Raw genomic sequence first — 57,671 nt, 5'->3', positions numbered from 1 at the left:
CATGCCAGCTGACAAGTTGGATATACCTTTTGAACAGGACATCTGAAACAATATGGAGCTGGTATAGTCGGATAATCTTCCAAAATAGATACGAAACGTTGTCTACGTAGTGGATGCCCAGACATCGATAAAGCACCCATCGTAATACCATGATAACTCATCCATCTTGATAAAATTTTATGTTTCCCTTGAATACCTCGCTCTTGAAAATGCTGAATTGCAATTTTCATAGCTGTTTCATTCGCTTCCGTACCACTATTTACAAAAAAACTCCAGTTCAAATCTCCTACACTTAAATCACTTAACTTCTTCGCTAATTTTTCAGCTGGTTCACTCGTAAACTGTGATCTATAAACGAAAGCAATCTCCTCAGCTTGCTTTTTAATAACGTCTGCAATCTCCTTTACGCCATGCCCAATACCTGCCGTAATTGCTCCTGACGAACCATCAAAATATTTATTGCCATTTTGATCATACAAATAAACACCTTTTCCATGTGAAATCATTGGATACGGCTGACCAACAAGTGGTTTAATTAAGTAATCGCGCATAGCGCTCCCCCATTTCTCCAATTTGTATATATATATGAAGAAAATTGACGTTTCTTTCATAAAAAAGAATCCTCTGCAAAAGCAGTGAATTTATCAAAAAACTATTATAAAATATACAAATGAGTGCTTAAAAATTTTTATAAAACAGAAAATTCAGAACTAAAAACGAAGACCAACCCTTTTCTATACGCCCAAATAACCCTCCTTTTTATATGAAATGACTACATCACCAAATGTTTTTATAGCATAATGCCAGCTGTCCTTAAATGCCGACATTCTGTACACTTCGACGGAACTCCCGTTAAACTCCTTCCTATTATCCTACTTTAAATTGCATATTTTAAAACAAATTTCGACACCCACCTTACTAATCAATTCAGATTCCTATTCATTATGTAAACTTTTCAGTTTTAAACTATAAAAAAAGAACCGATTAACCACACTAATCAGTTCGTCATGACGCTCTCTTATGGGTTAATACTGTCAATTGCTAAAATAAATAGAAAAATGAAGTTTACAAATTCATCCTACAGCCTATAACACAAAACCTTTTCATAACTTCATTCACAATTACTATCGGGATATCCCTATCCCGAAGTGGCACTCCTTTCCTCAGATTCAAAGTATCTTTCCTTTATAATTTATGTAGGACAATTATCACTTTGTATGTGTATTTGCCTATAATTAAAAAAATCCCTAGTTTTCTAGCGATTTTTGGACATGTATTCAATATGTTAATTGAAATGCACTTTCAATTTGGCATTTATTTTACTTTCGTACAGTCATATGTACTGCTTTACTCTGCGAAATTCTCGTAAGCACCAGCACCTCTTTATGAAAACATATTTGTTGTCAATTTTTAATTTTCCCTTTATAAAATCATTTTTTTTGCATAACCGCTTTCTTGCTTCGCATATAGTTTTAATGATGACAAAGGAGGAATGTTCATGTCTCAATCTGAAATCGAAAAATATGGACAAGAAGTTACGCAATACGAACAGCTCGCACGTTACTATCAGTTTCGTAATCCTAAAAAATATATAGAATTATATATGAAATATTACGATGCACTATCAAAACTTGTACAGGCGTATGAAACAAGAGACTCACAAGAAGCTGCTTTACCGTCACATATAAGAATTTTTCATGCCGATCCAAATATACCAGCAGTTGACATTTTAGTAAACGGACAAAAAGTTATTAAAAATATTTCATTTAAGCAATTCAGCCCTTATTTATCATTAGTGCAAGGTAAATACCGTATAGACATTGTTCCTGTCGGAAATGAAACTCCAATCTTTTCAGCGTTGGTACCAATAATGGGAAATCATACTTATACTCTTGCTGCAATAAATAGTGATAATCACCTACAATTACAGCCTATACTTGATAATACACATTTACCAGCTGGTCAAGCCAAAATACGGTTTGCACATTTCTCTCCAGATACCCCTGTTGTAAACGTAGATTTAAAAGATGGGGATCATTTATTTGAAAATGTACTCTTTAAACAAATAACAGATTTTTTGCAAGTTAGCCCTGGTACAGCAGATATTGAAATTTCACTCGCAGATAATAAAAACGTTTTATTGACTATACCGAAATTCAATGTTGAACCAAATGTTATTTATACAATTTCAATAGTAGGTTATTCAACTAAAGATCCTAAATTAGAAGCCGTTATACTCACAAATTAAAACAGTCTACACCATTCATTTGGTGTAGACTGTTTATTTTTGAAATGCAATTTGAAATTCTGTCCAATCGTTATCTGATCGACACATAATGGATCCATTATGTTTTTCCACAATTTGTTTACATACAAATAATCCAATACCAGTTCCTAACTTTTTAGTAGTTACAAATGGTTCAAAAATCGTTTCTACATTTTCAGCTGGAATCATTGGTCCATTATTTTTTATCACAATTCGAATAGCTTGATCTTCTTCAAATACATCAATGATAATTTTTCGTTCTTCTTTCATTGATTCAAGAGCATCAATTGAATTCATTAATATGTTTAAAAATACTTGTCTCACTTCACTCCGATAACCAACAAGCGGAATTGGATACGGTAAATTCTTTTCAATCAAAACATTCGCATTGACCAAACTCGGATATAAGAATTGTATAATGTCTTGAAACAAGTCATTAAGCCAAAACCGTTCCGATTCATTCCACATTTCTTTTTTTGATACGAGTAAAAATTGCGAAATACGAAAATTTAATTGATCTAATTCATGCGAAATAATATCTAAATACGATAAACTCGGATGATCTGCCTTTAATAATTTGACAAACCCCATAATGGAAGTAAGCGGATTACGAAATTCATGTACAAAACTAGCTGACATTTGTCCTAAAATCGTCAGTCTTTCTTTATGTGTTTCGTTAATATATTGCTGTTTTTCCTCTAAATTCTTCGATATAATTTCCGAGTATTTTAAAACGGTATAATAAATTAATTTGTCAAAACAAGTATGTATTTTTGCCATAATTGGTTTCAATTCACGAGCGCTAACATCTAATTCACACATCGCTTCGAAAAGTTCATTTCTTCCCACGTTTGCGTTATAAACAAAATCTCCAATATTCGCATCTGCTCCAGCACGTTCAATAGCAATTTTCTCACATAACGGTTGAAGATAATTTATATCTTTATCTTCCATAGTAAGTTCGATAATTAACTCTAGTAAATCCTCTCCATTTTGAACTACTTCTAGTTTAAATGGATCTTTTTCGGAAATTATCATTTTGTTTTTCCAGTTCTCTACGAATTGGTGCCTATTGTTTTTCAAGTGTGAACAAAATATTTCTTTAATATCCTTATCGATTGGAAAAACCTCCATTCCCTCCATTTCCATACGACGAATACCCTTTATATTTTGAATATTAACACAAAAAATACGATTCGTTAATAGATTTTTGTCACATTTTGTTAATTTCTGTTGATAAAATTATTTTTTCTTTCTTATTTAACTAATTGTATGCAAATCCCCTTTTTCCTTCACATATTTTCATTATTTCCGTAGTCAAAACGACTTTTTTTGCATCATTTTTAATTCTTGCGTACAATAGAAAATGAAAGGTGTGAAAAATATGGTAAATAAAAATGTGGAAGATTATCTCCAAGAAGGCATTTACGGCCAAAAGCAAAACAAACCAGAAGAACGTAATATGTATTTAACTACATTACGTGAGCGTGTGGAAATCGCTTTAACGATCGGTCAAGTAATGCAAAGTAATGTATACTCTGAAGTGGCGGGTAGCATGCGCCCTTCTCAATCATTACAACTCCTCCTAAATGGTGGCATTGCTTACCCACATTTATCAAAATACATTAAATTAGCAAACGAAAAAAATGTTCCTTTTACAATTGTTCAAAATAAAGATACAAAAACACCAATCGGTTTAGTATTAACTCATGCTACTGCTGTAGATAAAGAACAAATTTATGTAGAAGATACTATTTTCAAACAAGAAATGAAGTAAAAGTTACACTTAATTAAATAGTTACTAGAAGCGTAAAAAACGAGTATGGAATCGTAAACATTTCCTACTCGTTTTTTAGTGCAAGTTTTAAGTTTTTCTACTTTATTTTTTAATACATACTAATTTCATTTCTGTCATTTCTTCTATTGCATATTTAATTCCTTCACGCCCCGTGCCACTTTCTTTCACGCCACCATAAGGCATATGATCTACTCTGAACGTTGGAATATCATTAATCATGACACCACCAACCTCTAGCTCATCAATTGCACGCATTGCTTTAAATAAATTATTTGTAAATACTCCTGCCTGTAAGCCGTAACGCGAATTATTTACTTGCTCAATCGCTTCATCAAATTCTTTAAATGTATTTACTGTCATGAGTGGACCGAATACTTCTTGGCACTGCACAGATACATGATTTGGAACATTTTTTAATACAGTCGGTTCAAAAATTCGTGCATCCCGCTTCTTACCACCGCATAAAACAGTTGCTCCTTCCTTAATTGCTTCTTGAACCCACATATCAATTCGCTCTACATCTCTTTTTGAAATTAAAGCTGATACATCCGTTTCCTCAAGCAGTGGATCACCAACAACAACTGATTCCATCGCTTTCTTTAGCTTCGAAAGAAATTCATGCATTTTCGTTTCATGTACAAAAACACGTTGTACTGAAATACAAACTTGTCCATTATTAACAAATGCTCCCCATTTTACACGTTCAATTATTTCATCTGTTAACTCTACATCTTCATCAATGATAACAGCAGCATTTGAGCCTAGTTCTAACGTAACTCGTTTTAGCCCAGCCTTTTGTTTTATTCCGATTCCAACTTTTGGACTTCCGGTAAAAGTAATAGAAGCAACGTAATCATTTTTGACGATTGCCTCACCAACCGTGGAGCCAGGACCAGAAATGATATTTAAAGCTCCATTTGGCAATCCTGCCTCTTCAAATAACTCAACTAATGCATAAGATGATAATGGCGTTTGATCAGCTGGCTTTAATACAACTGTATTTCCGGCAGCGATTGCTGGTCCAACTTTATGCGCTACTAAATTTAATGGGAAATTAAATGGTGTAATAGCCCCTATAACCCCAATCGGCTTTCGGATTGTATATGCAATACGCCCATCTGCACCAGGTGCGGCGTCTAATGGCAATGTCTCACCATATATACGCTTCGCTTCTTCAGCTGCAAATTTGTATGTTTGAACAGTACGATCTACTTCTCCCCTTGCAGCACGTATTGGTTTTGCAGCTTCTTTTGCAATAATCTCTGCAAATTCTTCTCTTCTTTCATCCATTTTTTGTGCAACTTTCTCTAAAATAGTCGCACGATCATATGCAGATAATGTATTCATTTTTGTCATTGCATTTTTTGCAGCGGTAACAGCCTCTTTTACATCTTCTTCCGTGCCTTGTGCAATTTCCGCTAATGTTTCTTCAGAATATGGTGCATATAATGGTTTATACGTGTTTACAGATTTCCAATCTCCATTTATATATAAATGCTTTTTCATACTTCTTCTCCTTCCAAATATATGTATACAACAATACTTCACCTAGTGAAAGGTTTGACTTATGTCATTGTATCATAGCCCTTATCCCTCAAAAAACATTATGCTCAAAAAAACTCTGCTATATAGCAGAGTTTACGAGCTAATTTGCTCTTGTAACGAAATTTGTTTTTCATCTTCTAAAATAACAATCGATTCTACTATCTTTGTAACTTCTAATCTTTTTATATAATGTCCATCTAATTCTTTCACACAAAACTTATAATTTTCAATTTCAATGGAATCCTCTTCAGCAATCTCTATATTCTTCGTTAAAATCCAACCACCGATTGTATCAACACCATCATCATCAATCCCTAAACCAAATAACATATTCACTTCACTAACAAGTACTTTTCCCTCTAGTATCGTCTTCGTTTCACTAACCTTTTGAATTTCTGGCTGCTCATCCGTATCAAACTCATCCTGAATATCTCCAACAATTTCTTCCAGAATATCTTCAACAGTAACAAGTCCAGATGTTCCACCATATTCATCTATCAATATAGCAATATGCGTTCTTTCTTTTTGCATTTTTAAAAACAAATCATGAATTGGAATAGAATCGATAACTAAAATAATTGGTCTCATATATTGCTCTACTGTCTTCTTATTAACAGCTTTATGTTGTACAAATTCAGTAAAAATATCTTTAAAATTCACAAAACCTATTACGTGGTCTTTGTCGCCATCAACAACTGGATACCTTGTATATTTTTCACGAGACATTTTTTGCAAAGCTTCTTCAGCAGGCATCTCTTTACTTATAATATTCATTTCAGTTCGAGGTACCATTATTTCTTTTGCAATGCGATCATCAAATTCAAAAATTTTATTCACATATTTATATTCAGATTGATTAATCTCACCATTTTTATAACTTTCTGAAACTAACAACCGTAATTCTTCTTCTGAATGAACCTCATCATGTCCCTTCGGCGGTTTCAGCCCTAGCAGCTTCGTAATGATTCGAGCTGAACCATTTAATAGCCAAATGAATGGGAATACAATACGATAAAAGAAAATTAACGGCTTAGAAACAAGTAAACTCACTTGTTCAGATTTTTGAATTGCAAATGTTTTTGGGGCCAATTCACCTATTACAACATGTAAAAAAGTAATTAACAAAAACACTAAAATTACAGCAAAAATGTCTGCTAGTTGAGTAGAGATATTCCAATTTGCAAAAAGCGTATCAAACATTTGCTTTAACGCAGGTTTACCAAACCACCCAATTCCTAAAGCTGTAACAGTAATTCCCAGCTGACAAGCAGATAAATATTCGTCTAAGTTTGTAATGACTGTTTTGACCGATGTTGCACGATTATTTCCTTCTGCAATTAAATAGTCAATTCGTGAACTTCTCACTTTAACAATTGCAAATTCTGCTGCAACGAAAAATGCCGTTAAAGCAATTAAAACAATCACTATACTTATACTATATATGTCCAAATACTTTTCCTTACTTACTTTGTAAGCAAGGAAGCCACCTCCTACTTAATTTTATTCAAGTGAAGTAAGCATTCTAATACTCTAACAAAATTCTACATTAGCAACCACCTTTTTATATATTATATGCATACATAAAAAAGATATTTATCATTATGATAATCTAATTCATTTACACTCGTCAAATTATTCTAAATGTTACGATAAAACATTTTTATTTAAACGAACTATTCTTCTCAACTCAATTTCGTGAAAAAACACTTTCTTTGCCGATTCCACACTTCTTTTGTCGCACTAGAAGGGAACTTACTTCATAGCTCGAAATCATTCAACAGGATATATATAGGAGGGATTATTTTGGAATATAAAACACCATTTATCGCAAAGAAATTAGGTGTTAGCCCAAAGGCTGTTGTCCGGATCGCACAACAATTAAATCTTACGATAGAGAAAAACAAATATGGCCACTTTATTTTCACACAAGAGGATGTCGATCAAATGTTAGAACACCATCGATTTCAAATAGAGCAATCTCAAAATTCTCAATCTACTCAAAAGGCTTCCTCAAATGAAGTTGAGGAATTAAAAACTCAAGTTAATACAATTGTTCAAAACATATTACCCAATGATTTTGAGCAATTAGCTGATCAATTAAACACTATTACGAGAAGACTTGATCGAATGGAAGAACAAATGCAAGATAAGGCAAATGATGTCGTCACGTACCAACTTTTACAACACCGTCGTGAAATGGAGGAAATGTTAGAGCGAATTCAAAAGTTAGAAGCTGCCCTAACGAAAGAAGAACCCATTTATATTACTCCTGATTCAAAACCAACATATGAACGAGAAAAGAAACCGAAGCGCCGCAAAATGATTTTTAGTATATTTGGATTATAATTTTTAGACCCTTATTAAAATAATAAGGGTCTTTTTTAATGAAGAGTTATATCCTATACAAATATTATTCTCTTTATTATACATATTCACTTCGCTTTATTTCGTTAACATAATATTTTTACTGTATTCTGCAATTAATGCCTGTGCATGAGCATTCCCTTGAATCACATCACGAAATTCTTTTAAAGAATACAAATGCGTAACCCCTTTTCGAGCATGAATTCTTACTGGTACACCTTGTAAAGTATCATGAAACTGAAATGGATTATCTATTGGCTCAATTGGAAAACCAAGTGTAAGTAAATACATATACATTCTTTTTGTTACTGCTGCAATGTACCATTCAGCTTTTGTTTCTAACGCATGTATAAATAAAATAGCTGTTAGCCTTTTGAAATGTCCTCTCCCACGAGACGTTTTCGAAATACTTAACTTGCCTATTTCATATACATTCTTCAAATCTTTTACTAAATCATTTTTAGAAAACGGATAGAAAAACTCAGAATTTGATTGTTCAGGTACCGTATACTTAATACATTCCACTGTACCAATAGGATGTTCATCTTCTATTAATAAAAATCGTGATGGATTTAAATTACGTTCTACGAACATTAAGTTTCTTTCTTCACAAAAATCTCCCCATAGTTGCTCGAACCCAAAATGTTCTTCCTTTGTTTGAACACGCTGGAACATATTTAACCGCCTTTCCCATCGTCGCTCTGTTTTTGATAACGCTTTCACTATCTATCATATAAGAACAAATCTTCGTATGCAACTAAAAATATTTATGACTTATTATATTCTGCAAAATGAATTAGATTCCAATTTAATCGACTTTTATCCCGCGCTCACATTCCTTTTAATAACACATTTGTATCACTTTTCAAATCTAAATTACATTATGTTTCTTTCCATACAGCATATAATTCTTCTTAATCTAAAGAAATCCTTTATGAAAAAGGATTTCTTTTACTTCTTAATGCTTTTTAACCATTTTTCAAAAATTTGTACCATCCCATGTTTTCCAGCTAATTTCTCTTCCCCTTGTTTCGTCTTATATGGATATAACTGCAAGAAAACACCGCATCCAGACTCAATTTTTTTACTATGCATATGGCTTCCTGGATATACACAAATGACTTCATAAATTGACCTTCGATAATAGACTCGCTTTCCATCCTGTTCTTCTACATACTTTATAGACCAGTACTTATACATTTGCTCAGTTGCTTTCGTATTTCCGACGTGCTGAAAAATATTGTACATTGGACTATACTTCACTTCAATAATAATAGAAGATTTATATACGTATTTCCCATCTTCTTTTACATAACAGTCTAAGCGAATATCTGGCTTCTTCGTATCCTCACCATTGTAAAAATTACTACCTTTACTTAATGCAATAAGAGGATGTGTTTCAATTAAGTCATTAAATGCAACATGCACCTTTATATCATCTCGTTCTAAAACTACTGTCGTTCCATCTTGTAATCCATCTACATAAAAATGTTCTTGTATTTGTTCACGGATAGAGTTTCTAGCTTCAAAACCAATTTGCTCTAAAATTGAAATAACGATAAAAAAAGCGTAATATTCATACACTAAAAACGTTGGCTTATAAACAAATAATAACGATGGAGATTGATCCGTATATTGCGGGAGTACTTCTAAATGATGTAGTAATTGTTGATGTGGTATCGGTAAATCATGTAAGTTCATGTTACTTGTTTCAGTAACTTCCCTCCAAAACGAAGAATGCATTAACATTTGAAAGTATTGTACATTTTCACGCACAATATGCGCCAATATTTTATATTCTTGTATTTTCATTGAGCTCTTTCGTAAATCGGCTTCTTTTAGTAAATGTATATTTTTATATTTTTGCTTCTCTCTATCAGTTACCGATCCATTACGCTCAATTGTTTGTATAATCGTTTTTACGGCTTGAAACTCTTCTGATTTTTTCTTTTTTTCTCTTTCTAAGATTTCAATTGTTTGACGTAAAAAACTTTTTGCTTCAATTAAATAATGATAGAATTGCATCGCTTTATATTTAAGAAATGCATTTTCCTTACTATTTTTTTGTTCCATAAACTTACGATTATAATGTTTGGCATAAGGTTTTCGTTCTGCCACTATAGTTCCTTTTCTTGTTGGCCTTCGCTCTTTTCCTTCCCATTTATATTCATTTATAAATTTTGAGCTTGATTCTATTTTCTTAAAGATTTGCTTTATCATTTTCATTTTTTGGGGTAACTTTCTAAGTAACACTAAATAAGAAGAATCCTCAATATCGCTAAGTGCAGAGAAGGTCTTTTTATAGTAACCTCTATCCAAAATCAACTCATTTAAAATTGACTTCACATAGTCTTGAATCATTTCAAATTGATCATCAAAAAAGTTTTTCGGTACGATTTGAAATGCGCCATAATACGTTGTATCTTCTATACGCACTTCAAAATGGTATAAACCACAGCGCCATGGATAAAAGAATTCTGTTTTCCCATGTTCATATATTAATACTCTTTGTTTTTTTTCATTTATTTCATATTGAGCCTCTTTTATATTTTTCTGTCCCTCATATACTTTATTCCATATAAAAGTAATATTCATTGGAATTTCATAATTGTACTGCAATCTTATTGGTTTTAATTCTTGTACTTTATAAATACATTGAACTAATGCTGTAGTAGATGTACAAAGACGATTTAATAAAATATAATCTCCTTTCCCCTCATTTCCAATGATTAACTTTAATACAAAAGGGAGCGTTTCATTCGTATCAACGATTTTTGTTTCGTAACGCCCTTCATTTTGCATATCCATACAGCTCCAGTTCTCTACGTTTTTCTCGTATATATGCTAAAGAGTGTTCAAATGTAGATACTCTGTTTGCAAGTGCAGATTGCAAAAGAGGTACTAAGGTCGCTCCCCTTTTTGCTTCTTCAGAAAGTAAAGGCCCAACCATCATTTCGGTCCCTCTGATTTTCGTCAATACACGCTGCTTTATTTGTAAATCAAACCCCTCTTCTCTACTGATCATATAGGTATGATTATTTTGGAACGGTATGTTTTGCAAATAAGTCGCAATGGCATTTGCACATCGGAAAGAAATTCCCTTAGACGCGTCATGTGATGACAATACGACATGCAACTTATCTAATAGCTCTAATTCTTCTTCAGAAAACACTTCAATCATCGCTTTATTTCTCATCCAATTTATCCGAAATTCTCCCGCTGTTACTTTCAAAGGTGGATGTAATACGACTTTCCCCTGTTCCATGTCCATCTCACAAAACGGAATTTTCTGTAACGTTATTAGGTTCGTTCGATCTAATAATCGATCAGAGAGCTCTTTTGTTGTTTCATCAAAATTCACAGTACCTACAAATATAATATTTTCTCCAATTTCAATTGTTGATGGAATTGAATTCTCTATATCCTGTACACCCTCATACAAGTTTAAAATACGATTTTTTGTTTCAAGTTCAAGAACAGATAGAAACGGAGTAAACCAATGCTCAATATGAGACATGTTCATTTCATCAAAAACGATTATATACAGTTGATTTGGATTTTCTTTCGCCTTCATTAACGTCCTAACTAACTTCGTTTCACTTTCAATAAAAGTACCATTTGGATGAAGGTAACCAAGTAAATCATGTGGTTCTTGATACGATGGCGAAATCGGAATCCAAACCAACTCTTCCCCATACTGTAACCCTAATGCTTCTGCATAAGTTTGCACAAACCGTGATTTCCCAACGCCCGGTATACCACCAAGAATCGTTAACATATTTGTTTTTACACTTATATGGAAATTATAAATATCCGTTTCATCCAAATATAACCCTTTATTATGCACCATACTTTGTACATACTGTAAAAAAGACGATTCACGCTCATCCCATTCCCATTCATCTTTTTGTACTTTTATATCCTCTACTTCAACTAGCTTACCTTCTTCATGCATTCGTTTTTTTAATTGCTCATACACATAATCACTTACAAAATATAATTGATCTTCTACCGCTATTTCTACATACTTCGTCCAGTCACTGCAGTTTATATATTTACACTCACGTTTCTGTTCAAAATAGGCGATTGAGCTAATTGATGACTTTAGGGATATGTTTCCGTAAAGTCTTCCATCGTGCCACAATAATTCGGGAGGCTCAAAGTCTTTCGGAAATTTTGGCATAAGAAATGATAAATAACCGTTGCTAAGTTTTCGTTCTAAAGATTCTCTTTTTTTATTATTTGTAACTTTAGGTGCCGGAATCATTTTATAGCTGCTTGCTATTTCTTTCGGTTCTTCTGTACATATTAACTCCACGTATACATTTCCTCTTTCATAATAAAGACGAAACATTACTAGTTGCTTTTCTAATTTCCTCTTCTTTAATTCCGAAAAGATTTTTTCATTCTTTTTATTGCTACATAACCCTTCAAATACATATGGTTCATTTGTAAATTGTTCCTGTAAAGTGAATGGTATTGGCGATAAGCATTGTACAAAGAAATTCTCTCCACTCTTCTCTTTCTCAGCTTTTGTAAATTTCCCTAAAAATCTCATATAGTACATTCGTTTTATAAAACTTGGCTGAAGAGCTTTATGTAATTTCACCTTAGTCACCTTCTTTTTTCATACTATTCTTAGTGTATGAAAGAAACGAAAAACTAGAAATAAAAAACCTGACGTTATCCGCCAGGTTCAAAATAAAAACTTATATTAATGAGAAGGAAATGCTTTTTTCTCCTGTAAAATTGCATTATGAGCAATTTTCATTTTCGCAAGTACGTAACGTAATCGATCTTCAGCGTTTTCATCTTTACTTATTTGTAATTCCGCCAAATTTTCAACAGAACTTGCTAAATTTTCAATGACTCCTCTTAGTTCAGGATGATGATTAAAAAAAGATTCTTGCACTAATACTTTCCTTAACTCACTAGCTAAATCAATTATTCTAGACAACTGTTCTTTTTCTTCCATTCTCATCCCTCCTGAATATCTTATGTAGTAAATATTCTCTAAACAAAGAAAAAAGCCCTTTAAATGAAAAGGACTTTTTACATTTTTATATTTCCAGTTAATAACATATATATGGATGTGATAGCCGCAACAATAATTGCCCACATCACATACTTCTCTGCACCTACAAAGCAACGGTTCCCTTGTTCTTTTCTTGCAAATGTGTAAACAATAATTCCAATTCCATACACAATTGAAACGAGTAGTAAATTCTTTAAACCAGCTGCATAAAGAAGCCATACAGAGTAAATAGAAGCAATTAAAGCTAACGCTCCGTTTTTTAATTTAGCGTCTTTTAGCTCGTTTGTAATGACTAATTTAAATTGGAATAACGCTGATAATAAATATGGTAATAAAATTGATGTTGAGGCAATGAAATACATAATTTGATATGTTGATTCCGAAAACAAAACGATGATAAATATAGTTTGGGCAACACCATTTGAAATCCATAATGCCATGTGCGGTGTTTGCTTTTTATTTGTTTTCGTAAAGACTTTCGGAAATACGCCATCTTTTCCTGCCACATGAGAAATTTCAGAAACAAGTAAAAACCAACCAATTAATGTACCGACAAGTGAAGCAACTAATCCGATGTTAATCGCAACTGCACCCCATGGACCAACAACGTGCTCTAATACATGCCCCATTGAAGGGGTTTCTAACACAGAAAGTTCGCCTCTTGTCATAGCTCCCATTGACAGGACAGAAATTAAAATATAAATGGACATTACTAAAATAAGTCCCAATACTGTTGCCTTTCCAACATCTCGACTATTCTTCGCTCTTCCAGATAATACAACTGCTCCTTCAACTCCAATGAAAACCCAAAGTGTTACAAGCATTGTATTTTTCACTTGACCAAGTATAGCGGAAAGTGAGATCGTTCCTTCTCCCCAAAAATCATGTGTAAATGTGTCCCAGCGAAAGGCTGTTACCATTACAACAATAAATAAAACGATTGGAACTAACTTCCCTATTGTTGCGATCACATTCATAATAGAAGCTTCACGAATTCCAAATAAAATTAAAAAATGAAGTGTCCATAATAAAAGTGATGCCCCAACGATAGACGCAACATTATTTCCTCCTTTGAAAATTGGAAAGAAATAACCTAATGTACTAAACAGTAACATAATTGTTGCGACATTACCTAAGATTCCTGCTAGCCAATATCCCCAAGCACTATTAAATCCAATATATTCACCGAAACCAGCACGTGCATAACTATAAATTCCACCTTCAAGTTCCGGTTTTTGTCTTGCTAACGTTTGATATACGAGCGCAAGTGGAATCATTCCCATCGCTGTAATACACCAGCCAATTATTATTGCACCACTGTTTGCTCCTACTGCTAAATCATGCGGTAAACTAAAAACACCGCCACCAACCATTGTTCCAACTACTAATGCGATTAATGGAAAAAATCCTAACTTCTTTTCTATTTGTACCACCCCATCTGTCATTCTAGGTGTTATGTTCGTTCAACTATTAAAGTCACCTTTTTCTCTAATAGACGTTTCTCTTATATTTTTTCAGGAAAACATTACTTATTCTAAAAGAAAATGAGCAAAAATGGAATACTTTTTTGAAAAAATGTATAAGTATGCACAAAAAAACCGCTCATTTTGTAATGAACGGCCATTTCAAACATATAAATTTGTATATTTCTTGTAAATTTAACGAAGTAACTTCTCTTTTTGTAAAAATTGTTTTGCGACTTCTTCACTACTTTTACCATTTACGTTAACTTCATAATTCATTTTTCGCATTTCTTCATCTGTAATCTTTCCAGATAATTTATTTAATACCTTTTCAAGTTCAGGATATTTCTGTAACGTTTCTTTTCTTAATAATGGTGCTCCTTGATAAGGTGGGAATAACCCTTTATCATCTTTTAGCACTTTCAGTCCGTATTGCTCCAATTCACTATCTGTTGAATATGCATCAATTACGTTAACATCTCCAGATTCAATTGCGCTATAACGCAGCTTCGGCTCCATCGTTTTAACATTCGAGAACTTATAGTTATATAATTTTTGCATTCCTTTATAACCATCTTCACGATCAGCAAATTCCAATGTAAATCCTACTTTGGCTTCCTGCGCAACATTCCCTAAATCAGAAATTGTATTTATATTCTTTTGATCTGCTATTTTTTTCGGCATAGCTAGTGCATATGTATTGTTATACTCCATTGGCTTCAACATAATCATATTATATTTCTTTTCCATTCCAATGCGAGCCTGCTCATATACTTCATCACGATTTGTACTCTTTGGTTCTTCTTTCACGAAAGTAGATAAAGCTGTTCCTGAAAATTCTGGGTATATATCTACTTCTCCTGATTTCAACGCTTCAAATACAAATGCTGTTTTCCCAAGACCTGGTTTTAATTGTACGTGTAAATCTGTATCTTGTTCAATAAGCTGCTTATACATTTGAATTAAAATTTCAGGTTCTGATCCAAGTTTGCCCGCAATAACAATATCTTTCTTTTCTGTACTCCAAAGAAATGGAGAAGCAATCATTATACAAACAATACATATCGTCAATATAACACGCTTAGAAGAGCGTTTCGGTCGTTCAAGTATGCGAAGTACTATATCAAAGAATAAAGCGAGTAACGCGGCTGGTACGGCCCCTAAAATGATAAGCGCATGATCATTTCGATCTATACCTAATAGTATAAGCTTACCGAGCCCACCTGCACCAATGAGAGCTGCTAATGTAGCCGTTCCAACAATTAATACCATCGCTGTACGAATACCAGCCATAATGATAGGCAATGCAAGAGGAAGTTCTACCTTCCACAATCTTCTCCAACTATTCATCCCCATAGCTTTCGCGGCTTCTATTAAAGATTCATCTAATTCCCTTATTCCTGTATATGTATTTCGTAAAATAGGTAATAGTGCATACACAACTAATGCGATAATCGCTGGAAGTTTTCCGATTCCTACTAATGGAATTAATAGTCCGAGTAATGCAAGTGATGGCACTGTCTGCATTACTGCAGAAGTTCCTATTATAAATTCAGCCATTCGTTCTTTTCTTGTTAATAAGATGCCAAGTGGCACCGCTATAATTACTGCAAAAAATAATGAAATAAGCGATATTTGTAAATGCTCACTTAATGCAGTTAGTAATTCTATTTTTCGTTCTTGGAACGTTTGTATAAAATTAGTCACTGTTTAGCCTCTTTCCTTCATTTGTTCAACAATGTAATTGACAATGTGACGACTTGTTAACGCTCCAATATATTGACCGTTTTTTTCAACTGGAACGACCTCCTCATCACGCACACGAACTAACGCTTCTTGTAAAGAAGAATGTAATGATAGCGCCTGCCCTTCTAATTGCACACTTTGATCAAGTGGCAATACATCTGCTATACTTTTCCCCTGATACCAAGTTCGCCCACGATTTCCAATGAATTCCTCTACAAATTCATTTTTCGGATTATGTATAATTCCTTCTGGTGTATCTAGTTGAACAACTTTTCCTTCTTTCATAATACAAATGCGATCTCCAAGTGATAATGCTTCTTGCATATCATGTGTTACGAATACGATTGTTTTTTGAATCTTTTTTTGCAACTGTACAATATCCTTCTGAAGCTGTTCCCTACTTAATGGATCTAACGCACTAAATGGTTCATCCATAAGAATGATTTTCGGGTTTGCAGCTAATGCTCGCACGACACCGACACGTTGTTTTTGTCCTCCTGACAATTCATCAGGCATACGATTTCGATAAATACCCGGATCTAATCCAACCATATGTAACAAGTCATCGACGCGTGCTTTAATTTCTTTTTTGCTCCATTGCCTCATTTCAGGAACAACTGCAATATTTTCAGCAATTGTCATATGAGGAAACAAAGCAATCTGTTGCAACACGTATCCTATATCCCAACGTAATTCGTTTATATTATATTGTTGAATATCTTTTCCATCGATTAAAATCGATCCTTCAGTCGTTTCGATTAAACGATTAATCATCTTCATTGTCGTTGTTTTCCCGCAACCACTCGGACCGATGAGAACAAAAAATTCTCCCTTTTTAATTTCTAAATGCAATGAATCCACTGCTTTCGTGCCATCTTCATACGATTTTGACACATGATTAAATTGAATCACAAATACAACTCCTTTACTGTTGTTTCCTTTATTTTGATGGAATATGGCATTCATTTCAAATGATACGCTTTTAAATTAAAAAAGAGCTCACATTTGAGCTCTAACGGTCGAACAATATTGTTTTCATAATAGCAGCATATTCGCGAACATACATTTTTCTCTTAGAACGAATTGGTGTTTCAGCAGCTAGTGCCTCCATCTTCATGCCTAAACGCTTTGCAATTATTTTCGTTCGATATAAATGATACGTATTACTTACAACTACCGCATGTTTCACATTATATAAATCCATACTAAACTTTAAGTTTTCATACGTATTTGTAGATTGATCTTCTATTAAAATACGACTCTCATCTATACCGTGTACCATTAAATAGTTTCTCATGCTGTGAGCTTCCGGTATATCTTCATCTTCTCCTTGACCACCTGAAACAATTACTTTCGCTTCAGGATGGGAAAATAAATACTCCAACGCTACATCCAAACGATTTTGAAGAGATAAAGACGGTCTATCTCCAAATAACTTTGCACCCAGTATAAGAACGTACGGAGAGTGATAGCTCAACTTTTCACGAGCAACTTTGTTCATTCTAAACGTCAGATAAATGATATATAGTGGCGGTAATAATAAAATGATAAGAAAGATCCATTTGTTCATAAATAAGTTTGCACTCCCTTTCTTTTTATTATACAGAAAAAGAAAGGGCGGCAGAAGTGTTTTTTAAACGATTGATTTATTAGAAACATTCGCCGCTACTTTACGTTGTGATAGTACATAATAAATAGCGATTCCTAATGAGAAGATCAATATGCAGCTTAATACGTAAAATGGAAGCATTACTCCGGCTTTAGATACACCCGCTGTAAACAGCATTAATAATACAATTCGTATTCCAGTACCAATTAAGCGAAATAAGCTGTCTACACGTCCCATTACTTCGTTTGGAATTTCCTCCATCATCAATACATTTCTCGCCACTCTTGTACCCGCATTTCCAACTGCTTGAAAAATTGCAAGTCCATATAAGAAAATTACGGAAGGTTCAATAATCATTGCGGTAATTGAAATTACATAAATGAACATCGTCATAACGATTGAAACTTCTGTTTTTACATATTTCATTATGAGTGGAATACAGATTCCTGCAACAACCGCTCCGACACCGTACATCATCCCCTCTATTGCGTATACAGAGGCATTGGCTTTAAGTATATCCGAAATATAAACTGGTATTAAATAATTTGCCATCATAACACCTATAAACGGCATATAAGTGGCCAGTAAGAACCAAAAGAGCTTAGGACGTTTTTTCATAAAGTGAATTCCTTCAAACAATTGCTTCTTAAATGTTATTTTTCTTTTCACTTCTTTTTTCTTTACGTACGGTATACATAAGAAAAGAAAAAATGCTCCAGCAAAAGTTAACATGTCTACTAACAAAATCCACTTCAAAGATACAATTTCAATTAAGAAGCTCGCGGCCGCTCCAGAAATAACTTGTGTTAACTGTCCTTGTATTTCCATCGTTCCACTTAAACTTTTATAATGTTCTGCTTGAAATATCTCTTGGTTGAACGCAAATATTGTAGGATAAAATAATAAATAGTAGAATGATCCGGCTATATAAATAAGAATATAGTGAATAGAATGATAAGATTGCCCAGCAAATCCCCATATAACCATTATTCCGATTACCGCTATTCCGATTCCTTCGTTACATAGCAATAAAGATTTTCTTGAAAAACGATCAATACTTTGCCCAATGAATGGTGTTAATAAAAACATAATGAGGGTTGCAATGATAGAAACATAACCAAATGTTGTCTCTCCTCCACTCTCTTTAATTAACAGCCAAGGAATCGTTATCATAACAATTCCGGAACCAATAGCAGATAGACTATTGGCTCCTAGAATGTAATACAAGCGCGAATCATGATAAAGTGAGGACATATCACTCCACTCCTAGTTGTTTTTTCACCTCTTTATATACGCTCATATATGCTTTCAATTCTTTAACTACATCATGAATTAATGGTTTTACATCTTCCCCAAGTTCACCATCTTGCACATGTAATCCATCAAGCACAACTTGTTTTGGAATTGCATTTGCATAAACACCTCTAGCGACCGTTCGCATGCTGTTTAATGCATTTATTCCACCTTTACCGCCACCAGCAACCGCTAACAACGCAACTGGTTTATGAATAAATTCACTACTACTTAAGTAATCTAAAGAGTTTTTCAGCGCACCACTCATCGCATTATGATATTCTGGTGTACATAATACAACCCCATCCGCAGCTTTCACTAACGTTTTTAATTTTTTCACTGCCTCTAAATCACGTTGTGACTCTTCTCCATTGTATAAAGGTAACTCCTCAATTGCTAAATCATATAATTCCCCTTCAAATTGATCCGCAATATATTTTGCCACCACGCGAGTTCTACCAAATTTTCTTGGTGTACCGTTAATAACGACTAGTTTCATGATTATTTCTCCCCTTTGTTTTCAAGTTCTACTTATATATTATCAGAAATTTCTATACAAAATACAATATAAAGAGTTAACTTGTTTCATAAAATAGTATGATAAACAAAAAAGAACTCATACTTTCGTATGAGTTTCGTACAATTACTTTGTTTCATCTCTCATGCTCAATGTACCTAAACTTTCATTTGCTTCAAAATGATTATATGCCTTTTCCGCTAATCTTTTCCGTTCTTCTGGTAATTCTATATATTTCATTACGTTTTCAATTATTTTTTCGTACGGAGTAAATACAATTCCTGGCCACTCTACCTCATCTTCTGGATTACTATTTTCGGAAATAATAAATTTCTTATTCGCAACTGCATAAGACACGCGAGGTGTTTCAAGAATTCCTGATAAGTAAAAATGAATATTTAATATAATTTTAGCTCTAGCAATCAATTCATTTCTAACAATTCCCCACGCATTATTTTTAAAAACTATATTTAAATTCGGGGCAATCGCTTTTAGATGATCAAAAATAGCTTGTCGCCTCGGATTAAGAGCACCTATAAACAGAATATCAATATCTTCAATAATCTCATTTTCAAACGCATCTTTTTTTATTTCCAAAGTTGGAGCATAGTTCATTTCTACATGTTTTATTTCTTTTCCTACCCCTTTTTGTTGAAGCCATTCTATATTTTGTTTACTATAATCCCAAATCACTCTATCTTTTAATAATATTAAATAAAGGGGATGCGCATATGGACTTCCTTCGTATAGCTGTTCTAAATTATAAATAATTGCATCTTTCGGAAGAAGATTCGGGTTATATGCGTATGTATGTGCTCCAAAAACAACTGTATTCTTTGCATTTTCCAGTATTGTTTCTGATATAATTACTGTATTTCCCTCCTGCTCCAACCGCCACTTTAAAGCTCGCGCAACATCTATGAAACTACCGTATGTCTTTGGGCATATAAAAAGACAATAATCATATTCTTTATTCAAATAAACTTCCATTAATCTTAAATTATTTTTATATAAATCTACATCTGGATGTTTAAGTACCAACTCATTTGCATGTTTTCTTGCTACTTTATATAATCCAGCATAATAAGCAGCGATGCATCTTCTTAATTCGATTCTTTCCCGGTCCTCATCTAATACATCCATATTTAAAAGAAGATTTGCGATACAATACGCTTTTAAATGATCACGATCATAATAATAGTCTAGTAGTGGCATCAATTCTTCATACGTATTTCCATGCACCGATTCTCCTAGTTCAATCGCCCATCGCATTAATTCCATGATTACTCCACTACTCCTTTAATCGAAAATGTATTTAATAAAATTTCGCATTATTCTCTACTATATTTGCTATATGAAATGGAATCTTTTCTTTTATCAATTCCAAATACTTTTGCGACACCGCCCCTAAATGTTTTTTATGAGGTATATAGAAAGCACTAATAGAAATTTCATAGTCAAATAAGTAATCATACACATGATAATCTACAAATAGTAGATCATCCTTTGGAAAAGGAATTTCCTTCCCTTGCAGAGCATACATCAAAGCAATATTGTTTTGAGATCGTAATCGATACAACCTTGCAAGTTGGTATAATGGTTCAGCCCGGGTTGGTCTATATTCCCAAGCTTTTTGAAAATAAAAAACAGCTAATGCTAAATATTGCTCTTCTTGCCCTTTAACAGTTTCTTTTTCATCAGCATCTGTCACTTCATTTTGTTTATTTGCTGAACGATTTGCTAACTGCTCATAACAAAATCCTATTCGCAATAACGAATAGAATACCTCTTCAACCCATCCTCCTGCTTCCACTCGTTTTTTATACCATTTAATTGAATTCTCAAATTGACTTAAATGAAAATAAGTCTGAGCTAAATAAAATAAATATCTTATATGCAAATCTGGCGTTGTTTCTGGGTCGTTTATTCCTTGTAACAACAACCTCTCATCTCTTTCAAATTTATCAGCTTTGCTCCCGCCATCTCCGGGATCATTCACGACAAGAGTCTCTAACCGAGCTACCCTCGTATTGTAATTCGCTCCAACTTTTGAACGATCTATATCCCAATACTCATGAGTAACACCGACAGATTTCCATGGTAAAGAAGCTTTCAAAAGACGTGTAAGCCAATATTTAATATGAACATCATATTGTAATGTAAGATAATGATCTTCCGTTAAGCTCGTTTTATCGAAATTCGGATCAACCTCTAAAATCATATCCGCATCTAATATTAATAAATAATCTGCTTCTGGGTATGTTTTTTGCGCTAACGAAACAGCTAAGCTTCTGTTATAACCAAAGTTTTTAAACGGCTCATGATGAACCGTCCCAGGTATCTCATTTTCCTTACACCAATTTTCAATAATTTCAGGCGTATTATCCGTCGATCCAGTATCACAAATAGAAACAAAGTCTACAATTGATTTTGTTGCATTTAAACATCTTTCCATAATTCTAGACTCATTTTTGACGATCATACAAAGACATAACTTTTTTTCTTTCTTTACAGACTTCACTTGCTCATTTCCCATTTAACCACCTCATATTTTATTAACACGCTCTTCTCATATGTAACAACATTTCTTAGCTATACTGATGACATAAGCACCCTTTTACTATTTATGAAAACTTCATTTTATTTATTCTTACTTTTATGTTGAGATATATTTCATGCAGCGCTTTATATTTGATACAATCAATACAAAAAAACATAATGCGGGAATCCGTACATTTCAAAGTCTAAGAGGAGGTTATATTTTGTTGGATTACATTTGGCTAGATGACAAATCACCAATTTTAGAACAACTACCAAGCACCTTTAAATCTGCAGCTATATTGCTACACCCTTTTGTCCAAATGCCTTTAGGATGGGAAAAGTCTGTGAGAAAAAGACCATATGAGCACATCTATCCTAGCGCTGAAGAAATCATTCATAATGGGAAATCCGTTTCTTGGAAGGAAATGATGTCTTATAGTGGATTACATTCATACGCAGAATTAGCAATGGCCATGTTGACTTCCATTGGTGCTTATACAGAAGAATATAAAAGAGAGGATTTAGCCGAAAAGCTATATTCAAACTTAAAAAAAGATCTTTATTATCCAACAGAAGATTATACGTCTATATTTTTATTACATAAATTACTTAAACTCCTCGGTTCTAAAGGTGCAAAAAATTTATATTTCTCTGAACCAATTCTTGATACAAACGGATTATTAGAGGTAAATAATACTACTCCATTAGATATTTGGGACATTAGCAATAATGAGTTAATTATTACTGGCGAAGATAATGAGTATGCGTTTATGAGTATATTCGATTCCTTTACAACCTTATTATTAGCTAAAGAAGAAAATATAGAATATATTGTTCATTCAATGAACGTTGAAGCTGTCATTTGTGACAAAAAAACAATGATTGATTGGTATTTTTAAATTAGTAGTTTCTTAAACTATAAAAAAGAAACTTGCGCTTATACACAAGTTTCTTTTTTATAACATCCTTATTTTTTCACAACTTCATGTCCACCGAACTGATTACGTAGTGCTGAAACTACTTTTCCATGGAATGTATCATCTTCCTGAGAACGATAGCGCATAAATAATGACATAGCGATTACTGGTGCTGCAGCTTGAAGTTCAAGTGCAGTTTCAACAGTCCATTTTCCTTCTCCTGAAGAGTTCATTACACCTTTAATGCCATCTAGTTTCGGATCTTCTGCAAATGCTTTTTCAGTTAAGTCCATTAACCAACCACGGATAACTGATCCGTTCGCCCATACTTTTGCAACATCTTCATAATTGAAATCAAAGTCACTCTTATCTAGTACTTCAAATCCTTCAGCGATTGCTTGCATCATGCCGTACTCAATACCGTTATGAACCATTTTTAAGAAATGACCACTACCAACACGGCCAGCATAAGAATAGCCATTTTCTACTGCTAAATCTTTAAATAAAGGTTCTAATTGGTCGTAAATTTCTTTTTCTCCACCAACCATTAAGCAAGCACCGTATCTAGCTCCTTCTACACCGCCTGATGTACCGATATCTACATAATGTAATCCGAAGCTTTTTGCTTCTTCAGCACGGCGTAACGTATCTTTATAGAATGAATTTCCGCCTTCAATAACGATATCACCTTCATCTAATAACGGATAAACATCTTTTAGTACTGACTCTACAACTTCTCCTGCAGGCACCATTACCCAAATTGTACGAGGAGCTTCTAGTTCAGCGATCATTTCTTTTAATGTATGACGTGCAGTAATTCCTAGTTTTCCTGCCTTTTCAACAAGCTCTTTATTTACATCGTATACAACTACTTCATGCTTGTCTTCATATAAGTGTTCAGCTAATGGGAATCCCATTTTTCCTAATCCAATTAAACCTAGTTTCATATTAATTAATCTCCTATTCTATACAAATATATTTAATATCGAAATTAGCCCAAGTGCTACTACAGATAATATAGTCTCCATTGCAGTCCATGTTAATAATGTTTCTTTCACAGTCATTCCGAAATACTCTTTAATCATCCAAAATCCTGAATCATTCACGTGTGATAAAATTAATGACCCTGCACCAGTTGCAAGTGCTAATAATTCAACATTTACACCTGGTGTGCTTGCTGCAATCGGCGCAACAATACCAGCTGCTGTCATCATAGAAACAGTTGCCGATCCAGTTGCAATTCGAATAAGTGCCGCAATTCCCCACCCTAATAATATCGGTGAAATATGTGATTCTTTCGCCATATCTGCAATTGTCGTTCCAATTCCAGAATCTAATAATACTTTATTAAATGCACCGCCTGCACCAATCACTAACAATATGTTTGCAATAGGTCCAAGGCAATCATTTGTAAATTGTAACACTTTATCTTTTGAGAAACCTTTTGCATATCCAAGACTAAAGAAAGAGTAAATGGTTGCAATTAATAAAGCCACAATCGGATCTCCAATAAAGTGTAATACTTGTGCTAGTTGACTCGTTTTATTTAATGCAACTTCTGCTATTGATGCACCAAGCATAAGAAATACTGGAAGTAAAATTGTAAACAATGTATTCCCAAAGCTTGGAAGCTCTTTTTTATTATCTTTTTCAATAAATTGCTCCGCTATATCTAATGGTACTTCCTTATGTATACGAGCACCAATCCATTTCCCGTAAAGTGGACCTGAAATAATTGCAGTTGGAAGTCCGACAATTAATGCATATAAAATTGTCTTCCCTACATCTGCTTTAAAAATACCAACTGCCGCCATTGCCGCTGGATGCGGCGGCACTAGTCCGTGCACAACGGATAGTCCTGCTACTAGCGGGATACCGATTGTAATAAGTGATACCCCTGTTTCTAATGCAATTGTAAATACTAACGGAATTAATAGTACAAATCCAACTTGGAAAAATACCGGAATCCCTACTAAAAATGCAACGAACATCATCGCCCAGTGAACTCGTTTCTTCCCAAAACGATTAATTAATGTGTTAGCGATACGTTCAGCACCACCAGATTCGGCCATCATTTTTCCAAGCATCGTTCCTAGTGCTAAAACTATTGCTAAAAATCCTAACGTATTACCAAGTCCTAGTTTAATAGAATCAATAATTCCTGGATCTTTTGGTGAAGTTCCAATTAAAGGCATTCCCATTGCTAATCCTACACCAATTGCTGTTAAAATTAATGCGACAAATGGATGCCATTTTACTACCGTAATAAGTAAAAGTAGTATGACAACTGCCGCTAGTACGATCCCAACTACCATTTCTCCCAATCCCCCTATTTTTTACGTTGGAAAGCAGCTATACAATCAAATTCTTCCTTCAAGCGATTGTAAAGTCGTTCATACATATAAAACATTTCTAAATATATAGCCGTATTTTCTTTATTCGGTACATGATGATGGACAATATCAATCCAATCCTTTACCTCTTCAAGAGAATCAATTTTTCCTACAGCATACAAAGCAACTGCCGCTGCCCCAAGCGCAGATGCTTCATGACTTTCAGGTACAAGCAATTCTTTTCCCATCATATCGGACAACATTTGTCTCCAAAATGCAGATTTTGCAAACCCTCCTGAAACTCGTATTTCAGTAAGTGGCCCTGTACAATCCCTGATTGCGAGTGCTACTGAATATACACTCATACAAACACCTTCCATCACTGCACGTATAAAATGTTCTCGCTTATGTTGAAGATTGATTCCAAAGAATGTACCACGAGCATTTGCATTCCAGTAAGGTGCGCGTTCTCCAGATAAGAAAGGTAAGAACAATAGCCCATCCGCTCCAGCTGGTACGCTTTCTGCATATTTAATTAATAAATCATAAGGATCAATGCCGAGCTTTCTTGCTACTTCTTGCTCTTGACTACCAAATTCATCACGTAACCATCTCAGTAATATTCCGCCGTTATTCGTTGGACCACCGATTACCCAGTGCTCATCTGTTAATGCGTAACAAAACGTTCTCCCTTTCTCATCTGTATTTATATTTGATGAGATTGTTCGAACCGCACCACTCGTTCCAATCGTAATTGCAGCCGCACCCGGTGATATCGCACCAACTCCTACATTTGCAAGAACCCCATCACTTGCTCCGATGACAATTGGTGTTTCTGCACTTATCCCCATCTTCTGTGCTAATTCTGGCTTCATACCTGATAAAATATATGTAGTTGGTACAGGGGTTGATAATTTTTCTGGTGACATATGTAACATAGTTAAAACATCTTTATCCCAGTTTAATGTTTCTAAATTAAATAACCCCGTAGCAGAAGCAATCGAATAATCAACTACGTAGCGTGAAAATAATTGGTAAATCACATACTCTTTAATGGAAATGAATTTATAGGCACTTGTATATAACTCTGGTTCCTCTTCTTTCATCCATAACAATTTAGAAAGTGGTGACATCGGATGAATCGGTGTACCTGTACGTCTATAAATTTCATGCCCATTCATTTGTTGTAATAATTTTTCTGATTGCTTCGTACTTCGATTATCTGCCCAAATGATAGAACGCGTTAATGGCGCACCATTTTCATCTACTGCAATTAATGCGTGCATAGCTGTACTAATACCGATTGAAGAAATATCTTCTGGTAATACATTACCTTTTTCAATGGCAACGCTTACACTTTTGTATACAGCGGCACATATTACATCAGGATCTTGCTCAGCCCATCCTACATTCGGTTGAATAATTGGGTAATCGATTGCATGTAATGCAATGACTTTTCCTTTTTCTGTGAACACAACCGTTTTTGTACTTGTGGTACCGATATCAATCCCGATTACTCTCCCCCTTGTTTCCATGCGAATCTTCCCTTCATTTCTAGCAAAATACGATTTAGTAAACCGTTTACATGAATTAGTATATAAAATATTTTTTTCATTTATCAAGTTATAAAAAGAAATTTTTTTCATATCAAAAAATAAATCCCCTCATTCCATTTCACTTATATACTACATTTAGCTTTTCCATGGGGTAAAATTACGTTATATTCGTTACGCAATACACTCTTTCCTCTCATTAACAACACATACATAGTCCTCCATACGTTCTACTTATTTGCTTGAAGAAAGAGTTGAAAAGCAATATTCATTTTTAGCGGTCACGTAACATCACCATCAAGCCAAGAAAAGTAACTAACCGCAGAATGAGAATTCTGTGCATTTTGCTCTTATTTATTGTTTTAGGTTCACTAGTCTTTTATCTTGATAAACATAGAGCGTGGCCCCCCTACTATCACTTTTTTACCTTGTAAATATATCTTGCATACTATAAAACCGAAAAGTATTTTTATTTTTCAGAAAAATAAAAACAATAACACGAAATTTATTGTATAATGTTGTAAAAAGATGTCGGAGGGATTTAATGTTAAATAAAATATCTCAATTCACAATTAAGCTTTCATCAATTCTTTTATCACTCTTACTATTATTAAATTTACCTTATTTATTTATCACTCAACAAGGATTTACCTTTCAACCAATTTATTTTTTTAATCAGACCGTTACTATGTTAAAACAGGTTTTTTCCCCTGAATCATTAGTGATTATAGGATCAGACCCGAAGTTTGGCCATTTCAAAAAAACACCATTATTTCCAACTGTTTTAGAACCTTACCTATATTCATTTACTATATTATTTTTAGCCTTTTTTCTTGCTCTCTTTTTATCATCTAGCATGGCATTTTTTTATTTTTTAGCAAAAGATTATATAAAAAAATGGATAAACCGAATTGTGTTCATATTAGAAGCTGTCCCTGATATGATGATGATGATTTGTTTGCAAATATTTTTCATATGGGTACTTCAGAAATTTGGGGAATCTCCTGTCACTATTATTTCTTTTAATGAAAATCGAGCTTATTTACTCCCTATTTTATCATTAGCTGTCTTACCTACATTACAAATGTTTCGGATGATGGTGTTATACATAAAAGAAGAGCAAGGAAAACATTACGTAGAGGTTGCATATGGAAAAGGCCTTTCATCAAGTTATATACTATGCATTCATTTATTCAAAAATATATCTATCCACTTCTTCCACCATTTAAAAACGATTTTTGTTTTCTTACTTTCTAATTTATTCATTTTAGAATTTGTTTTTAATATGGAAGGCATTATTCAATTTTTATTTAATAAGGCGTTTGTTTCACCTCCAGCTGCATTTATCATACTTGTTATGATTGTTTTACCATTTTACGCCATTTTCCAAATAGTCTCATTCATGATGAATAGATGGAAAAAGCAATTGAAAGGAGTATCATTATGAAATCTATTTGGAAATCAAAACGCTTTTTAATCGGCTTTACTTATCTATTCATACTTATTTCAGCTAGTTTTATTTATAGTTGGTTCTTTAAAGATAACATCCCAAAACCTCCTCAGTTACTTTACAATGACAATAACGAATTACTTGGAAAGGCCCCCTTTCCGCCATCGTTAATTCCACCTTTTGGATCTGATCGTTTTGGAGAGTCTGTTTTCTTACAAATTGTAGAAGGAGCAAAATTCACTATTTTATTGGCCATGGCAATTAGCTTCTTTCGAATTTTATGCGGAACATGTATAGGAATCCTCTTAAGTTTATTTGCTCCAAAACTCAAGAGATTTTTCCAGTCATGCTCAGAAGTTTTTTATTATATTCCAACTCTATTTATCGCATTCATACTCATCACGCCCGTTAATATTATAATCACATCAAATGCTGATGGGGTAGATCCAAATATTTCATTTACGTTTTATCAAGTACTCGTACTTATTTTCGTCGCTCTGCCTACACTTTCTTTATACATATCCTCAGAAGTTGATGAATTTATGAAACAAGATTACATCTTAAGTTCACAATTACTGGGGGCTAGTCGTTTTCATATTATAAAAAAACACTTACGAGTCTTATTACTTGACCGCTTATTTGTATTATTTATGGAACATATCGTCCAAACACTCATACTCGTTATCCATTTAGCGTTGCTTAACATTGTAATTGGCGGCATACAAATGCGTGAACTCTATGACGGAGTGCTCAAACCTGTTTCTCTATCTAATGATTGGGCAGGTCTTATTGGATTAAATCGTAATGAAATGAATCTTTCATGGTGGATTATTTTTTATACTCTCGCTTCATTCTTTATTACGATTCTATTTATTAAGCTTATGACCATCGGGATTCAAGATGCACTGAAAGCAAGAGATTCGCAAATTGTAGCAATTCAAAACGTTCCAGATCATAAAAAATTCGTTAAACATAAAGATTCCTTTTCGTTTGCAAATAAAGTAAACCTTTAATCATTTCTCATTAATCAAGTATTAATTGGCATTGATATTATAGAAAATAAAGAAGATGATTCCTATTAAATACAGGGATCATCTTCTTATGCTGTCTAACTTTTTTACATGTATTTGCTAGACTCATGCTTTTTATATTTAAAGTGAATTATTTGCAATCACAATTATGTTTTTTAAAATCAATTACCATACGCCCTTGAATTCTACCTTGTTCCATTTCTTCGAATACATTTTGTACTTTATCTAGAGAACAAGTTTGAACAACTGGCACTACTTTTCCTTCTGCCCCGAACATAAACGCCTCTTCCAAATCTTTACGAGTACCAACTAGAGAACCAACTACTTCAATTCCATCCAGTACAAGTCGTGGGATGTTTAAGTCCATTGTTTCTACTGGTAGCCCTACTGCAACTACTTTACCGCAAGCACGTACTGCATCAACTGCTGAGTTAAAGGCTACTTTAGAGACTGCTGTTACTACCGCAGCATAAGCGCCACCAAACTCCTCTTGCACAATTTTATCAGCAGGACCTTGAGAAATTGGATTGATAGTCATATCAGCACCAACTTCTTTCGCTAAGGCTAATTTGTCGTCATTAATATCTACTGCGATTACCTTTGCACCAAATACATTTTTAGCATATTGGATAGCTAAGTTACCTAATCCACCGCAGCCATAGATTACAATAGGTTGACTAGGTTTAATATCTGATACTTTAATAGCTTTATATGTAGTTACACCAGCACAAGTAATTGATGATGCTTGAGCAGGATCTAATCCTTCTGGTACTTTTACCGCATAATCAGCTGTAACGATACATTGTTCAGCCATACCACCATCCACTGAATAACCAGCGTTTTTAACTTCACGGCAAAATGTTTCTCTACCAGTTACGCAATATTCACAACGTCCACAAGATTGGAACATCCATGCAATACTTACACGGTCACCTATCTTTAGTGAAGTAACATCATCAGCTATTTTCGTAACAATACCTACACCCTCATGACCAAGAATACGGCCATCAGTGTTACCAAAATCATGATTCGCAACGTGTAAATCAGTGTGGCAAACTCCACAATACTCTACATCTACTAACGCTTCACCTGAGTGTAACGGACGTAATTCTTTGTCAATCACTTCGATGTTTGCTTTGCTGTTTTTATTAACCACTACTGCTTTCATATGTGATCTCCCCTTTAGTGTTTTAGCATTTTAATGAGTTTATCTCACAACTACTTTCTTCACTACTTTGGCTAGTTATTCTACCAAATTTAAGTGTTCAATCATCATTACATCTTCATCATAACATGATACTTCATAAACAACTTGTGAAATTATGAACAATATTTGAATTATTACACAAATCGGTCTTTATTTTAAATTTTTAAAAATGAGAGTTTATCATTGACTATAAGTAAGTCACATATTTCTAAAACAAAATAAATTAACAAACTTCTCACCGATAAAAAAGCTCTTCACTCAATATTTTCTACATGTAAACACTTAGTTTCACAGTAATATCCTTTGCCACCAACATAAACTTTTTCTATTTTATTTTTGCTATTGGTTGCTAATTTAACTAATATTTCAGAAGGCGAGTGTAAAGAATAACCTTGTTCAAATACATAGACTTCTTTTTTCAAGTAGTCCTGTTCATAAAGGTAGCAAGCTAATGCACCGTTCGAAGTTCCAGTCGCTGCTTCTTCATTGATGTCGTATAGCGGAGCAAAATTTCTGCATATAATTCGATTGTCATTAAAAGTATATAGATGCATCCCGACAACATTATAATACTTGCTGATTTCTTTAATTTTTTCAAAATTAGGTTGCAGTGCATGTAATTGTGTTTCGCTTTTTATAGGAATTAAAATATCTTTTAAGCCCGTGGAGACAATTTGAATTGGGTATTTATTTTCTATATCTTTACTATCAAAACAGTCGATGAACTCGTTTGGAGATACAACATCATAGAATATCGGTTTATTTTGTTCCATGAATATGATGTCATCTTTTATAGTAATAGTAAGAACACCGCTGTTCGTTTCAATCGTATAGCGATTCCTGAAAAGTTTATTTAAATGCATCAGTATCGCGAAAGAGCCAATTGTGGCATGACCACATAAATCAACTTCTTCTTTTGGTGTAAAATACTCAAATTTATAATCAGCAATTTCAGATTCTGATATAAATGCGGTTTCCGCATAGCCCAGTTGTTTGGCTATTTCCATTTTTTGAGTAGTGGTCAATGTATTCTCAATAAATACCACTCCTGCTTTATTTCCGCCTTTATGATCCTTGCTAAATGCACTTGCAACATAAACAGATATTTTCATAAGACACCTTCCTCACTTATAGTAAATTATAGTATAGAAAGCACTACATATAAATTCCATTGGATAAATTATCCCTAAAATAAGAAACAAACTATTTTTAGCATTTGAACTCTCCAAAAATAGTTTGTCTACAGTCTGAAAGCTCTTCATTTGAAGAGCTTTTTTTATATTCGCTTCATCGAAATCGTTTCACGTATACTTTGTAAATTTTTTAGAGTTTCCTCTTGTCGCTGCAACGACAACCCTACATACAAAGTATCTAATAAGCTTAACTGTGCTAATCGTGATGAACTTGCTTCTGTGCGGAATTCAGTCTCACGTGTTGATGTATATAACGTTATATCAGCAAGTTGACTTAATACTGATTTCTTATAGCTCGTAATCGCAATAATTTTGGCTCCTCTTGCTTTCGCTACTTCTAACGCTTCAAGTAATCCTTTATTGCTACCAGAATGAGAAATACCAATAACAACTGAATTTTCCGAGAGTAAACCTGCCCCCATAATTTGAAAATGCGAATCAGTATGAGCGATACAAGAAATACCCGTTCTCATAAACTTATGATACGCATCCATTGCAATAATACCAGAGCCACCATTTCCATAAAACTCAATTCGACTTGCTTCTTGTAAGGCTCGTACAGCCTGCTCAAGTGCCGTTTCATTAAGCAAATGTAAAGTATCTTGCAGTCCTGTAATATGCGAATGAAAAACTTTTTTAGCAACAGTTACCATACTATCTTCTGCTGATACCTCTTCATGGATATTTTGCATCGGTGTATGTACAATTTCACGAGCTAATGTAATCTTTAAATCTTGAAAACCTTGCAAACCAAGGTTTTTACATAAGCGGAATATCGTAGCTTCGGAACTATTCGTAACTTCAGCTAATTCTGTAATAGATTTATGTACAACATCTTGTGGATGTTTCAAAATATGTTCGGCAATACTTCGCAATTTCGGTGATAAACCATTTAACGAAGCCTGAATCTTTCCAATCCCACTTCTTGTACCAGGCATAACATATCCTCCCCTTCCATCGTAGCTTTATCCTGTAAAAACCGATTAGTTAAACTAATCATCAGTGGGGATGGTCCTCCACTGATTAGAGTTTCACTTTATTGTACCTAATTATCGAAAGAAGAAAAACCTATATTAGGGATTACTATAATTTTTAATTGCTCCTATGTATTCTGTCATACGATATAACAGAATTATTCATGCTTATGAATAATTCTCTCCATGTTTCACTGCGTATAATGCGGCTTGCGTACGATCATCCACTTCCAATTTAGCTAAAACGTTTGAAACGTGTGTTTTCACAGTTTGTTCTGTAATATGAAGTTCTGCTGCAATCTCCTTGTTGCTTCTTCCTTTCGCAATTTCGCGAAGTACCTCTTGCTCTCTTTTCGTTAACATTGAAAAAGGATTTTCTACTTCCTTCTTTACTGCAGAACGCCCCATTAATGCAGGTGTTACTTTCGGGTGAAAATTCGCATTTCCTTGATGTACTGCAATAATAGAAGCGACAAGTTGCTCAGGTTGTACTTCTTTTAATTGATAACCATCTGCTCCAGCTTCAAGTGCTGGTATAACATAATCTTGCTCTGAAAAACTACTTAATATAAGTACCTTTATTGTCTCATCATATTGCTTTAGACGTTTTGTTGCCTCAATTCCATCCATTTTCGGCATCGATACATCCATTAGTACGACATCTGGTCTTTCTTTTTGCACGAAATGTAATGCCTCTTCGCCATTTTCCGCTTCCCCAATAATTTCAAATTCTTCTCTCGTTTTCAAAAAGAATACAAGTCCTCTTCGAACGATATGATGATCCTCAACTAGTAGCAGTTTAATCTTCAACCTTATTCTCCCCTTCAAATCGGCAATTGAATTTCTATTTTTGTACCCTTTTTCAGCTCTGTTATAATTTGAAACGATCCCTTCATTAACTGAATACGTTCCTTCATACTTTTCAGGCCAAGTGCTGATTCCCTTACTTGTTCTTGTATAAATCCTATTCCATTGTCTTCTATGTAAAAATGTAACTGGTTATTTTCTATTTTCAAAAGAATATGTACCTTTTCACACGAAGCATGCTTTTTACAATTATGTAGCGCCTCTTGGCTAATACGCCATAAAACTTCTTCTATTTCATCCCCAATTGAAACCATCCCATCAATTCGAACTTCCACTTGAACTCCTAATAACTTCCCGTAATTTTGAATTGCTTCTGCTAATCCTTTCTCCAATCCTTCAGGTCTTAATTGCCAAATTAATAGCGTCATCTCTTGTAATGCTTCTTGTGATAATTCCCCAATATAACTTAACATCTCTTGCAATTCTCTATCTTGCGTCATATTCAGAGTACCTTTCGCTGTTAGCATAATAGAAAATAACAATTGTTTTACTGAATCATGTAAATCACGTGCAAGTCGATTTCTTTCCGCTACCACTACATATTTACGTTCTTTCTCAACTAATTGAATACGTTGTATTGTCGTTCCAATTTGAAATGCAATTGATTCTAATAATGCTAACTCTTCCTCAGAAAAATGAGTCTTATGAGGTGCAGCCACATTTAGTAGACCAAATTTTTCTGATCCAGACCTAAGCGGAATTGTCGCATGATGTGTAACATCTTCTGTCTCTCCCCAATTACATTCAATTGCATCTTCTATTCGCTTACATTCAATAATATTAGTCGCTTTTTCCAATCTCCCATTCACAAAACGTTCTACACACCAACAGTTTCCTTCACACATCGGCTTCTTCTTTTGCCACGTAAGAGCCTCTGGTAAATTTTCGTCTACAAGCATACTGTGCTTTCCACTTTCATCAATAAAGAATATCCACCCTGTTTGTAAATTCATTACTTGTAACAATGTATGCAACACTTTTTCTAACATATCCTGTAAGTTTGTTGCTTCATTTAATAATTCAGCAATTTCTTTTAATGCTTCTAAACGACGCATCTCTTTTTCTTCAAAGTTCATTCTCATCACCAACTACAATTATAACATTAAGAAATTTCTAAATTCTATAAATAAAAAAAGAACCGAATTCCTTCAGCCCTTTCTTTATATCAATCATTTTATTATTGTTATTCTATCCAATGTTGGAAGCAGAATTTTTGTTAACAAACGATTCTACTTTAGCTGTCCGATAAAGATTGTCCACCATGGATATGCTGTAAACCTTCAGTAGTAACAACCATATTCGCTGCTGGCATTTGCACTTGATTTTTATGGAACATAGACATTAATTCAAATCTTACTTGTCTAGAAGTTTCAAAATAATCTTCTGGCTTTATTAAACCTGTAATACAAAATTCATAGCCAACATATTTCAAGTTAGGATTTAAGTCTGTAACACCGACGTATTTAAATGGTTCAACAGCCTCATCCTCTACTCTATAAAGAGTTTGATTCAATTTTTCATTGCATATAACACATACTTCTTCTAACAATTCCTTCACTCTTGTTGGATCTTCCTGATAACTTACCGTGATGCGTTCAATTACACGCATCCATCCTTTATTAAAATTTTGTATCGTTCTAATCTCTCCGTGCGGGATGGTAAGTAGTTTTCCTGACCATTCACGAATTTGCATAAAACGAATACTAATCTCTTCAATAGTTCCTGAATTTGTTCCGTTAAAAGTTACAAAATCACCAACCCGAAACTCTTTGTCCGCTAATCTTGCAAAGCCTAATATAACATCTTTTAGCATCTGTTGTGCAGCAAAACCGATGACAACTCCAGCTATCCCTGCACCTGCAATAATACTTTTTATATCTACAAATTGGCTAATTAAATATATGATAAGACTGATGATAATGATATATCTAAAAATAGATCGAATTACACTTTGAATCGTCTGCTCTACCTCTTCATCAAAAAAGCTTGATTTCCTAAAAAACCAATCAATAATACGGTTTATTACAAAAGAAATAATGATTAAAACTAAAGCAAATAGTAAAAATCTTAAAAGTAAAAACTCTCTTACATAATTAAAAAATTCTTCCGTATACGTTAATAAGCTCATTTAACCACTTCCTTACTAATTAAAAAATTCATAATCGCCTAAGTTTGTTCCAGAAAAGTCTATTATCCTAATCTAAAATGCCGCTACCCTTACTATGTATTTTGACTCTATTACTAATTCACTTTAAACAGTATGTCTAGCTGTTCTTTTTCCTTTCCCTTTAAATATACCCTTTTTAATAACCTAAGGGGGAGCAAATCGTGAAATTTTTTTATACGTTAAAACTTTATTCATCTCATTACGATTTCAACTCATTTATTCATTAACTACGTAAAAAAAGAGCTGAATTTATCAGCTCTTTTATTCGATATTAATTGTTGTCTTACTACTTTTTTCTTCTTTCAATTTTGGCAATTCAATTGTCAGTACGCCATCTTTATAATTTGCTCTAACATTTCCTTCCTCAACTTGTTTAAAACTAAAGCGTCGAGTTACAGAACCTATAGAACGTTCTTTACGAATATATGTGCCATTCTCATTTTTTTCTTCTACTTCATTATGATTAGTTGCTTGAATCGTTAATACATCTTGTTCAAAATCAACTTGAATGTTTTCTTTTTGAAAACCTGGTAAATCTGCTTTCACAGTATATTTATCAGATTGCTCATGAACATCTACTTTAAAAGTATCCATGTTCAGTGGCTTAAAGAAAGCATCTGTCATCCCTTCTAATAAAGAAGGCCCAAAATCAAAAATACCATTTTGACGTTTTGTTATCTCTGGAAATAAATTACGCATATTTTTTCCTCCTTATTATTTATGAATGAAAGATTATCTCTTTCTGCCTTTATTATAACATTTGGTCAAAAAAGGTCAAAGTTTTTGTTTGACCTTTTTTGATGTATATTTTACCAAATAAAACACATGAGATATTTGACATCTCTTACATTTATAAAGAGGAATATATTTATATAATAACGAATAGTTTATATGCTCTTATTTTTCCTTAATGAGGTTACCTACAATGGGGTATATCGAAGAAATTAGAGAAGTTGTCGGATCAAGACCACTCAATTTATTAGGCGTTGCGGTAGCTGTTTTCAATGAACAAGGACAAATAAAAGAGACCTTTTTTAAAGGCCTCTTTTTTCACTTCACTTCTGCATGTAGGCATGACTTAAAATGTCCAAGTGCATATTCATGCCCTTGTGCATTAAAAGATGCAACCGCCTTTTCAAAAACTACAATTTTAAACCCTTTATTATAAGCATCTACTGCTGTATGAAGAACACAAATATCAGTACATACCCCTACAAGATGAACCTCTTCAATTCCTCTTTCTCTTAACTTCATCTCTAAGTCTGTTCCTGCAAATGCACTATACCGTGTTTTATCCATGTAATATACATTCTCTGCATTTTTATATGTTTCGTACACATCTTGTAATTCACCAAACAAATCTCTTCCACTTGTACCAGCTATATTATGAGGCGGGAATAACTTTGATTCTGGATGATATACATCATTTTCTTCATGTCTATCAATAGCAAAGACAACGTAATCTCCATTTTCAATATATTGCTTCGTTATATGTACAATTTCCTTCTCAATTTCCTGTCCTGGTTTCCCGCAAGTTAAAGCACCCTTTTCCGCTACAAAATCATATGTATAATCAATATTAATAAGAGCTCGTTTCATAACCACTATCTCTCCTTCTTCTGTTTCACAGTAAACAATAGAAAATTTGTTATTACGACATCGTATGTACTATTCGACATTTCAAATGAAATACCTACATTTTTCTTGCAAAACTCACCTTAATCCGAGTTTATCATAAAGTGAAACTTTAATCATTGGAGAGTTTGTTCATCTCCAATGATTATCAGCCCTCATCAATCGTGCATTTACAGGCAGTTGATCTCCCACCTAATCTCCTCACCTATACCGAGTTTTAAGGTAAGGTCTTACTGCCCGTTAGTGCGGGATATAATAGATAAACAATGGTAAAACAAATAGCTCCTATTGATAAGTCATGAATTTGATAATTGAGCGTAGCTTGAATCATCTCTTGTATCGTAAACCAAAATACTGCCATCATCATACTAATCAAGACGATACGAATACACCGATTCACATCTTCAACCTCTTTCTCTGTCATAGTAGTAACAAGTGATTACTTCCTATTTAATCGTATTAGAAAATGAAATAAGTTATTCACTCTTGCACACTCTAGTCCAAACAAAAAAGCACACTACTTTTTGAGTAATGTACTTTTTATTCTTGTTAAGACGCAGGTTTTGTCTCAAATGTTGCTTGATTAAAACTAATAACCTTTCCTTTCGGGTCATTGTTTTCATACTGAACTGCAGTAATTGTATGACTACCTGTTTCCAGCGTTTTTTCTTTTAACTGCACTGTTGTCTGCGTTGTACTAGTTACTTGATGTTTATCCGTATACATTTGATCTACAAATACGAATGTTTCTTTATCACTTTGAAAATTAGAAAGTTCTAATTCAACTTGCTGAATTAACGTATCCTTTTTGATGAATACAGTCGGTATATTGCCGTTTTCAGAAGTACCATCTGGAGTAATAACTTTTACTTTCCCTTCTCCAATTGACATTGCTCCTTCAGGAAATACAACCATATTCTCATCACTTGCGTTTACAACTTGTTCTTCCTGTTTTGATTGCGCGTCCTCTTTTTCCTGTGGAGCACCGCAACCAACTAATAACAATACAGACAATCCAGTGATTATGAATTTTTTCAAAATTCATCCCCCCTGCAACTTCATTATAATTTATTATACAAAAATAACTTTTAAATTTTGAGACTACTTTCAACACTTTCATGAACAAATAGAATCTTGCTCACGATTAATGTATCATACTTTCCTTAATAGAACATTAATTTTTTTTATGAAATAAATAGTAATTCCCTCTTATCTATCATTTTAGCCCAACATATGAATTACATACCCTCAAAAATAAAAAGACATTGTTAGTTCAATGTCTTTTCTATACAGCAATTAAAAAACAAACGTTGTAATCTCATCTACTTCTTTTCTTGGAAGTTTCTTCGGTTTATCTTTCGGAAATCCGAGTGAAATAACCATATTTATTTGTTTTTCAGGCGCAATTTGTAAATATTGGCGCAGTTCATCTTGAGCTAGCAATACTGGCCCTGTCATTGGACAAGTACCAAGTCCCTTTGCATGTGCAGCTAACATTAAGTTTTGTGCCGCTAAACAGCTACTCTTAATGCCTTCTTCTTCCCAAACGGAATCTGGAACAAAAGCAATTGGATCAAATATCTTTTCACGGAACTTTGATTCATATGGTGTTGCCAAACATACAATTAATACTGGTGCCTCCGAGAAAGCTGTTGCATATGGTCCGAAAGAACGTGTAAGTAATTTCCCTGCTTTCTCTTCTCCATTTTCTGCTGCTTTTGCCGCAAGTTTATGTAATGCATCCCATGTCATTTGTTCAATTTCTTTAATCTTCTCTCGATTCATGATAACTAAGAATTCCCACGTTTGTGAATTCGTATCACTCGGTGCGTAACGAGCACAATCAATTATTTCTTTTATATCATTAGTAGATACTTCTTGATCTGTAAACTTTCTAACACTTCGTCTTCCGTGAATTACTTCTTTAAAATCTTCATAATTCATATATTAAATCCCCTTTTTACAGCGTTTTCAAAACTTGTCCTATGCTTGAATTATATCATGAAAAAAAGCCGGAAGAATACCAGCTTTTTTCTTCATGATTAATTTGTCACTTTAAACAAACGAATACTCTCTTCGTATGCAGCTTGTAGTTTTTTCGTAATTGGTCCTCTTTCACCAGCCCCGAACTGTTCATCACCAATTTGAACGACTGGGAATATTTCAAGTGGCGTCGCTGTAAAAAAGCACTCCTCAGCGTCATATACTTCTTGTAATGAAAACTCTCGTTCCTCTACATCGATATGTAACTCTTTCGCTAATGTAATTACGTAGTGACGTGTAATACCATGTAAAATGAAATGATCCGCTGGATGTGTAATCAACTTATTATTCTTCACGATAAAGAAATTGGAATGACACCCTTCAGTCACAATACCATCTCGTACTAATATTGCTTCTTGATACCCTTGTTCATTTATTTTGTTTTTGATCATGATATTAGGAAGCAAATTTAAAGATTTTATATGACAAAACTTCCACCTGATGTCCTCTTCTACTGTCACCTTAATCCCTGCCTCCATTGAAGCAACTGGTCTTGGGAACGAAACAAGATTTGCAAAATATGTTGGTTGTAAATCTGATTCATATACATGATTGCGCGGTTGTGTACCTCTTGATATTTGTAAATATACATTCCCATCTTCTTGAAACTGATTTTTTTCAATCATTTGATATAACTCTTCTACTAATTCTTCCTTCGTAAATGGTGGAATTAGTTTTATTTCTGCCATAGAGTTAAAGAATCGTTCTAAATGTAAATCTAATAAATGTGGCTTCCCGTCATATAGTCTGAATACCTCGTATATACCATCACCAAATTGAAAGCCTCTCTCCTCTAATGGAATCATCGGCTGTTCTTCCTTCGTATTTACAATTCTTCCGTTAAATAAAATCCAATCTTTATGAGTAGCTTTCATTCTTCCCCACTCCTTTATCACATGATTGTTTTAATTGTACAACTTATCTACACTCAAAAGAAGGAATTTTCTGTATTTTAACAAACAAAAAAGTGCATCACTTATTTAAAGGGATGCACTCGACTATTCATTTACTTCAGAAAATATTTTTCAATATCATCTAACATAAGATTTGCAGCTACAATACCACCTGCTGTATTCCAAATCACTTCATCTACTTGGAATACTTTATTATTTTTAGAAGCCTGTAGTTGCTTAAAGAGTGGATCTTCTGTCCATTCCTTCGCTAACGAATTTCCTTCATTATTCTTATCTGCATCTTTATCAGACGTGAAATAGAATAAGTAGTCTCCGTCCATATTTGGAATCTGCTCTTTTGTAATTCCTTTTATCGCAAAATCATCTTTATCTTGTAATGGTGGTCGTTTAAATCCAATATCATTTAAAACAACACCCGAGAATGAGTTTTTTTGATAAATACGAACATCACCTGGCACGAAACGAATAATAGAAACTTTAGAATTCAATTTATCGCCTAACTTCTCTTTCATTCCTTCAATGCGTTTTTTATAATCATCAAGAGCTTTTTGCCCTTCTTTTTCTTTATTTACAGCTTTTGTATAAAGTGTAAAGTTTTCTTTCCAATCACCGCGTAATGTTTCTGCATAAACAGTTGGTGCGATTTCTTTTAGCTGATCATATATTTTTTCATGACGCATTTTATTTCCGATAATTAAATCTGGCTTAAGCTTCATTACAGCCTCTAAATTAATATCACGTTCAGTTCCTACAACTTCCGTGTTTTTTAACTCTTTCGCTAAATGAGGATACCATTCATCACCAGCACGTGGTTTCGTAGTCCCCACTGGCGTTACGCCCACAGCTAGGAGAGCCTCTGCGCCTTCATTTGTTAAAACAACAACTTTTTTAGGTGTACCATTTACTGTCGTTTCACCCATTGCATGCTTTACCGTATATGAATCTTTTGCTTTCGCTGATATATTATTTTCTTTTTTCTCTTCTTTACTACATCCTGCAATTACAACCATGAGTATCATAATGCAGAACATAATTAGTTTTTTAGTATGTATCATATGTCCTCCCTAAATGAAATCGATTATCATTAACATTTAAAGATTAATGTATCTTATATACATTGTCAATGTATATAAGAAAACTTTTTTAATATATACTATTTAGATTCTATCCGCTTTTCTAATGTTTCTTTTTAAAACATAGTGCATAAGTATGAAAATAAATGTTGTTATTAAAATGCGTATCCTTGTTATACATAACAAGGATACGCATCCATATTGCATTATCATTTTAATTCCTAATATTGAGTATGTTTAATATACGCTGGGTCATTATATACCCACTGATTTCCACCAAGGTTTAACCAACCATTTTCATTTATATATACTAAATAAGATTCTGGAGAATTTAATTGGCGGATAACTGCAGATGTAGTTGATGGACCACTTCTTAAATTTACATTCATCCCTTGTATATATGCAACCCCAATCGGGCTTCCATCACTATTGCTTGTCTTTACAAAATTAATGTACGAAGGATCATTATACACCCATTGCCCATTCCCCAAATCTAGCCATCCGTTACTTTCCTGATATACAACGTAAGATTCTGGAGAATTTAATTGACGAATAACTGAGGAAGAAGTTGATGGACCATTTCTTAAATTTACATTTTTCCCAAGAATATAAGCGATTCCCTTCGTTTGAGGTGTCGGTTGTGGGTTAGGGGGTTGTGGATTTGGAGCTACTCCAAAAATAGCTGCTATTCCATTTGCATACGCTTGACTTATATCTTCAATAAATTGTGGATTTTTTAATAAATTTGCATCAAACGCTGTATCAATAAAAGCAGTCTCAGTTAAAATTGCATCCATTGTGGTTTCTCTTAATACCGCATAATTTTCTTTTTTTGCTCCTCGATCACGAAGACCATATTTTGTTAATACAGGATTGACAGCTGTATGCATTTTTTGTTGCTTTGCATATGCAGTGCTGCTATTGGATAACGCATTATAAATATAACTTTCAAAACCTGTACCCCCGCCGCTATTAATATGAAATGAAATAAAATAATCCGCACTGAAAGCATTAGCAATATTAGCACGTTCAGATAAAGAAATAAACACATCACTATCACGTGTCATTTTAATTGTAATTGGGTAATTTACCGTTAAAATGTCTCGAACGCGTCTAGCAATTTGAAGTGTTAAGTTTTTTTCTACTAAACCATTACCAACAGCACCAGAATCATATCCACCGTGCCCTGCGTCTATAACAAGTTTCATTTTATTGCCCCGCCCCTTTCTTGTAATATGTTTGCATTTCTACTCGTCCTATTTTATGTGAAATGTACAGGTTCTGTTACAATTGCAAATAAAAAAACCGCCTTATGTAAGGCGGTTTCTATCATCTTGCTTTAACCAATTTAAAATAAATATATACGATTGATAGTGAACATAACGTATGCAAAATAAAATAAATAAAAGTGCTATTCCAACACCACTATAAAGTAAACCAAACTTTAAAAAAACATTTACAAGTGGTGGAAAGTTCATTAAATTTTGTAATGTACTAAGCATACAAAACATAATGAAAAAGACAGGGATGTATTGTAATTCATACGGCTTTTTTTTCTTACTCATTCTTTTCCGAATGATTATATGACATAATTCTGCTACTATAAAGCACCCTCCAATTAATACAAGACCAGAAGTCATCGTCATACATCCACCTGCCTTATATTTATTGTATCGCATAAATAATCATCGTTATATTTTCTTTACATACTCTTCATCTTCTGAAGCAAAACCAAAACTCTCTATGAAAGACTTCGCCTTTTCTGTTAATTTCTCTTGTAGCACTTTTATTTCTTTCACATTTCTTTGTTTCATCATTTCTTCAAATGTAAAATACGTATTTGTACCATAACCGTAACCTTGGTAATCAAAATGAATAATTAGCTGTGATAAAACAGCCCGTTCCTCTTGTACACTATAATCTATTACACCAATATATGTATCATCAACTTTCACACAGTACTGTACCTTTTTCTCACCTAAACTATGCGATTTAAACATTTCTTTAACAACGCTTTCATTTTCTACAGTAACTTTCTCAAACGTAATCATATGTTGTCCATCCTTTTACTATTATTGTATCAATAATACTTCCTATTTATGAAAAAAACCTTAAGACCGTATGCGATCTTAAGGTTTTTCTAATTAAACTAAGCTATACGCACGTTTTGTTTCTTCATGGAACTTATTCGTATCGTATTTATGCTCAACATAAATTTGGTGCCATACCATAAACGCAAGTACAGTCCAAATTTTACGGCTATAATCGCCTTTATCTGCACAATGTGCTTCCAGTAAGTTTAATACATACTGTTTGTCGATTAAATGCTCTGTCTTACTTTCGTTTATAATATTTATAGCCCAATCATGCATTTCGTCTTTTAACCAGTGACGAATTGGTACTGGGAATCCAAGTTTTTTACGATCTAATACGTGATCTGGAACGATTCCGCGTGCTGCTTCACGTAAAATAGCTTTCGTAGTTCCGTTAGCAATCTTAAATTCAGTTGGAATTTTAGATGCAACATCGAATACTTCTTTATCTAAGAACGGTACACGAAGTTCTAATGAGTTTGCCATTGTCATTTTATCAGCTTTTAATAAAATGTCACCGCGTAGCCATGTGAACATGTCAATGTACTGCATTTTACTTACATCATCATAATCTTTAATCTCGTTATACAATGGTTTCGTGATATCCATATAGTTAACACTTTCATTGTAATACTTCATTAATTCAGCTTTTTCTTCTTCACGGAAGATTTTAGCATTTCCATAGTAACGCTCTTCAATTGGTGTACATCCACGCTCTAGGAAGCTCTTACCTTTAAATCCTTCTTTAAGAGCACCACTTAATGCTTTTAGAACGCTCTTACCTGGGCTAGGAATGTAAGAGAACATTTTTAGTGAGTTTGGCTCACGGTAAATGTTATAACCACCAAATAGCTCGTCTGCGCCTTCACCAGAAAGAACAACTGTTACATGTTTACGTGCTTCTTTCGCAACGAAGTACAATGGTACAGCTGCTGGATCAGCTAAAGGATCATCCATATGCCAAATGATTTTTGGGAACTCATCCATAAATTCTTTCGCTGAAATGAATACGTTATGGTTTTTAACGCCTAATTTCTCAGCAGTTTCTTTCGCAACATCAACTTCACTGAAACCACGTTGCTCAAAACCAACAGAGAATGTTAAAAGATTTGGATTCATTTCTCTTGCGATAGAAGCGATGATAGATGAATCGATACCACCAGATAAGAATGAACCTACTGGTACATCACTACGCATATGCACTTTTACTGAATCATATAACACATCACGAATTGCTTGGATATGCTCCTCTTTCGTTGCACTTGAAGCATTGAAATAAGGTTTCCAGTAGCGATGGATTTCCATCTCTTTACCGATTTCTTTTACGAAATAATGACCAGGCTCGATTTTATTAACATCAATTGTTAAAGTTTCTGGCTCTGGACCATATTGGTACGTAAAGTAATGTTGTAGTGACGTTGGATTAACGCCTTTATCTTCCATCACATGCATAATACTTTTCTTCTCAGATGCGAAGAATGTAGTATCACCTTGTTGTGCGATGTATAAAGGTTTAATACCGAAGTGGTCACGTGCACCGAAAAGTTTCTTTTCTTCACGATCCCAAATCATAAATGCAAACATACCACGAAGGTAGTCTACACATTTTTCTTTCATATGTGCATACAATGCAATGATAACTTCTGTATCAGATTGCGTTGCAAACGTTGCACCTTTTTCAAGTAACATTTCACGTAATTCTACATAGTTGTAAATTTCACCATTAAAAATAATTACATATCGATCATTTTCATAAGTTAGCGGCTGATGTCCTGCCTCTAAGTCAATGATGCTTAAACGGCGGAAGCCAAATTGTACATGTTCATCACGAAAATATCCTTCGTCATCTGGACCACGGTGGAAAATCATCGTGTTCATATTTTCAAATTGATGTTTTTCTGTTTCTGAAAACTCTCTAGGGTTTTCACATAAACATCCTACAAAACCACACATACTTCTTACCCTCTTTCAGTTTTCATTCTGTCTCTATACTACTATATCAACCCTATTTATACTAGCATAATCAACTGAATATGGCGACCAAAAACTATAAAAAAATCACTCCATTTCACATTTTTAACAATTTTTTATGAAAACATGAAAACTAGGCACTCACCTTTCTCCGCTTTTGTCATATGATATTGCAAATTGATTTCTAGGAGGGAATACCATGAGTGAAGAAAAAAAAGATTCTTCTCGCCCACCGGTTCGTAATTACTTAAAGCAAATTGATGATTTCTTCGAGCAAACACCTCTTCGCAATGTAATCGCTGATTTAAATCATTTTTTCCAAAAAGGAAACCGTTTATTAACATTCCCTGTAGATTTATATGAAGTTGGTGAAGAACTCGTTGTTACAGCTGAACTACCAGGTATACAAAAAGAACAAATCCAAATTGAAATACAAAGTGAATACTTAAAAGTCTCTGTAAAAGAAGAGATACTTGAAGAGGAAGAAGAACAAACATCCCATAACTATTATCGCCGAGAACGTTCCATTTCAGAAGCATCAAGATTGATTAAATTGCCGTATTCAATCAATAAAAAAGCGGCAAAAGCTTCTTATCAAAACGGCGTATTAGAAATTCGGGCGCCGAAACTTCCCCAGCAACATGACATTTTATCGATAGACTAATGCAAAAAAATAAGGGTGCTATGCACCCTTATTTTTAACCCACTAATCGCTTCATATCACGTATAATGTCTTCGTATGGCGTATTACTAATGCCACTATACTTTTTCATTACTTTTCCGTTTTGATCAATTAAATAAAATGATGTACCATGCATGACCTGACCGTTCTCCGGCTTATCTACAAGTGATTGGAAATTATCTTTTGAAAACTTTGTAATATCTTCTAACGAATACCCCGTTAATAAATTCCAGTTACTAGTATCCTCTGTAAACTTTTGAATAAAAGCTTTCAGATTTTCTGGCTTATCAAGGTCTGGATCTACACTAAACGAAACAAACTGAACGTCTAATTTCTCTTCTTTTGCCATCTTTTGAAGCTTGGCCATATTTGCAGTCATTGGTGGACAAACTGTCTGACAATTTGTGAACATAAAATCTGCAACCCAAACTTTCCCTTTTAAATCTTTTGTACCAAATTTCTTTCCATCTTGATTTGTAAATTGGAAGGTTTCTAAATCCCAATTTAATGGTTTACGAAGCTTTGAACCTGATTCACTACATCCAGCAAGTACAAAGAGACAAAATACAACCATAAGACCAATTATTTTTTGATAACGCTTCATTTATAAACCTCTTTTCTCTATCCTAAATTTAAATAGGTTATGTTTATAATAACAAAAGTTAACACTACGAGAAAATTGTTTACTACATTTGTTCACGAAATCGTACGAATTTACGTATGTTACTTCTTTATTTCAAGCGAATTACTAGACAAAATATATTTTTTTACTATTATTTCTCTAAATAAAAGTGATAAAACTAATTTCATTGTTACTTTTGTAAATACCTCTCCCTATTTTTTAACAATTCCTTAAACATTAATCCATGTTTTACACTGTATTCCTTAACAACATTTCGGTACAATACAAATACAACGATTTTAAATGAGGTGATGTTCATGGCAAAGCGCTATGAAAATATGGATAATGTTAGTACAAAAAAATCAATTCGCTCTTTTTTACGCTGGCGTAAAGAACGAAAGCAAAACAAAAAAGATTTTTCTTTCTTAGTAGAACAATCACCCGTTAAACAAAGTGCATTTTTGCAAAGTAATGTTGAAAAAACGACTATCACATGGATTGGGCATTCCACTTTTCTTATCCAAACGAATGGACTTAATATATTAACAGATCCAGTATGGGCTAATAAATTAAAGCTAGTTCCAAGACTTACAGAACCTGGACTCTCTATAGAAGCACTACCTAAAATTGATATTGTCCTTATTTCACATGGTCATTATGATCATTTAGATTTTTCAACTCTTCGTCAGTTGAATGATGATGTTCTATATCTTGTACCTATTGGATTAAAAAAATTATTTACTCGTAAGAAATTTAAACATGTAGAAGAGTATAAATGGTGGGAAAGTACGATAATTAACGAAGTTTCTTTTCACTTCGTACCTGCTCAGCACTGGACGAGAAGATTCTTATTTGATATGAATACGTCTCACTGGGGTGGATGGATTATTGATAATGAAACGACTATGGAAACCATATATTTTTGTGGTGACAGTGGCTATTTCCAAGGTTTCAAAGAAATTGGTGAACGCTTTTTAATTGATATTGCTCTTATGCCCATTGGCGCTTATGAACCAGAATGGTTTATGAAAGTATCTCATGTTTCACCTGAAGAGGCCGTGCAAGCTTATTTAGATTTAAACGCTACACATTTTATACCAATGCATTACGGAGCTTTTGCACTCGCCGATGAAACACCTCGTGAAGCAATAACTAGACTTCGAAATAATTGGAATTTGCGCATGTTACCGTGGGAACAACTGCATGTACTCTTTTTAGGTCAAACTTTTATTTATAGTAACGCAACAAATGATAAGCAAATAAACGAAAAAATTGAAACTTTACATGTGTAACGTAATGACTGATTTTCTATATCCAACATATAATATAGAAAATCCTATAGTGAAACTTTAATTAGTGGGATTTCTTCATCCCCACTGATTATTTGCCTTCACCGATCAAGCTTTTACGGGCAGCCCGCTACCTAACCTCTTTGCTCCAGCTAAATTTGAGGTGGAGAGTTTTACTGTCCGCAAATAGCGGGATAAAGGGTGTTTTCTATGAATGAATATTTACAGACTCGCTATATCATTAGCGGTAGTGCCTGTGTAGCTCTTCTTATTTCTTACTTTCTATTTACATAAAAAAGCTACTTGAAATATATTTTCAAGTAGCTTTTTTATTACTCTGCTAAATACATAAATCCGATTGCGCCCGGACCTGTATGAGTACTAATAATAGGCGTTGTATAGAAAATTTCTGATTGAGCAAATCCACTCACTTTTTCAACCGCCGCTTTCATACTTTCAGCTAAAGGAATTGCTTTTGCATGCGGAATTGCAACAGCTTTTACGACTTTTCCAGCCGTATCTTGCTCAAATAACTTAGCTAATGTTTTTACAATTTGGCCTTGGCTACGAACTTTCGTTACAGGATTATAAACACCGTCTTCAAGACTAGCAATTGGCTTTATATTAAGTAGCGAACCGATAAACGCTTTTCCTTTACCGATACGTCCACCCTTCACTAAGTTTTCTAATGTATCCACTACTACATATAAACGAGTATTCTTTCTTACTTCATCTACACGTTTTAAAATTTCTTCTAGTGAGCGTCCGTCATTTGCCATTTTTGCAGCTTCAATTACTTGATATGCTAAAGCATGTGTAATAAATTGAGAATCAACAACTGTTACTTTTGTATCAGTCATTGATGCAGCGCTATTTGCAGTTGCTACAGTACCGCTCATTCCACTTGTCATATGGATAGAAAGGACTTCGCTTCCATCTTCCCCTAGCTTGTCATACATTTCTACAAATGTACCCATAGCTGGTTGTGATGTTTTTGGTAATTCCTCTGATTTAATCATTTCTTCAATAAATTCGTCAGGTTGTAAATCAACGCGATCTAAATATGTTTGTCCATTTACAGAGATTGATAATGGTAAAACATGAATGTCATACTTTTCGATTACGTCTTGTGATAAATCTGCCGTTGAATCTGTTACAATTTTAATTTTTTGCATACTATACTTCTTCCCTTTCCAATACGCTCTCCTTGTTATTATACTAGTATTCCCATTGCTTTCAACAATTTGGAACGAAATTTCATCAAATTAATTATATTTTCATATCTAAAATGAAAAAGACAGAGTTTACTAACCCTGTCCGTACTTCGTATCATGCATTTTTTTCAAGGGTATTTGTTTTATATACATTTAAATAATCATTCCACTTCAAACAATTTTGTAAATATTCACGGAAAGAATACGAAAATCTTGGGTGTTTTTGTTTTTGAATTTTTGCAATAAATAATTGAAGACGAGACTGAATTAGAAACGATAATGGATGCTGTGCCTGTAGGACAGGGATTTCGAATATTTTAATGCAATCCCCTGTTGAATGAGTGAAATAAAAACTTTTCGTAATCACAATATCAATCCTCTTTTTCATTGGATTTTTGAACTTCCTCTACTTTGCGCTGTAACACGTTGTTTAAAGTGGAGTAAAATCAGACTTATATGATTTCTGTAGTCCTTATGGCTAGAAGATTTATACTCTATTCATCTCCACCTAATTCACCTTCCCGTCCTAAATATCTCTGAGACGGGAATCTCATTATCCATCAATTGTTTAATACATTTAGTATAAGCTTATAAAAGCGCAAAGTTTGTCTAAATTTTGGAGATTCTATAATTTTTTTCTTCTATATATTGTATACGTTTATAGCTATAGTATAACAAATAAATAAAAAAGTGCCTTTATAACGAGGCACTTTTCGACTGCATTTCTTCTCTTTTCTTTTTCCTCTTACTAACAACCTTTGATAACGCAATACTTACTTCATAAATACAAATAAGCGGCACTGCAACTAAACTATGAGATAAAAAGTCTGGCGGTGATATACAAGATGCAATGATAATTAATGCTACGTAAGCATACCTTCTTATTTTTATTAAAAATTCCGCCGTAAGTATTCCAATACTAGTTAAAAACATTACAACGACTGGCAATTCAAAAATCACAGCAAATGGAACTGTTAAATTAAGTACAAAATGAAAATACTTTTCTGTCGTAAACATCGTATTAAACATTTCATTACCTATCGTAGTTAAAAAGTGAAATAGAAACGGCATTACAATGAAATATCCAAAACATAAACCTGCGAGAAATAATATAGACAATACCGGTATATACATTATTGTCATCTTTTGTTCATTTGGATGTAAACCCGGTTTTACAAATAACCAAATTTGTATAGCAGCAAAAGGAATTGTACAAACGATAGCAAATACTGTAGCAATCGAGAAAAAAATCCACAATACATCACTTGGACCGAGAACAGTTAATTTCATTGGTAAATCTTTTACAAGCCAAAAATAAATATCCTTTGTAAAAGTAAATCCAATAATTAAAAATAGTACAAAGGATAACACCGTATATATTACTCTTTTTCGAAGCTCAACAATATGTTCTACTACGCTCATTTCCCGATCTTCCATCTCGTTCACCACACTTTATTTATCCATTACAAGGAAAATACACTACATTTTTTCTTTCTTTTCCTTTTCTTGAAATGCGTCATCTGTCAATTCTTTCGTTGATTTTTTAAACTCTTTTAACGTTTCTCCTAAAGCCTTCCCGATTTCCGGCAATTTTTTAGGTCCAAATAAAATGAGTACTGCTACTAAAATTAAAATTAACCCTGGAAAGCCAATATTTGAAAACATTTCCCCATCCCCTTTATTAGTAGTTTCCTTGTCCTACTATTACATAATTTTATTTTGTCAAAAAAGTTTGAAAACGTCAACAAATCCATTGTCTTTTGTCAAAAAAATTCAAAAATATAATCAATTATACAAATTTCATTTTCTATTGCTCTTGTGTATGATATGGTAAGGGAAATGACATATTATTTTATGATAGTAGAAAGGATTTGCATTATGACTGAAAAAATGACACGAATGACCCAATTTGTAAAAGAAGAAATTGCAAATGCAATTACACATGGTATCGGTGCCATTTTAAGCATCCCTGCCTTAATCATATTGATTATTCATGCTTCTAAGCACGGTACCGCATCAGCTGTAGTTGCATTTACTGTTTATGGTGTAAGCATGTTCTTACTGTACTTGTTTTCAACATTGCTACATAGCATTCATCATCCTAAAGTAGAAAAAATATTTACTATTTTAGATCATTCAGCCATTTACTTATTGATTGCTGGCACGTATACTCCTTTTCTACTTATTACACTTCGTGGCCCATTAGGATGGACGTTGCTTGCTATAATATGGACACTAGCAATCGGAGGTATCGTCTTCAAAATTTTCTTTGTACGTCGCTTTATAAAGGCTTCAACTTTATGTTACATCATTATGGGTTGGCTCATAATCGTTGCCATTAAACCACTTTATGAAAATCTAACTGGACATGGTTTTTCACTACTTTTAGCAGGTGGAATTTTATATTCTGTCGGAGCTATATTCTTCCTTTGGGAAAAGCTACCTTTCAACCATGCCATATGGCACCTGTTCGTTTTAGGTGGTAGTGCGATGATGTTCTTCTGTGTACTCTTTTATGTCTTACCTACAGCATAATAAAAAAGGATTCAGCTTACTATAAGCTGAATCCTTTTTTATTACTTATGTAATTGTGATGCGATAACTTCCTGTGTATGCTTCGTTAATTCTTTAATATCCATATTCGCATAATCTTCAGGTGTAATCGGCTTAGAAATTGTTACTGTTGCATGAGCTGGCTTCATACGATTTCCATTCGCTTCAAACATCTTATATGTACCATCTAACGTTACAGGTAAAATTGCTACACCTGACTTTACTGCCAGATGAAAACTACCAGCCTTAAACTCTCCAACTTCGCCACCCTTACTTCTCGTTCCTTCAGGGAAAATTACGATAGAATGTCCATTCTTTAATAGTTCAATTCCATCTTTAATCGCTTGAAGAGATTGACGACGATCGCTACGATCCATAAATACACAATTCATAAGTTCCATCCAAGTTGGTACAACTGGGAACTTTTTAATCTCTGCTTTTGAAACGAATCCAATTGGTTTATTTAAGTAACCTAGTAAAACAGGGATATCCATATTACTTTGGTGATTACTTACAACTAGTACTGGCTTGTCTTTCGGAACATTTTCAAGTCCTTTCACTTCTACTGCCCCTCCAGCTACACGTACCATTTTCTTACCAAACCAATTTGTCGTTTTATACACAGCATTGTCTTTTTCTTTTGGCGCCATCGTATTTACTTGTCTTTTAAGACGCCACATTCTCGGTGTAATCGCAATTACGATTAAAATTAAATAAAAGATTTTAAAAAACGTTTGAATCATACAGAACCCCCACCTATTATCATTCCGACCTTCATTATACTAGACAAACGAAGGAAAAAGAAGAAAAAAAGTCCAAACAGCAAGTGTTTGGACTTTTTAAGCATTCTATATTAGAAACGTTTTGCTAATTCACGAGCATTAGCAATTGCTGCTTCTTTAATTTCTTGTGCTTTTTCAGGGTTTGCATTCATACCTTCAACTGCGATATATTCAGTATCATTTACACCGACAAATCCTAATACAGTCTTTAAGTGATTGCGACCGAAGTCTACAGCTGCGTATGCTCCTTCAGAATATACGCCACCTGTTGCCTGAATGTGAAGTGCTTTTTTACCTTCTAATAAGCCGACTGGACCATTTTCAGTATATTTGAATGTTTTACCTGCGATTGCTACGTTATCTAAGTATGCTTTTACTACTGGTGGATAGCTAAAGTTCCACATTGGAGTTACGAATACATAACGATCTGCATTCATAAATGTTTCTAAGTTTGTGTTCATTGCTGCTACTTTTTGTTGTTGAACTTCAGTTAAAGCTTCAAAGCCTTCACCTGCTGCAAATTTACCCCAAGCAGCAAATACATCTGCATCAATTGCTGGTACTGTAGTATTGAATAAATCAATTGTTACAACTTCGTCTTGTGGATGTTCATTTTTATAAGCTTCGATGAAAGCTTCCCCTACTGCCATTCCGAAAGAACCTTCTGCTGAATTTGGATTTGCTGTAATAAATAGTACTTTTGTCATTGTATTCTCTCCCTTTTTTCTCTTTATCTTTAATTCAAGATTTATTTTTTAAAAGTTAACAACTTACCTTATGTAAGTATAATACAAAAAGTTTTAATCAATGTCAATAAAAAATAGCTACTTTTTTTTCGTAAGTTAATGATTTACTTTGTTTCCTTAAAATTTAGTATACAGATATTAAGAACTCTTTCATATAAAAAGGCTACCTCTACAACTTATAGAGATAGCCTTCTATTACATATTATTTTTGAAATACATGTTTTACTTTTTCAGCTGGAATATTACTTCCGCCTCTACCTTTTACATCTTCAATCATCATTGTAATGACCATATCTGGTGAATTTAAATCAAATGCAGCGAACCAACCTAGTTCTTTTCCTTCGGCCTCTTTTGATACTTTTAATTCCGCTGTACCTGTTTTTCCAGCAAGAGTCATGCCATCAATTTTAGCAATTTTCCCTGTACCATCTGGATCATTAATTACTTTCGTCATTGCAGTTTTTAATATATCCTGATTTCCTTTAGAAATTACATTTTCTTTCCAAGCTTTTGGTTGTTTATCTGTTTTAATAATATACGGTGACGGAATCGCTCCATCATTTACAATTGGCGCATACGTTAAAGCTAAATGAAGAGGAGTCATTAATACTTGTCCTTGTCCATATCTTGTATCTGCCATTTGAATATCATTTTTAATGCCGTCATTTGCAATTTTAGAAGCAGGGAATCCATATTCAATTGGTAGTTTCTCATCGAATCCGAATTTTTTTGCTTCACTCATAAACTTGTCTTTTCCGATTTTTAAAGCTTCTTGTGCGAAGTAAATATTATCCGAGTATTTCATCGCCTTATCAAGATCAATCGGATTTGCATCTTTCACACGCGTTACATAGTAATTACCCCAAGAAGAATCTTTTGTCCATTTTAATCCTTCAATTTTCAACTCTTCTTTTGGATCAATCGTTTTCGTTTCAAGACCAATTGCAGCTGTAATAGGTTTAAATACAGAACCTGGTACCGACAATTGTGTAAAGCGATTTGTCATTGGTTTTTTCGGATCATTATTCCACGCTTCGCGTTGTGCCTTTGATGTCCCTCGTGCAATTATATTAGGATCATATGCTGGACTACTTACTAGTGCAATTGTTTCTCCACTTTTCGGATTAATTGCTGCACTTGAACCAGCTTCGCCCTTCATTTCATTATACGTTTTTTCTTGAACAACACTATCAATAGTTAAAGTTACATTTTCTCCATCAACAGCATCTGTTTTTGCTAAATTTTTAATTTCTTTTCCTTGCGCATCTTCTACAAAGACACGGCCACCTTTTTTACCGCGTAGCTTTTCCTCTAATACTTGCTCTAAGCCAGCTTTACCAACTGGGTCATCAGCTTGATAGCCTTTCTTTTGTAGCGTTTTTAAATCTTCAGCATTTACCTTTCCAATATAACCAGTCAGATGAGCTGCCGCTTCCCCTAACGGATATGTACGAACATTTACAGGTTTTGTTGAAACACCTGGTAAATCAATGTACGTATTTTGTGTTGCCCCTTCAGGCAAAATTCCAATTGGTACGAGATACCCTGGTTTTACCCATTTAGCAGCTAATTTTTGATCAATTTCTTCTACAGACATATTTAATAACTTCGCTACTGTTTCTTTCGTTTGCGGAGCAGTATCGCCTAACTTTTCAGGAATCAATCCGATTTCAGAAGCTTTCCCATTCGTTGCAAGACCTTTTCCATTACGATCGTATATTTCACCACGTTTTGGCTGTGTTGTCTGCATACGCACTTTACTATCTTTCGTCATGCCAGGGAAAATAAAATCAGGAGTCCAATCTATTTTCCAAGATTCTTTATCTCCATCTTTTTCTTTCACCATTTTCGCTTCATGACCAAATGTGATTTTACCACCAACTGTATCCATGCTTACTTTAAAAGGAACAGGACCTTCATCTTTTTTATCTTCTTTTACTTCCCCTGTTTCTACCTTTAAGTCTTTCACTTCGATACCAGAATAAATTTTTTCATATTTCTCAGTAAACTCTTTCTTTGAAATATCTTTTTTTGCATTTTTTGATAGTTGATCATACATATCTGCAAATTTTTGTTTATTCCACGCTTTTACATATGTATCAAACGCTTCTTGTGGTTTTTCTTCTTTACCACATCCAACTAACATGAATGTTAAGCAAAGAAAAAGAATCCCCCATATCTTTCTCAATCGATTCTCCTCCTCTTTCTATATTAGTACTTTTGAAAATTTTAGCATTTTTACATGCTACCTATCATTATAGCACTATCGAATCTCATCTATAAACTTATATTGGTGAATACAAATAAAAAGATTGATGTGAATTCTCACATCAATCTTTTTTATTATTGTTGCTTCTCATATACATGGTAATAATACGTATACGGGTTTTTTTCATCCGTTAAACCTTTTTCTACAAAAATCTCTTTCCAATTTGTCATATCCATTTCTGGGAAGAATGTATCTCCTTCAAATGCATAATGGATTTTTGTTATATATAACTTGTCTACATAAGGTAAAAAGAGATCGTAAATTTGCGCTCCGCCAAAAATAAAAATCTCTTCTTCATTTTTACATAGTTCAAATACTTCTTCTACAGAATGAACAACTTCACAGCCTTCAACATGATACCCTTCATTACGAGTTACAATAATATTACGTCTTCCAGGCAGTGGTCTACCAATCGCTTCATAGTTCTTTCTTCCCATAATAAGCGGGTGGCCCATCGTTGTTTTCTTCACGTATTGTAATTCACTCGGTAAACGCCAAGGTAAATTATTATCTTTACCAATTACTCTATTTTCGTCCATCGCGACCATAAATGAAACAATCATTTTTTCATCTCCTCTACAATTATACTGCAACCGGTGCTTTAATTGCTGGATGCGGATCGTATCCTTCAATCTTTAAATCTTCCATTTCAAAATCAAACACAGATTTCACATCTGGATTTAATGTAAGTTTCGGGAATGGACGTGGTTCACGTGCCAATTGCTTTTCTACTTGTTCAAAATGATTTGTATAAATGTGTGCATCTCCAATTGTATGAACAAATTCTCCTACTTCAAGACCACATTCATGTGCAATTAAATGTGTTAGTAGTGAATAACTTGCGATGTTAAATGGAATTCCAAGGAATATGTCACCACTTCTTTGATATAGCTGACAAGAAAGTTTTCCGTCCGCTACATAAAATTGGAATAATGTATGACAAGGCGGTAATGCCATACTCGGTACGTCTTCAGGATTCCAAGCAGAAACGATTAAACGACGTGAGTCTGGTGTTTTTTTAATCATTTCAATTACATCTTTTAATTGATCAAGTGTCTCACCAGCTGTCGTTTTCCAAGCACGCCATTGTTTACCGTAAACGTCTCCTAAATAACCATATTTATTTGAGAACTCATCATCTTCTAAAACGTTCTTTTTAAACAATTCCATTTGCTCATCGTACTGTACTTTAAATTCTTCATCTTGTTGTGAGCGAAGACCAAAATCAGTCATGTCAGGACCAGTATACTCATCACTTTCTACCCAGCTCTTAAACGCCCATTCATTCCAAATGTTATTATTATGCTGCAATAAATAGCGAATATTTGTATCACCTTTCATAAACCAAAGTAGTTCACTTGCTACAAGGCGAAATGGTACTCTTTTTGTCGTTAATAAAGGAAATCCTTTGCTCAAATCAAAACGCATTTGATATCCAAATACAGATACAGTTCCTGTCCCTGTACGATCTTCTTTCTTCGTACCATGTTCCATTACATGGCGGCATAAATTTAAGTATTCATTTTCAGCATGTTTCATATGTAGGAAAACCTTCTTTCAATCGTATATGGAATTTATCATAACATGAAAAATGGTAAATTTAATAATCTTAATTAATAAAATTTCTTGCGCTAATTCTTACAAAATTATTAACTTTCCATATTTTAAAAGGTTTTCATTTTCTATTACCGAAAGTATAGTGCGGTAGATCAAAATTTATATTTGGAGGTTAGAAATATGTCTAAAATTGAAACACCTGTTATGACTTCTTTACAAACCACGGTTGAAAAAATGATGAAGGATTTAAATGTTCCTGGTGTTGCTGTCGCTGTTATAAAAGACGGTGAAGTTATTCTTTCAGAAGGTTTCGGCTATCGTAATATAGAAACAAAAGAGGCTGTTACACCGAATACTCG

The 57,671-nt window shown here is 33.8% G+C and carries 56 protein-coding genes and 1 pseudogene (2 of these 57 cut by a window edge); 11 read left to right on the top strand and 46 right to left on the bottom strand.

All coding sequences use genetic code 11. From position 1 onward, the window contains the following. Positions 1-551, bottom strand: partial view of an aspartate aminotransferase family protein gene (locus tag HFD78_RS14790; protein ID WP_001205880.1) — the 5' portion only. Its footprint begins 760 nt before the window's first position; 551 of the gene's 1,311 nt are visible here — the first part of the coding sequence; its start codon is at positions 549-551; its stop codon lies beyond the left edge, outside the window. A 947-nt stretch (positions 552-1,498) separates the two neighbouring features. Between HFD78_RS14790 and HFD78_RS14785 the strand changes: the two genes are divergently transcribed. After that, positions 1,499-2,248 carry a DUF4397 domain-containing protein gene (locus HFD78_RS14785; RefSeq protein WP_000083284.1) on the top strand — a complete coding sequence of 250 codons (750 nt, stop codon included), beginning with the start codon at positions 1,499-1,501 and terminating at the stop codon, positions 2,246-2,248. 33 nt (positions 2,249-2,281) lie between these two features. On the opposite strand, the gene HFD78_RS14780 is transcribed toward HFD78_RS14785, so the two are convergent. Further along, positions 2,282-3,415, bottom strand: coding sequence for a BA2291 family sporulation histidine kinase (locus HFD78_RS14780; RefSeq protein ID WP_000425086.1), 1,134 nt, complete (start codon positions 3,413-3,415; stop codon positions 2,282-2,284). Between the two features lie 235 nt (positions 3,416-3,650). On the opposite strand from HFD78_RS14780, the gene HFD78_RS14775 reads away from it, so the two are divergent. After that, a complete protein-coding gene (locus tag HFD78_RS14775; RefSeq protein WP_000247557.1) occupies positions 3,651-4,043 on the top strand; it encodes a YueI family protein in 393 nt (130 codons plus the stop codon). A gap of 102 nt (positions 4,044-4,145) precedes the next feature. Here HFD78_RS14775 and HFD78_RS14770 read toward each other — a convergent pair whose 3' ends face one another. Continuing rightward, positions 4,146-5,570: an aldehyde dehydrogenase family protein gene (locus HFD78_RS14770; RefSeq protein ID WP_000716458.1), complete on the bottom strand. Its 1,425-nt coding sequence runs from the start codon at positions 5,568-5,570 to the stop codon at positions 4,146-4,148. 132 nt (positions 5,571-5,702) lie between these two features. Then, positions 5,703-7,058: a hemolysin family protein gene (locus tag HFD78_RS14765; RefSeq protein ID WP_002103042.1), complete on the bottom strand. Its 1,356-nt coding sequence runs from the start codon at positions 7,056-7,058 to the stop codon at positions 5,703-5,705. A gap of 354 nt (positions 7,059-7,412) precedes the next feature. Between HFD78_RS14765 and racA the strand changes: the two genes are divergently transcribed. Then, on the top strand, positions 7,413-7,955 hold the full coding sequence (gene racA / locus HFD78_RS14760; RefSeq protein WP_000456021.1) for a chromosome-anchoring protein RacA: 543 nt from the start codon (positions 7,413-7,415) through the stop codon (positions 7,953-7,955). A gap of 96 nt (positions 7,956-8,051) precedes the next feature. Here the strand turns inward: racA and HFD78_RS14755 are convergent, their stop codons facing one another. From HFD78_RS14755 to HFD78_RS14700, 12 genes are all read right to left on the bottom strand, one after another. Continuing rightward, positions 8,052-8,648, bottom strand: coding sequence for a hypothetical protein (locus tag HFD78_RS14755; protein ID WP_000487795.1), 597 nt, complete (start codon positions 8,646-8,648; stop codon positions 8,052-8,054). Positions 8,649-8,924: 276 nt separating this feature from the next. Next, the gene (locus HFD78_RS14750; protein WP_001178734.1) at positions 8,925-10,775 is read right to left on the bottom strand and encodes a hypothetical protein; all 1,851 of its coding nucleotides are present in this window, start codon (positions 10,773-10,775) and stop codon (positions 8,925-8,927) included. After that, positions 10,765-12,582, bottom strand: coding sequence for an AAA family ATPase (locus HFD78_RS14745; RefSeq protein WP_000766197.1), 1,818 nt, complete (start codon positions 12,580-12,582; stop codon positions 10,765-10,767). The genes HFD78_RS14750 and HFD78_RS14745 overlap by 11 nt, the downstream gene beginning before the upstream one ends. Before the next feature lie 105 nt (positions 12,583-12,687). Then, positions 12,688-12,948, bottom strand: a complete 261-nt coding sequence (locus tag HFD78_RS14740) for a hypothetical protein (protein ID WP_000391445.1) — start codon at positions 12,946-12,948, stop codon at positions 12,688-12,690. Between the two features lie 77 nt (positions 12,949-13,025). Continuing rightward, positions 13,026-14,453, bottom strand: coding sequence for a basic amino acid/polyamine antiporter (locus HFD78_RS14735; RefSeq protein ID WP_000129448.1), 1,428 nt, complete (start codon positions 14,451-14,453; stop codon positions 13,026-13,028). Between the two features lie 213 nt (positions 14,454-14,666). After that, complete coding sequence (locus HFD78_RS14730) at positions 14,667-16,178, bottom strand: ABC transporter permease/substrate-binding protein (RefSeq protein WP_000181014.1); 1,512 nt, start codon at positions 16,176-16,178, stop codon at positions 14,667-14,669. A 3-nt stretch (positions 16,179-16,181) separates the two neighbouring features. Continuing rightward, entirely contained in the window at positions 16,182-17,129 is a 948-nt protein-coding gene (locus HFD78_RS14725) for an ABC transporter ATP-binding protein (RefSeq protein WP_000614079.1), read from the bottom strand. A gap of 100 nt (positions 17,130-17,229) precedes the next feature. Continuing rightward, on the bottom strand, positions 17,230-17,787 hold the full coding sequence (locus HFD78_RS14720; RefSeq protein ID WP_001045710.1) for a YdcF family protein: 558 nt from the start codon (positions 17,785-17,787) through the stop codon (positions 17,230-17,232). A gap of 63 nt (positions 17,788-17,850) precedes the next feature. After that, complete coding sequence (locus tag HFD78_RS14715; RefSeq protein ID WP_000097173.1) at positions 17,851-19,080, bottom strand: MFS transporter; 1,230 nt, start codon at positions 19,078-19,080, stop codon at positions 17,851-17,853. 1 nt (position 19,081) lies between these two features. After that, on the bottom strand, positions 19,082-19,618 hold the full coding sequence (locus HFD78_RS14710; protein ID WP_000780356.1) for an NADPH-dependent FMN reductase: 537 nt from the start codon (positions 19,616-19,618) through the stop codon (positions 19,082-19,084). 144 nt (positions 19,619-19,762) lie between these two features. Next, positions 19,763-20,917, bottom strand: coding sequence for a CgeB family protein (locus HFD78_RS14705; RefSeq protein ID WP_000422327.1), 1,155 nt, complete (start codon positions 20,915-20,917; stop codon positions 19,763-19,765). A 34-nt stretch (positions 20,918-20,951) separates the two neighbouring features. Beyond that, a complete protein-coding gene (locus HFD78_RS14700) occupies positions 20,952-22,172 on the bottom strand; it encodes a glycosyltransferase (protein ID WP_000526235.1) in 1,221 nt (406 codons plus the stop codon). A gap of 139 nt (positions 22,173-22,311) precedes the next feature. Here HFD78_RS14700 and HFD78_RS14695 point away from each other — a divergent pair, with 139 nt between their 5' ends. Continuing rightward, complete coding sequence (locus HFD78_RS14695) at positions 22,312-23,076, top strand: DUF2711 family protein (RefSeq protein WP_002196444.1); 765 nt, start codon at positions 22,312-22,314, stop codon at positions 23,074-23,076. A gap of 68 nt (positions 23,077-23,144) precedes the next feature. Here HFD78_RS14695 and gnd read toward each other — a convergent pair whose 3' ends face one another. From gnd to gntK, 3 genes are read right to left on the bottom strand one after another with little or no spacing between them, the layout of a single operon-like run. Next, positions 23,145-24,041 (bottom strand): phosphogluconate dehydrogenase (NAD(+)-dependent, decarboxylating), encoded by an 897-nt coding sequence (gene gnd, locus HFD78_RS14690; RefSeq protein WP_000765995.1) that lies wholly within the window; start codon positions 24,039-24,041, stop codon positions 23,145-23,147. An 18-nt stretch (positions 24,042-24,059) separates the two neighbouring features. After that, on the bottom strand, positions 24,060-25,409 hold the full coding sequence (locus HFD78_RS14685; RefSeq protein ID WP_000260202.1) for a GntP family permease: 1,350 nt from the start codon (positions 25,407-25,409) through the stop codon (positions 24,060-24,062). 14 nt (positions 25,410-25,423) lie between these two features. Beyond that, positions 25,424-26,962 carry a gluconokinase gene (gntK, locus tag HFD78_RS14680; protein WP_002196443.1) on the bottom strand — a complete coding sequence of 513 codons (1,539 nt, stop codon included), beginning with the start codon at positions 26,960-26,962 and terminating at the stop codon, positions 25,424-25,426. Between the two features lie 562 nt (positions 26,963-27,524). Between gntK and HFD78_RS14675 the strand changes: the two genes are divergently transcribed. Next, the gene (locus HFD78_RS14675; protein ID WP_000932684.1) at positions 27,525-28,427 is read left to right on the top strand and encodes an ABC transporter permease subunit; all 903 of its coding nucleotides are present in this window, start codon (positions 27,525-27,527) and stop codon (positions 28,425-28,427) included. Next, positions 28,424-29,443, top strand: a complete 1,020-nt coding sequence (locus HFD78_RS14670; RefSeq protein ID WP_000836565.1) for an ABC transporter permease — start codon at positions 28,424-28,426, stop codon at positions 29,441-29,443. Before HFD78_RS14675 ends, HFD78_RS14670 begins: the two co-directional genes overlap by 4 nt. 148 nt (positions 29,444-29,591) lie before the next feature. On the opposite strand, the gene adhP is transcribed toward HFD78_RS14670, so the two are convergent. The 7 genes from adhP to HFD78_RS14635 form a co-directional block, all read right to left on the bottom strand. Next, the gene (adhP, locus tag HFD78_RS14665; protein ID WP_000649109.1) at positions 29,592-30,629 is read right to left on the bottom strand and encodes an alcohol dehydrogenase AdhP; all 1,038 of its coding nucleotides are present in this window, start codon (positions 30,627-30,629) and stop codon (positions 29,592-29,594) included. A gap of 293 nt (positions 30,630-30,922) precedes the next feature. Next, complete coding sequence (locus tag HFD78_RS14660; protein ID WP_000704316.1) at positions 30,923-31,780, bottom strand: PhzF family phenazine biosynthesis protein; 858 nt, start codon at positions 31,778-31,780, stop codon at positions 30,923-30,925. Positions 31,781-31,944: 164 nt separating this feature from the next. Then, positions 31,945-32,799 carry a MurR/RpiR family transcriptional regulator gene (locus HFD78_RS14655; RefSeq protein WP_001119648.1) on the bottom strand — a complete coding sequence of 285 codons (855 nt, stop codon included), beginning with the start codon at positions 32,797-32,799 and terminating at the stop codon, positions 31,945-31,947. A gap of 204 nt (positions 32,800-33,003) precedes the next feature. Next, positions 33,004-33,645 carry a two-component system response regulator CasR gene (gene casR / locus HFD78_RS14650; protein ID WP_000694629.1) on the bottom strand — a complete coding sequence of 214 codons (642 nt, stop codon included), beginning with the start codon at positions 33,643-33,645 and terminating at the stop codon, positions 33,004-33,006. A gap of 14 nt (positions 33,646-33,659) precedes the next feature. Next, positions 33,660-34,778, bottom strand: coding sequence for a two-component system sensor histidine kinase CasK (casK, locus tag HFD78_RS14645; protein ID WP_001008465.1), 1,119 nt, complete (start codon positions 34,776-34,778; stop codon positions 33,660-33,662). 158 nt (positions 34,779-34,936) lie between these two features. Continuing rightward, positions 34,937-35,830: a mechanosensitive ion channel family protein gene (locus HFD78_RS14640; protein WP_000055434.1), complete on the bottom strand. Its 894-nt coding sequence runs from the start codon at positions 35,828-35,830 to the stop codon at positions 34,937-34,939. 300 nt (positions 35,831-36,130) lie between these two features. Then, on the bottom strand, positions 36,131-36,568 hold the full coding sequence (locus HFD78_RS14635) for an Hsp20/alpha crystallin family protein (protein ID WP_001245054.1): 438 nt from the start codon (positions 36,566-36,568) through the stop codon (positions 36,131-36,133). A 226-nt stretch (positions 36,569-36,794) separates the two neighbouring features. Between HFD78_RS14635 and HFD78_RS29490 the strand changes: the two are divergent. Next, positions 36,795-36,890: pseudogene (locus HFD78_RS29490) on the top strand (DNA mismatch repair protein MutT); the annotation flags it as partial. Between the two features lie 29 nt (positions 36,891-36,919). Here HFD78_RS29490 and HFD78_RS14625 read toward each other — a convergent pair. The 10 genes from HFD78_RS14625 to asnB form a co-directional block, all read right to left on the bottom strand. Beyond that, positions 36,920-37,468: a cysteine hydrolase family protein gene (locus tag HFD78_RS14625; protein WP_000816768.1), complete on the bottom strand. Its 549-nt coding sequence runs from the start codon at positions 37,466-37,468 to the stop codon at positions 36,920-36,922. Between the two features lie 253 nt (positions 37,469-37,721). Continuing rightward, entirely contained in the window at positions 37,722-37,928 is a 207-nt protein-coding gene (locus HFD78_RS29955; protein WP_000136534.1) for a hypothetical protein, read from the bottom strand. Positions 37,929-38,053: 125 nt separating this feature from the next. Then, positions 38,054-38,542 (bottom strand): putative periplasmic lipoprotein, encoded by a 489-nt coding sequence (locus HFD78_RS14615; RefSeq protein ID WP_000713496.1) that lies wholly within the window; start codon positions 38,540-38,542, stop codon positions 38,054-38,056. Positions 38,543-38,800: 258 nt separating this feature from the next. After that, on the bottom strand, positions 38,801-39,448 hold the full coding sequence (locus tag HFD78_RS14610; RefSeq protein WP_001105283.1) for a nitroreductase family protein: 648 nt from the start codon (positions 39,446-39,448) through the stop codon (positions 38,801-38,803). Positions 39,449-39,546: 98 nt separating this feature from the next. Continuing rightward, complete coding sequence (gene dat, locus HFD78_RS14605) at positions 39,547-40,422, bottom strand: D-amino-acid transaminase (protein WP_000648368.1); 876 nt, start codon at positions 40,420-40,422, stop codon at positions 39,547-39,549. A 131-nt stretch (positions 40,423-40,553) separates the two neighbouring features. Beyond that, on the bottom strand, positions 40,554-41,516 hold the full coding sequence (locus HFD78_RS14600) for an ABC transporter substrate-binding protein (protein WP_000581991.1): 963 nt from the start codon (positions 41,514-41,516) through the stop codon (positions 40,554-40,556). Between the two features lie 239 nt (positions 41,517-41,755). Further along, entirely contained in the window at positions 41,756-42,742 is a 987-nt protein-coding gene (locus HFD78_RS14595) for an N-acetylmuramoyl-L-alanine amidase (RefSeq protein WP_000779895.1), read from the bottom strand. 102 nt (positions 42,743-42,844) lie between these two features. After that, positions 42,845-43,174, bottom strand: coding sequence for a hypothetical protein (locus HFD78_RS14590; protein WP_000200459.1), 330 nt, complete (start codon positions 43,172-43,174; stop codon positions 42,845-42,847). A gap of 51 nt (positions 43,175-43,225) precedes the next feature. Beyond that, a complete protein-coding gene (locus HFD78_RS14585) occupies positions 43,226-43,585 on the bottom strand; it encodes a GNAT family N-acetyltransferase (RefSeq protein ID WP_000627522.1) in 360 nt (119 codons plus the stop codon). 93 nt (positions 43,586-43,678) lie between these two features. Further along, positions 43,679-45,580: an asparagine synthase (glutamine-hydrolyzing) gene (asnB, locus tag HFD78_RS14580; protein ID WP_000333816.1), complete on the bottom strand. Its 1,902-nt coding sequence runs from the start codon at positions 45,578-45,580 to the stop codon at positions 43,679-43,681. 217 nt (positions 45,581-45,797) lie between these two features. On the opposite strand from asnB, the gene HFD78_RS14575 reads away from it, so the two are divergent. Further along, positions 45,798-46,262, top strand: a complete 465-nt coding sequence (locus HFD78_RS14575; protein WP_001288085.1) for an Hsp20/alpha crystallin family protein — start codon at positions 45,798-45,800, stop codon at positions 46,260-46,262. Between the two features lie 34 nt (positions 46,263-46,296). Here HFD78_RS14575 and HFD78_RS14570 read toward each other — a convergent pair whose 3' ends face one another. Then, entirely contained in the window at positions 46,297-46,884 is a 588-nt protein-coding gene (locus HFD78_RS14570) for an SCO family protein (RefSeq protein WP_000833331.1), read from the bottom strand. A gap of 335 nt (positions 46,885-47,219) precedes the next feature. On the opposite strand from HFD78_RS14570, the gene HFD78_RS14565 reads away from it, so the two are divergent. Beyond that, positions 47,220-48,194: an MBL fold metallo-hydrolase gene (locus HFD78_RS14565; RefSeq protein WP_001129628.1), complete on the top strand. Its 975-nt coding sequence runs from the start codon at positions 47,220-47,222 to the stop codon at positions 48,192-48,194. A 329-nt stretch (positions 48,195-48,523) separates the two neighbouring features. Here HFD78_RS14565 and HFD78_RS14560 read toward each other — a convergent pair whose 3' ends face one another. From HFD78_RS14560 to HFD78_RS14545, 4 genes are all read right to left on the bottom strand, one after another. Further along, positions 48,524-49,366 carry a DegV family protein gene (locus tag HFD78_RS14560; RefSeq protein ID WP_001169470.1) on the bottom strand — a complete coding sequence of 281 codons (843 nt, stop codon included), beginning with the start codon at positions 49,364-49,366 and terminating at the stop codon, positions 48,524-48,526. A 154-nt stretch (positions 49,367-49,520) separates the two neighbouring features. Then, positions 49,521-49,772 (bottom strand): DUF2535 family protein, encoded by a 252-nt coding sequence (locus HFD78_RS14555; protein WP_000629012.1) that lies wholly within the window; start codon positions 49,770-49,772, stop codon positions 49,521-49,523. Between the two features lie 329 nt (positions 49,773-50,101). Continuing rightward, on the bottom strand, positions 50,102-50,842 hold the full coding sequence (tatC, locus tag HFD78_RS14550; protein WP_000390120.1) for a twin-arginine translocase subunit TatC: 741 nt from the start codon (positions 50,840-50,842) through the stop codon (positions 50,102-50,104). Between the two features lie 42 nt (positions 50,843-50,884). Further along, complete coding sequence (locus HFD78_RS14545) at positions 50,885-51,070, bottom strand: twin-arginine translocase TatA/TatE family subunit (RefSeq protein WP_000492443.1); 186 nt, start codon at positions 51,068-51,070, stop codon at positions 50,885-50,887. Between the two features lie 213 nt (positions 51,071-51,283). Between HFD78_RS14545 and trhA the strand changes: the two genes are divergently transcribed. After that, positions 51,284-51,940: a PAQR family membrane homeostasis protein TrhA gene (trhA, locus tag HFD78_RS14540; RefSeq protein WP_000136889.1), complete on the top strand. Its 657-nt coding sequence runs from the start codon at positions 51,284-51,286 to the stop codon at positions 51,938-51,940. A gap of 41 nt (positions 51,941-51,981) precedes the next feature. On the opposite strand, the gene HFD78_RS14535 is transcribed toward trhA, so the two are convergent. The 5 genes from HFD78_RS14535 to HFD78_RS14515 all read right to left on the bottom strand — a co-directional run bounded on the left by HFD78_RS14535 (position 51,982) and on the right by HFD78_RS14515 (position 57,294). Further along, a complete protein-coding gene (locus tag HFD78_RS14535; protein ID WP_000616577.1) occupies positions 51,982-52,701 on the bottom strand; it encodes a lysophospholipid acyltransferase family protein in 720 nt (239 codons plus the stop codon). Positions 52,702-52,811: 110 nt separating this feature from the next. Beyond that, entirely contained in the window at positions 52,812-53,447 is a 636-nt protein-coding gene (locus tag HFD78_RS14530) for an FMN-dependent NADH-azoreductase (RefSeq protein WP_000170025.1), read from the bottom strand. A 241-nt stretch (positions 53,448-53,688) separates the two neighbouring features. Continuing rightward, positions 53,689-55,674, bottom strand: a complete 1,986-nt coding sequence (pbpC, locus tag HFD78_RS14525; RefSeq protein ID WP_191968083.1) for a penicillin-binding protein 3 — start codon at positions 55,672-55,674, stop codon at positions 53,689-53,691. A gap of 155 nt (positions 55,675-55,829) precedes the next feature. After that, positions 55,830-56,318 (bottom strand): dihydrofolate reductase, encoded by a 489-nt coding sequence (locus tag HFD78_RS14520; RefSeq protein ID WP_000637207.1) that lies wholly within the window; start codon positions 56,316-56,318, stop codon positions 55,830-55,832. Between the two features lie 19 nt (positions 56,319-56,337). Further along, a complete protein-coding gene (locus HFD78_RS14515; protein WP_000679608.1) occupies positions 56,338-57,294 on the bottom strand; it encodes a thymidylate synthase in 957 nt (318 codons plus the stop codon). Positions 57,295-57,492: 198 nt separating this feature from the next. Here HFD78_RS14515 and HFD78_RS14510 point away from each other — a divergent pair, with 198 nt between their 5' ends. Next, positions 57,493-57,671, top strand: the beginning of a protein-coding gene (locus tag HFD78_RS14510) for a serine hydrolase (protein WP_000034350.1). 1,279 nt of this gene lie beyond the right edge of the window; only the first 179 of its 1,458 coding nucleotides appear in the window; the start codon lies at positions 57,493-57,495; the stop codon falls past the right edge of the window.

Source organism: Bacillus sp. EKM501B, from assembly GCF_011800505.1.
GTDB lineage: Bacteria > Bacillota > Bacilli > Bacillales > Bacillaceae_G > Bacillus_A > Bacillus_A cereus.
The sequence above is the reverse complement of the archived record's forward strand: the minus strand, read 5'-3'. Positions and strand labels throughout refer to the sequence as shown.

Excerpts from the sequence above, each read along its gene's own strand:
- HFD78_RS14750 (WP_001178734.1), bottom strand. The coding sequence starts at position 10,775 with ATGCAAAATGAAGGGCGTTACGAAACAAAAATCGTTGATACGAATGAA.
- gnd (WP_000765995.1), bottom strand. The coding sequence starts at position 24,041 with ATGAAACTAGGTTTAATTGGATTAGGAAAAATGGGATTCCCATTAGCT.
- HFD78_RS14515 (WP_000679608.1), bottom strand. The coding sequence starts at position 57,294 with ATGAAACATGCTGAAAATGAATACTTAAATTTATGCCGCCATGTAATG.
- HFD78_RS14695 (WP_002196444.1), top strand. The coding sequence starts at position 22,312 with ATGCAGCGCTTTATATTTGATACAATCAATACAAAAAAACATAATGCG.
- HFD78_RS29955 (WP_000136534.1), bottom strand. The coding sequence starts at position 37,928 with ATGACAGAGAAAGAGGTTGAAGATGTGAATCGGTGTATTCGTATCGTC.
- HFD78_RS14575 (WP_001288085.1), top strand. The coding sequence starts at position 45,798 with ATGAGTGAAGAAAAAAAAGATTCTTCTCGCCCACCGGTTCGTAATTAC.
- HFD78_RS14685 (WP_000260202.1), bottom strand. The coding sequence starts at position 25,409 with ATGGTAGTTGGGATCGTACTAGCGGCAGTTGTCATACTACTTTTACTT.
- HFD78_RS14565 (WP_001129628.1), top strand. The coding sequence starts at position 47,220 with ATGGCAAAGCGCTATGAAAATATGGATAATGTTAGTACAAAAAAATCA.
- HFD78_RS14775 (WP_000247557.1), top strand. The coding sequence starts at position 3,651 with ATGGTAAATAAAAATGTGGAAGATTATCTCCAAGAAGGCATTTACGGC.
- HFD78_RS14660 (WP_000704316.1), bottom strand. The coding sequence starts at position 31,780 with ATGAAAATATCTGTTTATGTTGCAAGTGCATTTAGCAAGGATCATAAA.
- HFD78_RS14595 (WP_000779895.1), bottom strand. The coding sequence starts at position 42,742 with ATGAAACTTGTTATAGACGCAGGGCACGGTGGATATGATTCTGGTGCT.
- HFD78_RS14700 (WP_000526235.1), bottom strand. The coding sequence starts at position 22,172 with ATGGGAAATGAGCAAGTGAAGTCTGTAAAGAAAGAAAAAAAGTTATGT.
- dat (WP_000648368.1), bottom strand. The coding sequence starts at position 40,422 with ATGAAAGCTACTCATAAAGATTGGATTTTATTTAACGGAAGAATTGTA.
- HFD78_RS14755 (WP_000487795.1), bottom strand. The coding sequence starts at position 8,648 with ATGTTCCAGCGTGTTCAAACAAAGGAAGAACATTTTGGGTTCGAGCAA.
- HFD78_RS14720 (WP_001045710.1), bottom strand. The coding sequence starts at position 17,787 with ATGAACAAATGGATCTTTCTTATCATTTTATTATTACCGCCACTATAT.
- HFD78_RS14530 (WP_000170025.1), bottom strand. The coding sequence starts at position 53,447 with ATGACAAAAGTACTATTTATTACAGCAAATCCAAATTCAGCAGAAGGT.
- HFD78_RS14705 (WP_000422327.1), bottom strand. The coding sequence starts at position 20,917 with ATGGAATTAATGCGATGGGCGATTGAACTAGGAGAATCGGTGCATGGA.
- HFD78_RS14585 (WP_000627522.1), bottom strand. The coding sequence starts at position 43,585 with ATGATTACGTTTGAGAAAGTTACTGTAGAAAATGAAAGCGTTGTTAAA.
- HFD78_RS14560 (WP_001169470.1), bottom strand. The coding sequence starts at position 49,366 with ATGCAAAAAATTAAAATTGTAACAGATTCAACGGCAGATTTATCACAA.
- HFD78_RS14640 (WP_000055434.1), bottom strand. The coding sequence starts at position 35,830 with ATGAGCTTATTAACGTATACGGAAGAATTTTTTAATTATGTAAGAGAG.
- HFD78_RS14780 (WP_000425086.1), bottom strand. The coding sequence starts at position 3,415 with ATGGAAATGGAGGGAATGGAGGTTTTTCCAATCGATAAGGATATTAAA.
- HFD78_RS14535 (WP_000616577.1), bottom strand. The coding sequence starts at position 52,701 with ATGATTCAAACGTTTTTTAAAATCTTTTATTTAATTTTAATCGTAATT.
- HFD78_RS14610 (WP_001105283.1), bottom strand. The coding sequence starts at position 39,448 with ATGAATTATGAAGATTTTAAAGAAGTAATTCACGGAAGACGAAGTGTT.
- HFD78_RS14520 (WP_000637207.1), bottom strand. The coding sequence starts at position 56,318 with ATGATTGTTTCATTTATGGTCGCGATGGACGAAAATAGAGTAATTGGT.
- HFD78_RS14715 (WP_000097173.1), bottom strand. The coding sequence starts at position 19,080 with ATGTCCTCACTTTATCATGATTCGCGCTTGTATTACATTCTAGGAGCC.
- HFD78_RS14590 (WP_000200459.1), bottom strand. The coding sequence starts at position 43,174 with ATGACTTCTGGTCTTGTATTAATTGGAGGGTGCTTTATAGTAGCAGAA.
- HFD78_RS14735 (WP_000129448.1), bottom strand. The coding sequence starts at position 14,453 with ATGACAGATGGGGTGGTACAAATAGAAAAGAAGTTAGGATTTTTTCCA.
- HFD78_RS14545 (WP_000492443.1), bottom strand. The coding sequence starts at position 51,070 with ATGTTTTCAAATATTGGCTTTCCAGGGTTAATTTTAATTTTAGTAGCA.
- HFD78_RS14625 (WP_000816768.1), bottom strand. The coding sequence starts at position 37,468 with ATGAAACGAGCTCTTATTAATATTGATTATACATATGATTTTGTAGCG.
- gntK (WP_002196443.1), bottom strand. The coding sequence starts at position 26,962 with ATGGAAACAAGGGGGAGAGTAATCGGGATTGATATCGGTACCACAAGT.
- HFD78_RS14655 (WP_001119648.1), bottom strand. The coding sequence starts at position 32,799 with ATGCCTGGTACAAGAAGTGGGATTGGAAAGATTCAGGCTTCGTTAAAT.
- HFD78_RS14600 (WP_000581991.1), bottom strand. The coding sequence starts at position 41,516 with ATGATACATACTAAAAAACTAATTATGTTCTGCATTATGATACTCATG.
- HFD78_RS14670 (WP_000836565.1), top strand. The coding sequence starts at position 28,424 with ATGAAATCTATTTGGAAATCAAAACGCTTTTTAATCGGCTTTACTTAT.
- tatC (WP_000390120.1), bottom strand. The coding sequence starts at position 50,842 with ATGGAAGATCGGGAAATGAGCGTAGTAGAACATATTGTTGAGCTTCGA.
- casK (WP_001008465.1), bottom strand. The coding sequence starts at position 34,778 with ATGAACTTTGAAGAAAAAGAGATGCGTCGTTTAGAAGCATTAAAAGAA.
- adhP (WP_000649109.1), bottom strand. The coding sequence starts at position 30,629 with ATGAAAGCAGTAGTGGTTAATAAAAACAGCAAAGCAAACATCGAAGTG.
- HFD78_RS14635 (WP_001245054.1), bottom strand. The coding sequence starts at position 36,568 with ATGCGTAATTTATTTCCAGAGATAACAAAACGTCAAAATGGTATTTTT.
- HFD78_RS14675 (WP_000932684.1), top strand. The coding sequence starts at position 27,525 with ATGTTAAATAAAATATCTCAATTCACAATTAAGCTTTCATCAATTCTT.
- HFD78_RS14570 (WP_000833331.1), bottom strand. The coding sequence starts at position 46,884 with ATGAAGCGTTATCAAAAAATAATTGGTCTTATGGTTGTATTTTGTCTC.
- HFD78_RS14710 (WP_000780356.1), bottom strand. The coding sequence starts at position 19,618 with ATGAAACTAGTCGTTATTAACGGTACACCAAGAAAATTTGGTAGAACT.
- HFD78_RS14770 (WP_000716458.1), bottom strand. The coding sequence starts at position 5,570 with ATGAAAAAGCATTTATATATAAATGGAGATTGGAAATCTGTAAACACG.
- trhA (WP_000136889.1), top strand. The coding sequence starts at position 51,284 with ATGACTGAAAAAATGACACGAATGACCCAATTTGTAAAAGAAGAAATT.
- HFD78_RS14785 (WP_000083284.1), top strand. The coding sequence starts at position 1,499 with ATGTCTCAATCTGAAATCGAAAAATATGGACAAGAAGTTACGCAATAC.
- HFD78_RS14740 (WP_000391445.1), bottom strand. The coding sequence starts at position 12,948 with ATGGAAGAAAAAGAACAGTTGTCTAGAATAATTGATTTAGCTAGTGAG.
- asnB (WP_000333816.1), bottom strand. The coding sequence starts at position 45,580 with ATGTGTGGTTTTGTAGGATGTTTATGTGAAAACCCTAGAGAGTTTTCA.